This is a genomic window from Flavobacterium sp., from assembly GCF_035299245.1.
Lineage (GTDB): Bacteria > Bacteroidota > Bacteroidia > Flavobacteriales > Flavobacteriaceae > Flavobacterium.
The window spans coordinates 57,672-115,342 of the sequence record NZ_DATGWY010000022.1 but is presented as its reverse complement, the minus strand read 5'-3'; the positions used below and the strand labels follow the sequence as shown (position 1 = coordinate 115,342).

The window sequence follows — 57,671 nt, the reverse complement described above, 5'->3', positions numbered from 1 at the left end:
AAGTTTCCTCTACCGAAAACCGTCAAGACATCGCACATCAAAAAAGCAATTTAGGCTTGTTCAAACTGAGTTCGACTTACAAACCGAACTCTAATTTTCAACTTGATTACGACATACTAACCAAATATTCGAAACAAGACGAAAACAATTCACTCTTGCGCCAAAGTATTGATAACTCTGGAACAACGACCGAAAACATTACTACTTTCAAAGACCAAAACCCAATTTCGGTCAACCAAAATTTAAGTTTCTACAACACCATCAACGACAAAAATATTCTAGCCTTCGAAATGCAGCATTTGTACCAAGAAGAAGATCCGTTCTACAATGCCAATTTAGAAACCGATCCGTTTGTGATACCCGGAATCCTTCCCGGCGCGCCAGCCATTCTCAATGTATTAGGTTATGATTTTGAAGAACAACGCACCAATTTGAATCAGAATCGTTTCGTACAAACCAATAAACTCGATGCCAAACTCGATTATTATTACGTGCTTGGTCCAAAAAGCAACATCAATGTCACGCTCGGAAATACGTATTCGTACCAAAATTTCGACTCGAGTATTTTCCAGATTTTAGACAACGGAAACGTAAATAATCTTTCTCAATCCCAAAACACTAACGATGTCAATTACATTTTCAACGACGCGTTTTTAGGGTTGCATTACAAAATTCTTTCTGGCAAATTTACGTTAACTCCAGGTGTGAGTTTCCATAATTATTCAATGAATAATGAGCAATTGGGAAGTAATTTTAAACAAAATTTCAACCGAGTTTTACCCGATTTCTTCGCCTTGTACCAAATCAAAAAATCAGAATCGCTAACGTACAATTTTGCGCTCACCAATAATTTTACCGACATCAGTAAACTAGCCGAAGGTTATGTACTCAATGGGTACAGCAGTTTGTCACGTGGTTACCGCGAACTCGAAAATTCCATTGCTCAAACCCATACGTTGCGCTACTTCAAATACAATATGTTCAATTTTGAGAATATTTATGCTAACTTATCTTACCTCAGAACCGTTGATGCAGTCAAATCACGTGCTACCATTTTAGGTGTTAATCAGTCGTCAGTTCCCTTCAATTCTCCTTTTGCTGACGAATCCATTAGCGGAATGGGCGGTTACGGTCGTTCGTTTCTAAAACGCTACAAAGCCTCAGCCAATGTGCGTTTGAACTGGGCCAAATTCAACAACATTCAAGTCAATCCAGTAAACAATTCTGAGATTTTAATTACCAATGAAAGTTTTACGCAAAGTTATACGTTCAAAGCATCAACCAATTACAAAAACTGGCCCAACCTCGAAATTGGTTACGAATACTCCATCAACGATTATCCGAACTCCAAATTCATCAACGAAAAACCCTTTGCACGTTTGGATTATTACTTCCTGAAAAGCTTCTCGTTCGTGTCAGAATACGAATACAATCACTACTACAACAGTGATAAATCGTCCGACAACGAATACGATTTTCTCTCTGCAAGTCTCATCTACCAAAAAACCAAAGACAGCAAGTGGGAATACAAAATTTCGGCAACCAATTTACTCAACACAACGTCTTTGAACGACGATAGTTTCGGGCAATTTTCAACGCGTACGTCGCAATACAATGTACAACCGCGTTACATCATTTTTAGTTTTAAATATAATTTGTAGCCATTCCAGCTCTACACTCCAATCGCAGTACAAAAACAAGGTTTTTCTACACCCAAAAGTAGCTTCTTGCAGTCGCTCTTTTGGGTGTGAAAAATCAACTGTTTTTTGTACTACGGATTTCCGTTTCGATCTGGGCTAGTAAGTATAAAAATAAAATATTGTGATTCAAATTTCGTTACGGTAGTAAAAATAATAGTAACTTTAGGGTTCAAATTTTTACTGACAATCCTAATGAAAAAAGCCTTTTTATTGTTGAGTATGTTCGTAACATACTCCATCTTCGCGCAACAAAACCAACCCGAACCCGGAACTTATACCTCAAACAGTAAGGCGGGTCAAGATGTAAAATTGGTCATCGATGAGAATAACCAATTTCACATTACTCTTTTAACGGGTAAACTTGAACAACAAAACGATTCCATTTACCTCAGAACGCAATACGATAACGAGTCGTTGTTTCAAGTTGAATTTGTTACTTCAACAACCAAACCCAAAAGCATAAAAATGGACTTTGGGAAAAACAGCTATTATAACTTGTATGATATGCATCTTGGAGTTCAAAAAATTAACGATTCCAGTCCAGAATATAAAGCAGTTAGCGAGTATTTAGGCATAAAAGAAGAAGCCTACGAATACATAGAAGACGACGAACAAAATTTTTCTTTTGAAATCGAACCTGTTGCATTCATTTACCTCGTAAATGAAAGTTATAATGGTGCCACAATTGAAAAATTTGAGGTGCCAAATGGAGTTTCAGAGATTAAAGTACTTAAAAGAAATGATCTTTTTTCCAAACTCAATTTAAGAGGAAAATACGATGCCAATACCAAGAAATTTACCGTTAGTGAAGGTAGAACGCCCATTGTTTTTGTCAAAGAAGAAGCGAAAGGAACACCCGTAAATTACGTTCGCCCATTAGAAGCGCTACAAAAAAAGATGTGGACGTATCCAGGAAAAGAAGAACGATATATTGGTGTTGATACAGCTGTTGTTGCATACGATTACGACAATCAAAAACCACCTTATGTTTTTAAATTAAAAACCGAGAAATCATTCAACGAATCACTCAAAATAGCACAATCATCACCCGATAAAATTTTGGTTGTTTTTTATGATACCAATATAAACGCCTCTAAAGCTTTTGAAAAATACATTCAGAGGTACGAAATCCAGGTTCAGTCATACATGTACGATCAATATGATCCTAAATTAGATAGATTCAATTTCTATCTGGCAACCGAAAGTGATAAAAATACATTAAAAAAAATGGGAATTACGGATGATGAAACAGTAGTTTTTATTAATTCAGACGGAACAAAAATTCACCATTGTAAAGGAAGCACAAAGTCTTATGATTTTAATTATTACAAGTTGTCCAGCTATTACAAAAGGTTAATCACAATCAATACTAAAGCACAGTTAGATAAAATTATAGCCGATAAAAAAGCAACTGTTCCTCAAATTGAGAAGGCGCTTTTAGAGGTTGTAAACAATGAAAGAATATATACTGATTGGGAAGATATGCCGCCACCAACAGTAGAACCTGCTGCGGTTGAATATGAAAAATACACTGTTGTTACTGATTCTGTTGCAGTTGCCGATTACTCTGAAGAGTTGCCCGAAATTAAGAATGCATATCAATTAAAATCATCACACGAAGCAATTGATCTCAAATACAAACAACTTTTGGATTTTTATTTGAAAGAGAAAAATCTCAACGAGAATATTCTTAAAATAATTGTATCTGAATTATCGTACGACGCTGGTTTTACATCTAAATTATTCAATAAATACAATCAAGCGGCAAAGCCAACTGATTTTCTGTCAATGGATTACTTGTTTCAATTTTACAATCAAATTGCTGCCTTGAAAACGGAAGATTATTATTTAGAAAACCCTCAATTGGTCATTAATACAGTCAGTGGCATTCTAGATCGACCTTCAAATGACTTTCAAAAAGAAAAAATAAAAGAGTATTACAATAAATTACTGCAAGCGTCCAATCAAAATCCAAAAGTAATTAGAAGTATTGTTAATTCTTTTTTACAATCAAAAAACAAAACCGAATTAGTGTCGGCTTACGATAATTATTTCAAATCATTTGTAAAACCAAACTCAAGTTTAATAGAAGTGTTAGATGCTAACTATGAGCTTGAAAACGCATCTGATTGGGATTTGTATAAAGGTGAATTTTCTAGTCTGGCCAACGAAGTAGCTTGGTTTATTGTTGAAAATAGCCAAGACAAAAGCGAAATTCAAAAAGCCATTCAGTGGAGTGAAATGAGTCTGAAATTAAAAACAAATGATCCTTACTATCTCGATACTTTAGCACAATTGTATTACAAAAATGGTGAGAAAGAAAAAGGAATTCTGTTCGAACAAAAAGCCATTGAATCAGCTAAAATAGTCGATGATACACTAATTGATACTTACGAAACGGTTCTCGAAAAAATGAAAAACGGAAGCTATTAACAAACAAAAAACCCGACTAAATCAGTCGGGTTTTTCTTTGCGAACTTCGCGTATAACTTTGCGTCTTTGCGGTTAAATGTTGAATGCCGCTTTAACTTGATTTACAAAATCTAATTTTTCCCAAGTAAACAACTCAACGGTTACGGTTTTGGTGTTTCCTCCCGGAGCAGAAAAAGTTTTAGTTACTGTTTCTGGCGTTCTTCCCATGTGTCCGTAAGCAGCCGTTTCGCTGTAAATAGGGTTTCTCAATTTCAAACGTTGCTCAATAAAGTAAGGTCTCATATCAAAGATAGTTTCCACTACTTTGCTGATTTCACCGTCAGTCATGTTTACTTTAGAAGTTCCATACGTGTTTACGTTAATCGAAGTTGGTTTTGCCACTCCAATCGCATATGAAACTTGAACTAAAACTTCGTCACACAAACCAGCAGCTACTAAATTTTTAGCAATATGACGAGTTGCATACGCAGCTGAACGGTCTACTTTTGATGGGTCTTTTCCAGAAAAAGCACCACCACCATGAGCTCCTTTTCCACCGTACGTATCAACAATGATTTTTCTTCCTGTTAATCCAGTATCACCGTGTGGTCCGCCAATTACGAATTTTCCAGTTGGGTTGATGTGGTAGGTGATGTCGTCGTTAAACAAATGAGCGTATTGTGGGTATTTTGCTTGAACACGTGGAATCAAAATTGAAATCAAATCCGATTTAATTTTAGCCAACATTTCAGCTTCTGAAGCGAAATCATCGTGTTGTGTTGAGATTACAATCGCATCAATACGTTGCGGTTTGTTATCGTCAGAATATTCCAAAGTTACTTGCGATTTAGCATCCGGACGCAAGTAAGTAATTTCATTATTTTCTCTACGGATAGCAGCCAATTCAATTAATAAAGCATGAGCCAAATCCAACGCCAATGGCATGTAGTTTTCGGTTTCGTTAGTTGCATAACCAAACATCATACCTTGGTCACCTGCACCTTGCTCTTCTTTGCTAGCTCTGTCAACACCTTGATTGATGTCGGCAGACTGCTCGTGAATAGCCGATAAAACACCACACGAATTCGCCTCAAACATGTACTCACTTTTGGTGTATCCAATTTTCTTAATTACATCTCTTGCAATTTGTTGAACGTCTAAATAAGTATCTGATTTTACTTCACCAGCCAAGATAACTTGTCCAGTGGTAACCAACGTTTCGCAAGCTACTTTTGATTCAGCATCAAATGCCAAAAAGTTATCGATTAACGCATCAGAAATTTGATCCGCTACTTTGTCTGGATGTCCTTCACTTACCGACTCCGATGTAAATAAATAAGCCATAATATAATTTAATTTTTTTGCCGAATAGGTTCAGCAATCGTTAATTAGTTTCTATTTCGAAAAAGAAGAAATGAATGGTGCAGAATAAGAAAAGCTAAAGGAGAGTTGCTGCTTTAGCATTTTTTTATGAGGTTGCAATCAGTTCAAATTTTTCCTCTCAATTTCGGGTGCAAATGTATAAAGACTATTTCGAATACAAAAAACAATTTTACTTTTTTTATTTTTTTAACGTCATTTTAAAAAATCTAAATACGTAGTATTTAAATATATAATCCAAATTTTTAAATGTTAAAGTTTTGGATTTTGTTTGGTCAATTCAAAATTTGTTCTGAAGTTTGCCTCAACAAAAAAACAGAAAAATGAAATTTACTATGTGCATTATGTGTTGTATGATGTGGAAGCTTCCGCAGAGGACATGTATTGCATAATTTTAAATTTTTAAAATATATCAATCGAACCTCTGCAACCCGCAGAGGTTTTTTTATTTCAAACCAATTCTCAATTAAAAACAAATTAAAAAAAATGAACGCAGCAAGAACAAATACAATGAACAACCGTATGATGATGCACATGATGTGTTGTTGTATCGCTATACCTTGTTGCCAAAAGCGAAAGACTTAAATAGTTTTCCATAACTAGTTGTTAAAGTCCTTTTGGTAAGCCATCCAAAAGGACTTTTTTTTTGATCCTGTCTTACAATCTTACAGTCATAAAATCTTACAATCTAACATTCTAATAATCTTAAATCTTAAAAATCATGAGCACACAAAAATTTGCAACCAACGCACTTCACGCAGGACACGATGTAACCAAAAACGCCGGAACCAGAGCAGTTCCCATTTATCAAACCACATCGTACGTTTTTAATAATTCCGATCACGCCGCCAATTTGTTTGGTTTGACCGAAGCGGGGTTCATTTACACCCGTTTAAACAATCCCACCAACGACATTCTCGAGCAACGTTTAGCCGCACTTGAAGGTGGAATCGGAGCCGTAGTCACAGCATCAGGCACTTCAGCAATTGCAACGGCTTTACTTGTTCTTCTGAAAGCAGGCGATCACATCGTGGCTTCCAATAGTTTGTACGGCGGAACCTATAATTTGCTGAATGTAACTTTACCACGATTGGGAATCACAACTACTTTTGTTGATCCATCGAATCCAGAAAATTTCACTAAAGCAGCACAAGAAAACACCAGAGCCTTTTTTGCCGAAAGTCTCGGAAATCCGAAATTAGATGTACTCGATTTAGAAGCAATTGCTACTGAAGCCAAAGCATTCAAAGTGCCTTTTATCGTAGACAATACAGTGGCAACTCCGTATCTCTTGAATCCAATTCAATACGGCGCTGATATCGTCATTCACTCCTTAACCAAATACATTACCGGAAACGGAACTTCGCTTGGCGGTGTCATCATTGATGCCGGAAAATTCGATTGGAGTAACGGTAAATTTCCCGAATTCACAGAACCATCAGCAGGTTACCACGGATTAAAATACTACGAAGCATTAGGTGCAGCATCATTCATTGCTAAAGTTCGAATTGAAGGTTTACGCGATTTTGGGGCTGCTTTGAGTCCGTTCAATGCTTTTCAAACCATTCAAGGCTTAGAAACGTTGGAAATCCGAATCAAAAAACACAGTCAAAATGCCTTAGCTCTGGCGCAATGGTTACAACAACAAGACGAAGTAGCTTGGGTGAATTATCCGGGTTTAGAAACTTCAAAATACAAAGAACTTGCCGATAAATACTTGCCTGAAGGAAAAAGTGGCATTGTTACATTTGGGTTAAAAGGCGGATTTGAAGCGGCCAAAAAAGTAGCCGACGGAACGAAATTCTTCTCTTTGTTAGCCAACATCGGAGATACCAAATCACTCATCATTCACCCAGCAAGTACAACGCACCAACAATTGTCCGATGCAGAGCAAGAATCGACAGGTGTAACCAAAGATTTGATTCGACTTTCAGTAGGTTTGGAAGACATCGAAGACTTGAAAGCAGATTTGAAAGAAGTGTTCCAAACCATTAAAACGCCACAATTAATTTAGTCATGAGTACAAAAATTGTAAACGTATTGGGCTACGCAAAAGCCGATAATCAATTTGTGGTCAAAGCACAGAATTTCGACATCAGAATCAGTAAAAACGATCAGTATCCCGAATTAGAAGGTCCGAGTCCGCTCGAATATATTTTAGCGGGTTACGCTGGATGCATCAACGCAGTCGGAAAATTAGTAGCCAAAGAACAAGGAATTGTTTTACAATCGCTTCAAGTTGAATTGTCTGCTTCTCTGAGTTTGGATAAATACCAAGGAAAAATCAGCAATGAAAGAGCAGGATTCCATTCAATTGAAGTGATAGTGAAACCTACTTCTGAAGCCACTTTAGAACAACTAAAAGAATGGTTGTTGGCTGTAGAAAAGCGTTGCCCAGTTCAAGATAATTTGGTCAATCCAACGCCTGTTTCGGTGGTTTTATTCAAAGAATACCAAAGCACAGAGGCTGCGTAAAAACGAATAATGAATTTTTGTTTAGGTTTTTGTTTGTTCAAGACTGTCTTCAATGTTGAGCTTGAAGGCAGTCTTTTCAAAAAGCTCATTCATCCATAAAAAAAAGAAAAGATGGTAACGAAAATAGACCTTTTTAATTTTGATTTAGAACTCGGAAAGCACTTGCAGTATCTTCCGCTGTTCTATCAAATGTTTGGTCAACCCATAGGAAACGCGCCAGTAGTGGTAGTCAACCACGCGCTCACCGGAAATTCAAATGTAGCAGGCGAAAACGGATGGTGGAACGATTTGATAGGTGAAAATAAAATCATCGATACCCACAAGTTTACCGTAATTGCTTTCAATATTCCCGGAAATGGTTTTGATGGAAATCCCGAAAATCTTATCTATAATTACCGCGATTTTACTATCCGAGATGTGGCGCGTATTTTTTGGGAAGGATTATTTTTCCTAAAAATCAACTCGGTTTTTGCTGTAATTGGAGGTAGTTTAGGCGGAGCAATTGCCTGGGAAATGGCCGTTCTTCAGCCTAAAAAAGTGCTAAACTTAATCCCAATTGCCACCGATTGGAAAGCTACTGATTGGGTGATTGCCAACGTACTGATTCAAGATCAAATCCTCAATAGTTCCAAAGATCCGATTGCCAATGCTCGTTTGCATGCCATGTTGTTGTACCGAACGCCGCAATCCATCAATCAGCGATTTCAACGCACTACCATTGGTGATTCATCCGAATTTCAAATCGAAAACTGGTTGCTCAATCACGGAGTCAAACTCAAAAACCGCTTTCGCTTGGCTTCATACAAATTGATGAATCATCTGCTAAAAACCAATGATATTACCCGAAACAGAAATTCGTTTTCAACCATTTTAGAAACGGTAAAAGCCAACATTCACATCGTAGCCGTAAACACCGATTATTTTTTCATTCCCGATGAAAATCGCGAAACCTATCATCAATTACAAACAATCAAAGACACTGTTTTTTACAACGAAATCCAATCCATTCACGGGCACGATGCCTTTTTAATCGAATTCAAACAACTGTCACACATCTTAGAACCTATTTTTAACACACAAAAACAACTGTACTATGTCAACTATTAGAATCAATATCGTGCTTTTTGGCATCGGAAACGTCGGAAGCACACTCATCAATCAAGTCATCGAAAGTCAGAATTTCTTTTTAGAAAGCAAAAACATCGAACTGCGCTTTCCCATCATCACCAATTCGACTTTGGCCTTTTTTGAAAAAGACGGACTCAAAAATCAGTGGGAAGCCAATTTTGCGCAATCGGCCATTCCGTATACTATTGACGATATTATCGAATACGTTCAAGAGCAACAACTCGAAAATCTAATTGCCGTAGATGCGACCGCTAGTGAGGATTTAATTAAAAATTACATTCCGCTCATTCAAAACGGATTTAATATAGTCGCGGCCAACAAAAAAGCCAATACGTTACACACTGATTTCTATAAAGAACTGCGCCGTAATCTTAAAAAATTTGATAAAAGTTTTCTATACGAAACCAATGTAGGTGCAGGTTTGCCAGTAGTAAATACCATCAATGAATTGTATAGTTCTGGCGAGAAAATAACTAAAATCAGGGGCGTTTTTTCGGGTTCTCTGAGTTATATTTTCAACCGATTTTCAACTGAAGACGCCACTTTTTCGAGTATTCTATTGGATGCTGAAAAATTAGGGTTGACCGAACCCGATTCACGCGAGGATTTATCCGGAAACGATGTGGCTCGAAAATTACTCATTTTAGCTCGCGAAATTGGTTTGGAATTGGAATTCTCCGACATCAAAATCAAATCGCTTTTATTGCCTGAACTCAACGAAACAACCTCCAAAGCCAATTATTCAGTCAATAAATCGTTGTTTGACAAGCCGTTTCAAATCGCCAAAATCACTCAAGCCGACGAACATGTATTGCGGTACATCGGTGAACTCGACGTGGCAACGCAACAACTCGAAGTAAAATTGGTTTCCGAACCCAAAAATTCAGCTTTAGGCCAACTCAAAGGTGCCGATAATAGCATCGAAATTTATACGCAATCGTACGGCGAAATTCCAATCGTCATTCAAGGCGCAGGCGCAGGAAGAGCAGTTACGGCTCGTGGAGTGCTGACTGATATACTCAAAATAGCCGAGAAAATAAAAATTAAAGAAGCCGTTTGGTTGTAAGCTCAACAGAACCAATACAGCTTTAATTACAAATACAAGCAAAAACAAAAGCACATGAAATTAGATTATATCGCATTAGCCGTTCCGTTTTTTATCTTTTTTATGCTTTTAGAATATTTTATCAGTGTAAAAAGAAACAAAAAAACGCATCAATTCAATGAAAGTATTGCCAATCTCAACGTCGGAATTGTAGAGCGAATTACTGATTTGCTCACAACAGGTTCCTTCTTTTTTGTGTTCAGTTGGCTGCATCAAAATTTTGCATTATTCCATATAGAAAACAATTGGCTTTCATGGCTCTTGTTGTTTTTGGCTACCGATTTAGTTTGGTATTGGTACCATCGACTAGGCCATGAAGTCAATATTTTTTGGGCAGCACACATTGTTCATCATCAAAGCGAAGATTTCAATTATACAGCAGCGGCGCGAATTACAGTTATTCAGGCTGTAGCACGCGGACTCTTCTGGAGTATTTTACCAATTATTGGTTTTTCGCCCGAAATGATTACTGTTTTATTGCTCATTCACGGAACCTATCCTTTTTTTACGCATACGCAACTCGTGGGGAAATTGGGTTGGCTAGAACATGTAATCGTTACACCAACGCACCACGGAGTCCATCACAGCAGTAATCCAGAATACTTGGATAAAAATTTTGGCGATATGCTCATCATCTGGGATAAATTATTTGGAACATATGCAGAACAAACGGTTCAACCGCAGTATGGATTGACCAAATCACTAGGAAGCCACAGTTTCCTTTGGCAGCATTTTCATTATTTTTTAGAATTGTACGTTGCCGTTCGACAAGCCAAAACATTCCGCCAAAAAATAAAAATACTTTTCGGAAGTCCAAACGACCACGATCCGCGCATTCGAACTTTACTCGAGCGTAAACTATCTCAAAAAAATACCCAAATTGGACTTTCAAAAAATCTTATTAAAGCCATACAGGTAAAAACGGTTACTACCATAACTGTCTTGTTTTTAGCCATTTTGTTTTCACACTATTTCAATTCCTATTTACTTTTTTTAATAACTAGTTTTATACTTTTGAGTGTCATCATCACTGGCGCCATGCTCGAACAAAAACGCTGGATTTTTCATCTTGAATTTGCCCGATTAGTCGTCGTTTGCCTCTTTATCGATGCCACTTTACCGTCATTCAACCCAACAGGTTTTTTGCTTTCAATAGTCACCATCGCCATTTTATTCTACAATTCAATACAGTCCAAATACCAACAATTTTTATTTTCCAACTAACTCAACCCTAAAACCTACAACACTACAACGTTGTAGGTTTTTTATTTTTGCAAACCCTTGCAAAATCCATTTCTATGTCATTACTTTGCACTGTTCATACACATATTGATTGTTATCACGAAAGCTGGAGGGAATAGACCCGATGAAAGCTTAGCAACCCTGCAACTAGTAGAAGGTGCTACATTCTATTCCGATTTTAATCGGAAGCAGATAACCACGAGAATTCTCTCCCACTTTTCACGATAACACACATAATTTAAGAATTGCTTTCTGATTTTTAGAAGCTATTCCTGCTATCCGTTCCTCCCGAAATAATCGGGATCCACTGCTATCAGGGCTAGGGCATCCGATTTTCAGAGCACGATTTTCTTAAAAATGAACTTTTTAGTTGAAATTAAAAAGACTTGCTTGGCGTCTTTGCGTCTTTGCGAGAAAAAAAGAGAAACCTTGCGAACCTTGCGATAACCTCGCGACTTTGCGGTTAAAAATAAACAATATGACCAAAATAGAAAAAGCCATACAAGAACGAATCCTTGTCCTCGACGGAGCCATGGGAACCATGTTACAACGTAATAATTTTTCGGAAGAAGATTTCCGTGGCGAGCGTTTTAAAGATTTTCCTCATCCTTTAAAAGGGAACAACGATTTACTCTCCATCACGCAACCCGAAGCAGTGAAGCAAGTACATCGCTTGTATTTTGAAGCGGGCGCCGATATCGTAGAAACCAATACGTTTTCGGGAACAACTATTGGTATGGCCGATTATCATATGGAAGATTTGGTGTACGAACTCAATTACCAATCAGCCAAAATTGCCCGAGAAGTTGCCGATGAGTTCACCGATCGACCTCGTTTTGTAGCAGGTTCCATTGGGCCAACCAACCGGACAGCAAGCATGTCGCCCGACGTAAACGATCCGGGTTACCGCGCAGTCACTTTTGACGATTTAAAAATCGCCTATAAACAACAAGTAGAAGCCTTAATCGATGGCGGTTGCGATGTGCTTTTAGTAGAAACTATTTTTGACACATTGAATGCCAAAGCTGCTCTTTTTGCCATTGAAGAAGTCAAAGAAGAACGCAATTTAGACATTCCAGTTATGGTTTCAGGAACGATTACCGATGCTTCTGGAAGAACACTTTCAGGGCAAACGGTGGAAGCGTTTTTAATTTCAATTTCCCATATTCCTTTGTTGAGTATTGGATTCAATTGTGCTTTAGGAGCTGATCAATTAAAACCGTATTTGCAACGTTTGGCCATGAATACGCAACTCAACATTTCAGCGCATCCCAATGCTGGTTTGCCGAATGCTTTCGGTCAGTACGATCAAACACCACTTGAAATGCAGGCATTAATCAGAGACTATTTAAAAGATGATTTAATAAATATCATTGGCGGTTGTTGTGGTACCACTCCCGAACACATCAAAGCGATTGCAGAAGTAGCTAAAGACTTTAAGCCAAGAATGGCTCTAGTTGTATGATTGTTCAAATTAATATCCAACCAAAAGTAAGTTGACTTAAATTTTAAAAAACAAGAATGAAAAACTCCATAAAATTAGTAGTATTCATTTTGAGCATTGCCGTTTTTGGTTGCTCATCAACTGAAGATTGTACTAAAACGATTACTATTCCTAGCCAAACCATAATAACTCCATCTGGAAGTTCTTACACTCCTGAGAGCTCTTTGGTTGTTCCTTGCGATTATGTTGTAACGCCAATTCAAGAACAAGTGCCTATTCAAAACTTTTCATATGAAGTATTAAACTTCGAATTTATTCCCGATACAGGTAATAATACAAACCGACTAAAATTTGATATTAAACTCAACAATCTAAATAATTTCGCTATAAATGGTTTTGCACTTATAACCGTTAATGCTGATGGTGTTGTTTCTTCTTCTGGCTTTTTAAACGGAGCAACATCAAGCTGTGGTCAAATAAGTCCTAACTCTAGTTGTATTTTTTCGTACGAGAAAGAAGCTTCTCTCAACTTGGGTCTTGTTCAATCCATTCAATTAGTTGATGTTAAATACTATTTAGCAAATTAGTCCTAATTAAATCTGTACTCAAATAAATATATGTCAGAAACAAAATACTTAAAATTATCGGGTTTAGAACCTTTAATTATAACTCCTGAAACCAACTTTGTCAACGTAGGTGAACGAACCAATGTAACAGGATCTCGTAAATTTCTTCGTTTAATCAAAGAAGAAAAGTACGAAGAAGCGCTTGATATCGCTCGTGCTCAAGTTGAAGGCGGAGCGCAAATCATCGACGTCAACATGGACGAAGGAATGCTAGATGGTGTATACGCCATGACCAAGTTCCTCAATTTAATTGCTGCCGAACCTGATATTGCTCGTGTTCCCGTAATGATTGATAGTTCCAAATGGGAAATCATTGAAGCGGGTTTGAAAGTGGTTCAAGGAAAAGGAGTTGTGAATTCTATTTCCCTCAAAGAAGGAAAAGAAGCTTTTGTGCATCACGCCAAACTTATAAAACGATACGGAGCAGCAGTAATCGTCATGGCTTTTGATGAAGACGGTCAGGCTGATACTTATGAACGACGCATTGAAATTTGTAAAAGAAGTTACGATATTTTGGTGGATGAGGTTCATTTTCCAGCGGAAGACATCATTTTTGACCCGAATATTTTTCCTGTCGCTACCGGAATGGAAGAACACAAACTAAACGCTTTAGATTTCTTCAGAGCAACTAAATGGATTCGTGAAAATCTTCCATACGCTCATGTTTCTGGCGGTGTGAGTAATGTTTCGTTTTCGTTCAGAGGAAACGATAAAGTGCGCGAAGCCATGCATTCGGCCTTTTTGTACCACGCCATTAAAAATGGAATGACGATGGGAATTGTAAACCCAGAAATGCTTGAGATTTACGATGAAATTGACCCAATTTTGCTCGAGCACGTAGAAGATGTTTTATTGAACAGAAGAGACGACGCAACCGAACGATTACTCGATTTGGCGGAGAGTTTTAAAGGCGATTTCAAAACCAATGAAAAAGCGGTTCAAGAATGGCGCAATGGTTCGGTTCAAGAACGATTGACGCATTCTTTAGTCAAAGGAATAGACGAATTCATCGAAATAGACGTAGAAGAAGCCCGACAATTAGCATCCAAACCCATTGAAGTCATCGAAATCTATTTGATGAACGGAATGAACGTAGTAGGCGATTTATTCGGAAGCGGAAAAATGTTTTTGCCACAAGTTGTAAAATCAGCACGTGTAATGAAAAAAGCGGTTGCCTATTTGTTGCCTTACATCGAAGCGCAAAAAGACGGAAAATCATCATCTGCTGGGAAAGTGTTAATGGCCACTGTAAAAGGTGATGTTCACGATATTGGGAAAAACATTGTAGCCGTAGTTTTAGGTTGCAATAATTTCGAAATCATCGATTTAGGGGTGATGGTTCCGCCTGAAAAAATAATAAAAGCAGCCTTAGAACACAATGTAGATATTATTGGTTTAAGCGGTTTGATAACGCCATCGCTCGACGAAATGGTGTATCTAGCCAAAGAATTGGACAAATTAAACATCAAAATTCCAATCATGATTGGCGGTGCAACCACTTCTCGTGCGCACACAGCCGTGAAAATTGCTCCCGAATACAAGGAAACAGTTGTTCACGTCAACGATGCTTCACGCGCCGTAACCGTTGCTAGTAATTTACTTCAAGCAGAAACTAAAGTGTCTTACGCCAAAACCGTTCGTGAAGAATACGACCAATTGCGTGAAGGATATTTGAGTAGAAGTCGTGATAAAAATTACTTGTCAATTGAAGAAGCCCGTAAAAATAAATTGCAACTCAATTGGAATGATTTTGAACCGGTAAAACCCAATTTCATCGGCACCAAAACCGTTGAAGTCGAATTAACAGAATTAGTTGATTTTATCGATTGGACACCATTTTTCAGCTCATGGGAATTGTACGGAAAATATCCCGCTATTTTAACCGATGAAGTGGTAGGCGAACAAGCCACTCATTTGTTTGATGATGCCCAAAAAATGCTGAACCAAATCGTTACCGAAAAATGGTTGACGGCCAAAGGAATCCTCGGAATTTTCCCTGCTAATACAATCAACGACGATGATGTTGAGGTTGTGCAAACCATCAACGATAAACCACAAACCATAAACTTTTTAACCTTACGCCAACAATCGCAAAAAACCGCTGGCGCACCCAATATAGCGTTAGCCGATTTTATTGCGCCCAAAGATTCAGGGAAGCAAGATTATATTGGATGTTTTTGTGTGACTACAGGTTTTGGAGTTGATGAAAAAGCAGCTGAATTCGAAAAGCAACTCGACGATTACAACTCCATTTTGGTCAAAGCATTAGGCGATCGATTAGCGGAAGCATTTGCCGAATATTTGCACCTCAAAGTACGTAAAGAAATTTGGGGATATGCTTCGGAAGAAAGCCTGACCAATCAAGATTTGATCAACGAAGAATATAAAGGAATTCGTCCAGCGCCAGGTTATCCAGCTTGCCCTGATCACTTGGAAAAACCCACCATTTGGAAACTGTTGAATGTAGAGCAGGAAATCGGGGTGAAGTTGACCGAAAGCATGGCCATGTGGCCAGCATCATCGGTTTCAGGCTATTATTTTGCACATCCTGAAAGTAAATATTTTGGTTTAGGAAAAATAAAAGAAGACCAAATCATCGATTACGCCAAACGAAGAGGAATCAGTACAGAAGCAGCCAATAAATGGTTGTCACCGAATAAAGCAGATTAAGATAAGTTTATAGTTTATTGCTTGTGGTTCATAGTTCAGCAACCATAAACAATAAACCAAAAACCATAAACAAACAAAAATGAAAGTAACCCAACACATAGAAAACGCCAACGGAAAACCACTATTTTCTTTTGAAATTTTACCGCCTTTAAAAGGACAAAACATACAGTTTATTTACGACGGAATTGATCCTTTGATGGAATTCAAACCACCATTTATAGATGTAACCTACCATCGTGAAGAATACGAATTTAAAGAATTGCCGAATGGTTTGTTGCAAAAGAAGATTGTAAAAAAACGTCCAGGAACAGTAGGTATTTGTGCCGGAATTCAAAATAAGTACAACGTTGACGCGATTCCACATATTTTGTGTGGCGGATTTACCAAAGAAGATACCGAAAATTTACTGATTGACTTGGATTTTCTCGGAATTGATAATGTAGTAGCACTTCGTGGCGATGCTTTAAAAAACGAAACGTATTTCCGACCGGAACGCGAAGGAAACGAATATGCGACCGACTTAGTGTTGCAAATTAATAATTTGAATAAAGGAATTTATTTGGATGAAGATTTGAAAAACTCAGCCGAAACCAATTTCTGTATCGGAGTGGCAGGTTATCCTGAAAAACACATGGAAGCACCAAGTTTGGACAGCGACATCCATTTCTTAAAACAAAAAATAAAAAACGGCGCCGATTACATCATAACGCAAATGTTTTTTGATAATAAAAGATTCTTCGATTATGTAGCGAAAGTTCGTGCAGCCGGAATCACAGTGCCAATTATTCCAGGCTTAAAACCAATTGCTACCAAAAAACAACTGAATTTGATTCCACATCGTTTCAGTCTCGAATTGCCCGACGATTTAATTATGGAAGTGGTCAAAGCCAAAGACAACGACGCCGTAAAACAAATCGGAATTGAGTGGTGCATTGCCCAAAGTAAAGAGTTAGTTGCTGCCGGAATTCCGGTGCTTCATTACTACTCGATGGGGAAAGCAGAGAATATTAAAGCGATAGCGAAAGAGGTTTTTTAATCTAATAGTCATCAGGAACAACAGTATGCATAAAGTCATATAGTAATGCTGCAGGGATGATTACTATTATAATTCCAATAATAATTGTTCAGATATAATATTTAGGCTTTTTTCTGATTAAGTAGATTATTGAGATTGAATTTAAAAATGCCGCAATTAGTATCCAAATGGTAAAAAATTCAAAAAAGTTTAATTGTGGTGGTTCAATGATTGGTACTGAAAATAGAATAATAATCTCAAAGAGATACATTGTTAAGAAGTTTGCAACCGTATTTTTCACTTTTTTCTCTCAAAAATACTTTTAATTTCACAAAAGACAAAACCCATTTAGCCCTGATGGAAGAGAAAATAAAAAATGCTTTCAGTGTTTGAAAGCATTTTTTATTGAAGCGGACAGCAGGAAAGACGATTACAAGAAAGCCCAAACCATTCGCTCCCAATCCTTTTTATAAATCCTAAAGATATTCTGCTATATTTGTGAACTTAAAAATTTAGGATGAGGAAACTGTACTTACTTTGTTTATTGATTGGTTCTACGATTACAGCACAAGAAAAACCCGAAACCAATGCGGTTGAAGTCTCTGTTTTAGCCGGGAATGTGTTGCCTCACACACCCGATTTGCATCATTTAGCCGGACATCCAGAAGGTGTTTTGGTTACTTTTGCCAAACAAACACACGGAACTAAAGAATGGCATCGCGCCTACAATTACCCCGATTTTGGAGGCTATTTTCTCTACCAAAAGTTCAATAATACGTTTTTAGGCGAAAATTATTCGGTTGGTGCCATGTATAATTTTTACTTCTTGAACCGCAATCTGCAATTCAAACTAAGTCAAGGTGTAGCTTATGCGACCAGTCCGTACGACAAAGAAGACAACAGTAAAAACAAAGCGTTTGGTTCAACTATAGTGGCCAACACCAACATTGGTTTGTTGTACAAAAAAGAAAATATTATTGATAAATTGGGTCTGCAAGCCGGATTCCTTTTCACTCATTATTCCAACGGAAGAACCAAATCGCCCAACAGCGGCGTGAATACGTTGTTGTTTAATGTGGGTGTGAATTACGATTTTGATGGTGAAAAAAGCAAACCTGTTGATACAGTGTATGAAAAAGTAAACTACAAAGAACCGATCAAATACAATTTTGTAGTTCGTGGAGGTGTTAACGAAAGTCCAATCATCAACAGTGGTCAGCATCCGTTCTATCACATTGGGTTTTATGCAGACAAACGCTTGGGTCGAAAAAGTGCCGTTCAATTGGGAACAGAATTATTCTTGACCGAATTTTTCAAAGACTTCATCTACTATCAATCGGTTGCTTATCCTGAAAAAAATATCGATCCCAATACTGATTACAAACGAATTGGAGTATTTGTAGGTCATGAGTTTTTCATCAACCGAATTTCACTCGAAGCGCAAGTAGGTTATTACGTTTACGAACCTTACAAACACGATATTCCCATTTATGATAGAGTAGGAATGAAGTACTATTTTACGCCCAAAATCTTTGGAGGATTTACCATCAAAACCCATTTATTCTTGGCAGAAGCATTGGAATTCGGAATCGGAGTTCGACTTTAATTCAATATTGATATGAAAAAAATACTACTAGTTTTAAGTTTAGTTTTACTGTTTTCGTGCGAAAAACCAAGCGATTGTGTTGAGTCACTCGGCGACATCACCACAAAAGAAGTTGCCGTTACTCCTTTCACTCGCATTGAAATCCACAAAGGAATCGAATTGATTGTCACTCAAGGTCCAGAATACAAAGTAGTAATCGAAACGGGCGAAAACATCATCGACGATATTGAAGTGACTCAAAGTGGCAACATTCTTTCGTGCAGAAATAACAATACGTGCAACTGGGTTCGCGAATACGGCGTTACCAAAGTGTACGTAACTGCTCCTGATTTAAGCGATATTTATTCAAAATCGGAGCGCAATGTTTCTTCGGTTGGTGTATTGACTTATCCAGTTTTACGATTGTTTTCGCTGGATAAAGACGGCGATGGATTGGAAGGTGCCGGAACAGGCGATTTTTTCATCAACGTAAATAACAGTCAACTGGTGATTCAAACCAACAATGTTTCCCGATTTTATATTTCGGGTGCAACTACTCAAGGCTTATTCGAATTTTATGCAGGTGATAGTCGCATTGAAGCGCAAGATTTAACAATACAAAATCTTGAGGTTTTCCATCGCGGTTCTAACGATATGATTGTGAAACCCATTCAAAGCATCACCGGAAAAATGGTCAGCACTGGGAATATTGTGCTAAAAAACAATCCGCCTTTAGTCGATGTACAGCAATTGTACCAAGGTCAGGTGATTTATAATTAGAAGCTACTCCTGCTATCCGTTCCACGTTTTTTACACTCAAACTATTTTTGTAAGCACCAAAAGAGCTTCCATTCGGTCGCTTTTTGACGCAACAAAAATTGGTTTTCCTGTTAAAAAAGCGTTTCACTGCTATCAGGGCTAGGTCAGTTGTTTAAATAAAGTGTACTGTAAACTGTGATTGCGACTGAAAACTACTTCTTAGCCGTTTTTTCTCTAAAAATAGTCTCCAAGTTTTTGCTTTTCAAGTTAAGCTGTAGTGTTTTTAATCCGTTGTTTTGAGCAAAATCAAACAAAACCGAACGCATATCCGTTTCGGTTTCAAAAGTCAATTCCCACACATTATCGTGCGTATTTTTATAGGAAGTCAAATCGGTAAGTGAACCTAGTAATTCTGTAGTTATGGCTTTGTCAAATTCAACTTCAATTACTTGTGCTGTTACTTCCGAAACCAATTTGTCAAGTTTTTTATCAGTAACAATCTTTCCGTTATTAATAATGATGACACGGTCGCAAATCGCTTCTACTTCTTGCATAATGTGCGTCGACAAAAAAACCGTTTTGTTTTTGCCCACATTTTTAATCACATTCCGAATTTCCACCAGCTGATTCGGGTCCAAACCCGTTGTTGGCTCATCCAAAATCAATACATCTGGATTGTGCAACAACGCTGTCGCCAAACCTACTCTTTGGCGGTAACCTTTCGAAAGCTGACCTATTTTTTTATGACTTTCAGACGACAAGCCAGTCAATTGAATTACTTCTTCAATTCGAGATTTGGCTACTTTATAGACATCTGCATTGAATTCTAAATATTCTCTTACGTACAAATCCAAATACAACGGATTGTGCTCAGGCAAATAACCCACCGAAAGTTGAACTGCTTTTTGGTTTTCAGCTACATCATTTCCATTCACAGATGCGGTTCCTTCATCGGCGTTAATATACGTCGTTAAAATTTTCATCAAAGTTGATTTTCCAGCGCCATTCGGACCCAGGAATCCTACAATTTCACCTTTTTTTACCGAAAACGAAACGTTGTCCAATGCCTTTTGAGCACCATAATTTTTTGAAATATTCTGAACTTCTATTGACATAATGAGATATTTAGAGCAAATGTAAGGATTAATAAATAAAATCTAAAATGCTTCATTAGCATAACGATTATTTGTTGTTTTTATGATTTTACACAAATTGGAGCTAAGTCATTTTTACAATCAGAAACTGATGGATGAAACTTTTGAAATTCGTGTCAAAACATGCTCACGAAAACGACTTCGTTATTTTTTTTACATTTTTTGTCGAAGTTTACCATTTTTTCCTATTTTAGCAAAACAATAAAACAACAATGAATTCAAATATCGCAACATATTACAACTATTTCTTTTATTTCTTCTTCGGACAGAAAAAGGGATTGACGTTGGTATATGTTAAAAAGTAAAATTTGAAACTAATATAGAAACACAATCCCGATGCAAATCGGGATTTTTTTTTGAATATAATGAAAGAAAAAGTAGCCATACAAGGAATTAAAGGATCGTTTCACCATCAGGTCGCATTGGAATATTTTCAAGAGAATGTTGCCATCGACGAGTGTTTATCGTTTGAAGCCGTAATCGATAGTGTACTCAACAATCATTCGCAATTAGCGGTAATGGCCATTGAAAACTCCATCGCAGGTTCTATTATTCCCAATTATGCTTTAATTGATAAAAACAACTTACATATTATTGGCGAATACTATTTGGATATTATTCAGAATTTAATGGTGCTCAACGGTCAACAATTATCGGAAATCAGTGAGGTGCATTCGCATCCAATGGCGCTTTTGCAATGCATGGATTTTCTAAAAAAACACCCGCAAATTAAACTAGTGGAAGATAAAGACACAGCCGAAACCGCACGTCGCATTCACCAAAATCAAACCAAAGGGATTGCTGCAATCGCCAGTAAAGTAGCCGCCGAAATGTACGATTTGACCATCATTGCACCAGAAATTCAAACGGTAAATAACAACATGACACGATTTTTTATAGTTAGTAAAGATGAAAATTCGTTGCCCAAAGAATACATCAACAAAGCGTCCATCAAATTTGAATTGGATGATACACCCGGAAGTTTAGCGACGGTTTTGAATGTGATGACCAATTGCAAATTAAATCTGACCAAAATACAATCGTTACCGATTATTGAAACACCATTTCAATATTCGTTTTTTGTAGATGTGGTTTTTGAAAAATACAAACATTTCGAAAAAGCCAAAAAGATTTTAGAACTAATGACCAACCATTTTAAAGTGTTGGGAGAATACAGTAAGAATAAACAATGAAAATATCAAAAATCAAAACAAGAAATTGAACTATTAGTCTAAGATTGAAATTGCGATTGATATTGTCATTGCCATTGAAAGTGAAATTTAAATAAAATGATTACAACTGCCCAACGTTTACAAACCGTACAAGAATACTATTTCTCCAGAAAACTGCGAGAAGTCAATCAACTGATTTCAGAGGGAAAACCTGTGATTAATATGGGGATTGGTAGTCCAGATGCTGCGCCACATCCAACGGTAATTTCGGCCATTCAAAGTTCTATGTTTGATGTCAAAGCACACGAATACCAAAGCTATCAAGGTTTGCCCGAAATGCGTAAAGGTTTTGCAGATTTCTATAAAAACCAATTCGATGTCAGCTTGGATTTCAATACGGAAATTCTGCCATTAATGGGTTCAAAAGAAGGAATCATGCACATTTCATTGGCGTTTTTAAATGAAGGCGATGAGGTGTTGATTCCCAATCCGGGTTACCCAACTTATGCTTCGGTAACCGAACTGGTTCAGGCCCAACCGATTTGCTACGATTTGAAAGAAGTGAATAATTGGCAACCCGATTTTGAGCAATTGGAACAACTCGATCTGTCCAAAGTGAAATTGATGTGGGTAGGTTATCCACACATGCCAACGGGCGCCAATGCTACTTTTGAGTTGTATGAAAAACTAATAGCATTCGGAAAAAAACACAGTATTTTGATTGTAAATGATAATCCGTACAGTTTTGTTTTGAACGATAATCCGTTATCTATTCTGCAAGTTGATGGTGCAAAAGACATCGCTTTAGAACTCAATTCACTCAGCAAAACTTTTAATATGGCAGGTTGGCGTGTGGGAATGGTGTGTGGAAAAAAAGAGTTCATCGACAGCATTTTGAAAGTGAAGAGTAATATGGACAGCGGTATGTTTTATGGCATCCAAAAAGGCGCTGTTGCTGCATTGAAATTAGGAAAAGAATGGTTTAAAAGTCAGAATGAAATGTACACTAAGCGACGCAATTTGATCTTTCAATTGGCTGAAAAATTAGGTTGTACTTACGATGAAAAAAGTGTTGGATTATTCGTTTGGGCGAAATTACCAAGCGGAAGTTCATCGGAGCAATTCATAGATGAATTATTGTATGAGAAACATTTATTTCTAACACCTGGAACTATTTTTGGCAGTAATGGTGAAGGTTATATTCGGTTTTCATTATGTGTAAAAGAAGAAAAAATAAAGGAAGCAATCCAACGAATTGATGGAGCCGAACGATTGATAATCGATCTTGATATAGAAATTTAGACATGAAAGTATACGTAATAGGAATAGGTTTAATAGGAGGTTCGTTAGCGCTCGACATCAAATCTACTTTTGATGATGCAGCGGTTTTTGGTATAGATGAAAACGAAAACCATTTACAACAAGCCTTACAATTGGGACTCATCGATCAAATCGCCACAATTGATCAACTAATCAATGCCGATTTTGTGATTCTCGCTGTGCCAGTTGACATTGGTTTAGTAATTTTGCCAGAGATTTTACATGCAATTGGAGAAGAAACTTTGGTTTTTGATGTGGGTTCGACCAAATTGCCCATTTGTGAGGTGATTCAAAATCATCCGAAACGGAGAAATTTCATGGCGTGTCATCCTATTGCAGGAACGGAGTTTTCTGGGCCAAAAGCCGCCATTCGCAATTTGTTTGAAGGTAAGACCAACATCATTTGTGAAGTAGAAAAAACAACGTTTAAATTGCAAGAAAAAGGATTGGATTTGTTTAAAAAACTCGGGATGCGCATTCGATACATGGATCCAAAATCACACGATAAACACATCGCTTATGTATCGCATTTGTCCCACATTAGTTCGTTTATGCTGGGAAAAACCGTCATCGAAAAAGAAAAAGACGAACAGGATATTTTTGATATGGCGGGTTCCGGATTTGAGAGTACCGTTCGTTTAGCTAAAAGTTCGCCCGCAATGTGGACGCCCATTTTCAAACAAAATAAAAAACAAGTAGTTAAATCATTAGAAGAATACATTTCAAATCTGACGCATTTTAAAGAATTATTGGAAAATGACAAGTACGAAGAAGTATATAATGAAATGCAAAACACCAATCGAATTAAGGAGATTTTAAAATAGCAATCAGCAATCAGCTTTTAGCAGTAATATTAAAAATATCAAAGCTAAAAGCTAAAGGCTGTAAGCTAAAAGCTAAATAATATGGAAAATAACAAAGAAATGAGAACGTGGTTGAACGATTTTAATTTACCACATCCGCTAGTGATCGCCGGACCATGTAGTGCTGAAACCGAAAGTCAAGTGATGCAAATTGCGCGCGAATTAAAAGACTCGAAAGTATCTATTTTTAGAGCCGGAATTTGGAAACCGCGCACACGTCCTGGCGGATTTGAAGGCGTAGGCGAAATCGGACTCAAATGGTTGCAAAAAGCAAAAGCTGAAACCGGTTTACTTATGGCAATCGAAGTGGCTACTGCTGCGCACGTAAAATTAGCATTAGAACACGATATCGACGTGTTGTGGATTGGAGCGCGAACAACGGTAAACCCATTTGCCGTTCAGGAAATTGCAGATGCTTTGCAAAATACCGATAAAATTGTTTTGGTAAAAAACCCGGTAAATCCCGATTTGGCTTTGTGGATTGGCGGCGTTGAGCGGTTGTACAATGCCAATATCAAAAAGTTAGGCGTTATTCACCGTGGATTTTCAACGTATGAAAAAACCAAATACCGCAATAACCCAGAGTGGCAAATTGCAATCGATTTTCAGAATAAATTTCCAGATATTCCTCTGATCATTGATCCGTCACACATCACTGGAAATCGAGAAATGATTTTTCAAGTGACACAAGAAGCACTCGATTTGAATTACGACGGAATGATCATCGAAACACACATCGATCCTGATAATGCGTGGAGCGATGCAGCTCAGCAAGTAACACCCGAACGATTGAAGAAAATCATCTTCGATTTGACCATCCGAAAAGCAACTGATGATGCCGACGATTACCAGCAACGTCTGAATCAATTGCGTTCTAAAATTGACGAATTTGATGCTAAATTACTCGATGTTATTGGTAAAAGAATGAAGGTTTCTGAAAGTATTGGTGCTTTGAAAAAAGAGAAAAATGTAGCGGTTTTGCAAAATAAACGGTGGAATGAAATTCTCGATAAAATGATCAGTGAAGGAAGTCAAAAAGGCTTAAGCGAAGAATTCATCATTCAGTTTTTCAAAGCCATTCACCAAGAAAGTATCACCCATCAAGAGAAAATTTTTAAACAATAATGCAGTATGAATTTCAAATTGCGAATCGTGTATTGCAAATTAGTTGTAATTTTGCCTTTCGTAATTCGCAATTTTGAATTCGTAATTGAACATGACAGGACTAGTTTATAAATCAACCGGAAGTTACTATACCGTTAAAACCGATGATCATCAAGTGTATGAATGTCGGATTAAAGGGAAGTTTCGAATGAAAGGCATCAAAAGTACCAACCCAATTGCGGTTGGAGATGTGGTCGATTTTGAATTGGACAACACCACCGATGAAGAAGTAGGGCAAATTCACAATATTCACGACCGAAAGAATTATATCGTTCGTAAATCAGTGAATCTTTCCAAACAAACGCACATTATTGCTTCGAATATTGATGTAGTTTTTTTGTTGATTACCATTAATAATCCACCAACCACAACCAGTTTTATCGATCGGTTTTTGTTGACTGCTGAAGCGTACGGGATTGAAGCTGTATTAGTTTTCAATAAGATTGATACCTATGATGATGCCATGCTCGATGAACAATTGTACTTGCACTACATCTATTCTGAAATTGGGTACAAATGCCTGCGTGTTTCATCAACAGAAGGAAAAGGAATTGATGAACTAAAGCAATTGATGACAGGGAAAGTATCAATGTTTTCGGGTCATTCGGGTGTTGGTAAATCTACACTAGTCAATGCATTACAACCCAATTTGAATCTAAAAACCAAGTCCATATCCGAACAAAGTAAACAAGGCCAACACACCACAACGTTTGCCGAAATGTACGATTTGGATTTTGATGCTAAAATCATTGATACGCCCGGAATTAAAGGTTTCGGAATTGTCGATATGGAAAAAGAAGAAATCAGTGGTTTTTTTCCAGAGTTTTTCAAGTTGCAAGACAACTGTAAGTTCAATAATTGTTTGCATAAAGAAGAGCCCAATTGTGCCATCAAAAAAGCATTGGAAGAAGATAAAATAGCCTGGTCGAGATACAATAGTTATTTGAAAATTTTGGAAGGTGATGACGAACATTACCGAACAGATACCTATAACGACGACCGAATTGCCAGCGATGAAACTCGTAAATAAAGCTAACTTCCAACACTACAATGAAAGCCGTAATCCAAAGAGTCACACATGCATCAGTAACGATTGAAAATGAAATAGTTGCATCAATTTCAAACGGTTTGCTGATTTTAATCGGGATTGAAGAAGCCGATACTCAAGAAGACATAGTCTGGTTGACAGCCAAGATTGCAAATCTTCGTGTTTTTGGAGATGAAAACGGAGTGATGAATTTATCAGTAAAAGACATCAATGGAGAAATCATTGTAGTCAGTCAGTTTACACTTCACGCTTCAACCAAAAAAGGCAATCGACCATCATATATAAAAGCAGCAAAACCCGATCTTGCCATTCCGTTGTATGAACAATTTGTCACTCAAATGGAAGTAGAAGCTGAGAAAAAAGTACAAACAGGTCAGTTTGGAGCCGATATGAAAGTCAGTTTACTTAATGATGGTCCAGTTACCATAATTATTGATTCAAAGAATAAAGAATAGATTTTGATTAAGTAGTAGTGAAAACAAACTTTCCTTGATTTAAAGATGCAAGTTAGAAGCCGTTTTCAAGACAAAATCGATTCTAAATTTTGCTTCTTGTGAACAATTTTAAAGACTACAAATAACCTAGAGTTACGATTAATAAATTATCAAATTAATAGTATAAAAAGATTAAAGAAGTAAAAAATTTGTACTTTTGAGTAAATATAAACCCATGAAATTCATTTTTGTTTCAGTTTTTGTTTTTCTTTTTACAACAGTTTCGGTTGCGCAAAAGATAAACAATGATTTGTTTCTTTTTCCAGAAAATCTTAAAGAAAACGCCAATTCGATAGTAATTAATCAAAGCATTGATATTGAAATTAATTCAAGGAAATCCTTTACAATAAAAAAACATAAAGTAGTTAGAGTATTGAACGAATTAGGGTTGAAAAATGTTGATGCAATAGAATATTACGACAATTCAACCAAAATAAAAATGCTCGATGCAACCATGTATAACGCCTACGGAAAGGTCATTAAATCGTTCAAACAAAAAGATTTCAAAGACCAAAGCGTGGCAGATGGTTTTTCAGTGATTACCGAAAATAGAATGGTGTTTTTAGACTATACTCCAACAGAATATCCTTTTACCTTAGTTTATGATAGCGAGGTTGTGGATGACAATACTGCCTTTATACCAGCATGGATTCCGATCGATGATCCCTATGAAGGTGTGTTAAAATCAACCATTAAAATTAGCTATCCTGACGATTTAGGATTTAAATTCAAAGAGCAAAATTTTGAAGGCTATTCCATTGTAAAAAAAGAAGAGAAGGATGCCGTCTTGTATACATTAGAAAATGCTCAAGCCATAAAACACGAAGATTTATCTCCGTCTTTTCCTAAAATTGTTCCCAAAGTGATTTTTGGATTGGAAAAATTTTCTTTGAAAGGTGTTGAAGGAACTGCTACCAATTGGAAGGATTTTGGCAAATGGATGTATACTAATTTGCTTTCTGATACCGAAGAAATTAAACCCGAAACAATTGAAAAGGTAAAATTACTTATTGGCGATGAAAAAGATCCTGTAAAAAAAGCCAAAACAATTTATAAGTACGTTCAAGATAAAACACGTTATGTAAGTGTTCAACTCGGAATTGGTGGATGGAAACCGATGCTTGCTAAAGATGTTGATCGTCTAGGTTATGGTGACTGTAAAGCGCTGTCCAACTATACACGTTCACTTCTAAAGGCATTTGATGTACCCACTTTTTACACGATTATTTATGCTGGAAATAGTAAAAATGATATTCAAAATGATTTCGTTTCGATGCAAGGTAATCATGCCGTTTTAGCTTTACCTAACCAAGATAAACTTACTTTTTTAGAATGTACCAGCCAAACTTCACCTTTTGGTTTTGAGGGAGATTTTACAGACGATCGTTATGCGTTAATTGTCAAGCCTGATGGAGGTGAGATTGTGAAAACAACTTCATATCTGGAAAAAGATAATAATCAAAAAATGAATTCCAGTTACTCTATTTCTGAAGACGGCAAAATTACCTGTACTATTGAAATCAAATCCAAAGGCGTTGCTTATGATAATTCGTATCATATTGAAAAAGAACCAGCCGATAAAATTAAAGAACACTACAAAGAGATTTTTGGTAATTTACTGAATTTAACCATTGATAAGTACAGTTTTGAAAATGATAAAGAGAACATTTTATTCACAGAGAGAATTCAATGTTCAGCGATTAATTATTCTAATGTGAGTAACAATACAATCATATTCCCGCTTAATGCGTTCAATCAATATTCTGCAGTGCCGCAGCGTTATAGAACTAGAAATAATCCATTCGAAATTTCGAGAGGTTTTTTTGATGAAGATGAAATTCAAATATCACTTCCTGAAAATTATAATATTGATGCAAAACCTAACAATTTTTCTATTAAAGATAAATTCGGAGAATACACCGCTGAAATTATAATTGTTAGTCCCACAAAAATAATTTACAAAAGAAGTTTTCTACTTAAAAAAGGATACTACGACAAATCAGAATACGAAAATTACAGAAAGTTTATTGAACAAATTGCAAAAGCTGATAACTCAAAAATTGCACTTATTAAAAAAACATAATCATGAAAAAAACATTTTTTTTAAGCTTACTAATGGTGTTGGCAACACTAAATTTATTTTCTCAAAAATACGAATTAGGCAAAGTAACACTCGAAGAGTTAAATGAGAAAGTGCATCCTAAAGATTCATCAGCTGTAGCCGCTTATTTATTCAAAAAAGGAGAAGTTAGATTTGAATATTCTCAGGTGAATGGATTTGAAATGGTAACAACAATCAAAGCTAAAATCAAAATATACAAAAAGGAAGGTTACGAATGGGCAAATCATCAGCAACGATTTTACGTAGCAGGTAATTCTAAAGAGTCTGTAAGCTATGATAAAGCGACCACTTACAATGTCGTTAATGGTAAGATTCAAAAAACTAAATTAAAAAGTGAAGGAGAATTCACTGAAAAAATAAATAAATTTTGGAATCGAAAAAAAATTACTTTTCCTGATGTAAAAGAAGGGTCAATTGTTGAGTTTGAATGCGTGGTGCGGTCTTCTTTGTTTGGCACAATTGATAAGTGGGATTTCCAAACTAGTATTCCTGTCAATTATTGTGAATACAAAACATTAGTGCCAGAGTACTATGTATACAATCCTATTCAAAAAGGATATGTTTTTCCCGCTGTAACCACAGAGAAAAATACAAAAACAATCACTTTGACAACTAAAGAAAGAGCTGATGTTGGTGAAGTTACTAGAACAACTTTTTCTCAAGATCAATTCAGTTACATTGAAACTAAAACACTGTTCATTTGCAACGATGTCCCAGCATTAAAAGATGAAGCATTTGTCAATAATATTGATAATTACACATCAAGTGTTACGTATGAGTTATCGATGGTTCAATTTCCTAATGAACCCTTCAAAAACCTTTCAATGGATTGGGAATCAGTGGTGAAAACGATATATGAGAGTGAGAGTTTTGGTCCGGAATTAGATAAAACAGGGTATTTTGAAAACGACATTGATGCATTAATAAAAGACGTTAGTTCACAACAAGAACGCATTGGGTTAATTTTTGATTTTGTAAAATCAAAAGTAAAATGGAATGAATATTACGGCTATTTCTGTGATGATGGTGTGCGAAAAGCCTATAAAGACATGACCGGAAATAGCGCAGAAATCAATTTAATGCTCGTTGCAATGTTACGTTATGCCAAAGTGGAAGCCAATCCAATACTAGTAAGCACGCGTGACAACGGAATACCAATTTTCCCTAATAGATCGGCTTTTAATTATGTAATAGCAGGTGTAGAGCTAGAGAATGAAGTGGTTCTTCTTGACGCTACAGACAAAAACTCATTGCCCAATATTCTGCCCATCAGAGATTTGAATTGGTTTGGAAGAATTATTAGAAAAAATGGCACTTCTGCTGAGGTTGATTTGATGCCTAAGCGAGTATCGAATGATGTTGTAAATCTTATGGCCTCAATTTCAAAAGATGCGGTTCTTGAAGGAAAAATAAAAGAACAGTATTTTGATTATAACGCTTTCATGCACAGAGCTCGATACGCTAACTTGGCCAAAGACAACTACATTGAATTGCTCGAAAAGAAGCATGATGCTTTAGAAGTAAATGAGTACGATGTGGTTGGAACCAAAGAATTGGATAAGCCTGTGGCTGAAACGTATTCGTTTAAACATTCTAATATTGTTGAAGTAATTGGAGACAAAATGTATTTTTCGCCTTTGCTGTTTTTAACAATGAAAGAAAATCCATTCAAACAAGAAAAAAGAGAGTATCCTGTCGATTTTGCTTTTCCTACAGAAGATAGGTATTTGTTGAACATTACAATTCCAGAAGGATACGTTGTAGAATCCTTGCCAAAATCAGTGTCAATTCCGATGAGTGATAATTTGATTGCGTTTAAATATCTTGTTGCAAATACTGATAATAAAATACAAGTTTCGGCTACATTTGATATAAATACTCCGATAATTCCGCCCGATTATTATGATGAATTAAAAGCTGTTTTCAGTGAAATTGTTAAAGTAGAAAATGAAAAAATCGTTCTTAAAAAGATATGAAATTAAACTGTTGGTTTTTAATTGTTTTTACTTTTTTTAGTTTTGCTAACACTACTATTTTTGCTCAAAAGTATGAATTAGGAAAAGTGACAAAAGCAGAATTGAGGGAAAAAGTAAACCCAAATGATACAACTGCGCCAGCTACAATTCTTTTTAAAAAAGCCAAAACAACCTTCAGATATTACGATGAAAAGGGTTTTGTGTCAATAACCGATTTTTACATAAAATTAAAAATCTATAAAAAAGAAGGATTTGATTGGGCTAATTTTGAAATTCCCTATTACGTTGGTTATGAAGCAATAGATAATGAGTCGATTTCAATTGTTAGTGCATTCACGTACAATCTGGAAGGAGATGAAATTGTTAAGGAAAAAGTAGCTTCTGAAGGTAAATTCAAAGAACGAATAAATGAATACTGGGAAAGTAAGTCTATTACATTTCCCAATATAAAAGAAGGCTCAATTATTGAGCTCAGGTATCAATTAAAGTCTGAGAATTTATCAGAACTGCCCGATTTTCAATATCAATATAAGATTCCCGTAAATTATGCTGAATACATTTCTGAAATACCAGAATTTTATCTCTACAAAGGAATACGATCAGGATTTGTTGATGTTGAATTGGATCAAAAATTGGAAGACACATCACAACCCACAACCAATACATCAACCAGTAATACTTCTTATCTGTATTACAAACAAATAAAATCGGTTTATAAAGCAGAAAAAATCCCTGCATTAATTGAAGAAAAATACGTTAATAACATCAATAATTATTACGGAAAATTAACCCATGAGTTAATGACCATTCGATATCCTGATGAAGCACCAAAACAAATAGCAAAAAATTGGGAAGACGTTGCAAAATCAATTTACCTCGAAAAAAAGTTTGGTGATGAGATCGAAAAAAATAAATACTATCTATACAGTCTAAAGGCTATACTATCGGATGCTGATTCGTATGAAAAGAAACTTGAAATTGTATTTAATTATGTTAAAAATACCTTGAATTGGAATGGAAAATACGGATATCTCACTAAAGATGGTGTTGAAAAGGCCTATGAAAATAGAGTAGGAAACGGAGCTGAAATAAATTTGATATTAGTTTCAATGCTTAAAATGGCCGGAATTGACGCCAGACCAGTTCTTATAAGTACTAGAAAAAACGGGATTGCACTTTTCCCCAATCGAAGTCAATTGAATTTTGTAATTGCAAGAGCCCAGATTGGTGAGAAATTATACGTAATGGATGCAACGGATAAAAATTCATACATCAATATTTTGCCCATCAGAGATTTAAATTGGGAAGGAAGAGCCATTGATAAAAGTGGCGAAAGTGAATCAATAGATTTAATGCCGAAACAGAACTCAATTAAAATTACAAATATGATGTGTACAATTGATGAAGGAGGAAATGTAACTGGCAAACTAAAAGAGCAGTATACTCAATATCAGGCACTCTATTTTAACGATTTATACGAGAATACCTCTAATCAAAATTATTCTGAAAAACTCGAAGATATTCACCGAGTAATTAAGGTAGAAAATTGTTCAGTTTCAAAAGAAAAACAAGAAAATAAAGAGCAACTCCAAGTAATTGTTAATTATGATTTTTCCAGCTCTGATTTAGTCGATACAATAGGAGATAAGATGTTTTTTTCACCTCTAATGTTTTTCACTTCAAATGAAAGTCCTTTTAAGCAAGAAAAAAGAGAATATCCTGTTGATTTTATTTTTCCAAAAGAAGACAAATATTTGTTTAATATTGAATTTCCCGCTGCATATGTTGTTGAGTCGATGCCTAAGGCAATTTCAATTCAGTCAAGTGGTAATTTGTTGGGATTCAAATACATAACTGCTGTTTCAGGTAATAAAATTCAGCTTTCAGTAACCGTTTCGGTTAACTCTTCTTTAATTTCAGCCGATTATTATCAAGAATTAAAAGCCGTTTTCAATGAAATTATTAAAAAAGAAAATGAAAAAATAGTACTCAAAAAAATATAAAAAATGAACCTAAAAAACGCTCAAAAAGAAGTTGATGATTGGATTAAAAACCACGGAGTACGTTATTTTAACGAGCTAACCAATATGGCGCAACTCACCGAAGAAGTAGGTGAAGTAGCTCGAATTATAGCACGTCGGTACGGAGAACAATCCGAAAAAGAAAGCGACAAAAACAAAGATCTTGGAGAAGAACTCGCCGATGTAGTTTTTGTGGTTTTGTGTCTTGCCAATCAAACCGGAATTGATCTTCAAGCCGCGTTCGATAAAAAAATGGATCTAAAAACCAATCGCGATCACGACCGTCACCACAATAATGATAAATTGAAGTAGTCAATCACTGAAAACTGTCTAATGAATCTCCTTCTGCAACCATCTAATGTCAACCCAAACGCGACAATAAATATCACGGGTTCTAAATCAGAAACCAATCGATTGTTGTTGTTACAAGCGTTGTTTCCTAATTTAAAACTGGATAATTCCTCCAATTCTGATGATTCAGAGGTGATGGAAAAAGCGTTGATGAACCCACAATCAACAGTGCAGAATCCACAACTAATAGACATTCACCACGCCGGAACTGCCATGCGTTTTCTAACCGCTTTTTTTGCAATTCAAGAAGGGAAAGAAGTGGTTCTAACAGGTTCGTCTCGAATGAAAGAACGTCCGATAAAAATTTTAGTAGAAGCGCTGCAACAACTCGGAGCCCAAATTGAATATGCAGAAAATGAAGGCTTTCCGCCGATTAAAATTAAAGGAAAGAAACTAACTCAAAACAAAGTTTCATTGCCTGCTAATGTAAGCAGTCAGTACATTTCGGCCTTATTACTCATCGCTCCAAAACTTGAAAACGGATTAGAATTGACTCTCGAAGGCGAAATAACCTCGGTACCCTACATCAAAATGACTTTGGGATTGCTCAACGAAATCGGAGTTCAAACTAGTTTTGAAGGAAATCGTATAATTGTCTCTCCGAAACTCACAACTCAGAAGGCGCAACTCCTAACTATAGAATCCGATTGGTCGTCGGCTTCTTATTGTTATTCTATCGTTGCTCTATCTAAAATCGGAACACAAATCACTCTTTCAAGTTATAAAAAAAATAGCCTACAAGGTGATTCCGTTTTGGTCGAAATCTATAAGGATTTTGGTGTGGAAACAATTTTCAACAAAGACAATACAATTACTATTACAAAAGTTAATAATTATCCATTATCCATTGTCAATTATCAATTGAATGATTGTCCAGACATTGCTCAAACCATAGCGGTAACTTGCTTCGGATTGGGAACTGGCTGTCATCTAACAGGTTTGCATACACTAAAAATCAAAGAAACCGATCGCTTAGAAGCACTTAAAAATGAGCTTTCAAAATTAGGAGCTACTATTTCTGTTACAGACGATAGTTTAAGGTTGGAAACCTCTTCAGAAATGAATCAAAACGTAACAATTAAAACGTATCAAGACCATCGAATGGCGATGGCGTTTGCTCCATTAGCTTTAAAAACATCACTCATAATTGAAGATGCAGAAGTGGTTTCCAAATCGTATCCTGCATTTTGGGACGATTTAAAAAGCATTGGTTTTCAAATTAATCAACTGTAAAACTTTGTGCCTTTGTGTCTTTGCGAGAAACAATTAAAAAACTTCGCGACTTGGCGTCTTTGTGGCGAGAATAAAAATAAACACCAAAACACTTGACAACGCCTATCTCACAATCGTATATTTGCCAACTGAATTTTGAATGTTAGAGGAAACTCCTTAAACTTTTAAACTCTTAAACTTTTAAACACATTTTAATGAAATTATCTCATTTTCAATTCAACCTTCCCAACGAACTATTAGCCGAACATCCAACCGAAAACCGTGACGAATCAAGATTAATGGTGGTCGATAGAAAAAAAGGAACTATCGAACATAAATTATTCAAAGACGTAATCAATTATTTTGATGACGGAGATGTAATGATTCTGAACAATACTAAGGTTTTCCCTGCGCGTATGTACGGTAATAAAGAAAAAACAGGCGCTCGTATTGAAGTGTTTTTGTTGAGAGAATTAAATGCTGAACAACGTCTATGGGATGTTTTAGTAGATCCTGCTCGAAAAATCAGAATCGGAAACAAATTGTATTTCGGCGATGATGATTCGTTAGTCGCTGAGGTAATTGACAATACTACTTCTCGTGGAAGAACGTTGCGCTTCTTATACGATGGTTCGTACGATGAATTCAGAAGAAAATTAACTGAATTAGGCGAAACTCCAATTCCAAAATACATCAACCGCGAAGTAAACGAAGAAGATGCTGAACGTTATCAAACGATTTATGCTAAAGAAGAAGGTGCCGTTGCCGCTCCAACTGCTGGGTTACACTTTTCTAAACACCTTTTGAAGCGTTTGGAAATCAAAGGAGTGAATTTTGCAGAAGTAACACTTCACGTAGGTTTGGGAACTTTCAACCCTGTTGAAGTAGAAGATTTATCCAAGCATAAAATGGATTCGGAAGAACTGAAAATTTCTCAAGAAGCTTGTGATATTGTAAACAAAGCCAAAGAGAATAAAAAACGCATTTGTTGCGTCGGAACCACTTCCATGCGTGCCATCGAAAGTTCAGTTTCGTCAGCAAGAACGCTAAATCCATACGACGGTTGGACAAACAAATTCATTTTTCCACCCTACGATTTTAGTATCGCAGATTGCATGATTACCAATTTCCATACACCAAAATCAACGTTATTAATGATGATTTCGGCATTTTGTGGTCACGATTTAATGCGCAAAGCCTACGACGAAGCGATCAAAGAGAAATACCGTTTCTATTCGTACGGAGACGCCATGTTGATTTTGTAATCGTACTAGATAAAGACCAAATCCTGTCAGCAATGATGGGATTTTTTTATTCTTAGAGTTGCAAAGTTGCAAAGTTGCAAAGTTGCAAAGTTCCAAAGTTTCAAAGCCTGAAAGTGACTGAGTGGTTGAATTTCCGTTTGTCGGAATTTTCAGAAGCAGCTATTTTCTGCTTTCAATAACGTTTTGTCCTGCTGTCCGCTGTATCTTTTGCTTGTGCCTCGCAAAAGGATGCCGCTTCCATCAGGGCTGGATTAGATGTATTGGTTTTCATAAGAATTAAGAAGAAAAAGCAAAAAAACATTGTTAATTTCAAAAGTAACTCAGTCTTGCTTCTTTCAGCGAAGCGGTCTTTTTTCTTTTCTCTTACAACTGAGCCACTTTGTAACTGAGCCACTTTGAAACTTTGCTACTTTTACCTATTTTTACACCAAACAAACAACCTAATGACATTTCAAAATACCCGCGAATTCGCTCAACAATTAGATACTCAAGACGAATTGAGAAATTATAGAAGTGAATTTATTTTTCCGCAACACAACGGCAAAAATGTAATTTATTTCACCGGAAATTCACTCGGATTGCAACCCAAACGAACGCTAAAATACGTTCACGAAGTGATGAATGATTGGGCCAATCTAGCTGTTGAAGGACATTTTTATGCCGAAAAACCATGGTGGGATTACCACGAACGCTTTGCTCATCCGTTGAGTAAAATTGTTGGCGCTTTGCCTTCTGAAGTGACCGTAATGAATACACTTACCATCAATTTGCATTTGTTAATGGTGTCGTTTTATCGCCCAACAAAGCAACGCTATAAAATCATCTGCGAAGAAAAAGCTTTTCCTTCCGATCAATACATGTTTCAATCGCAAGTTGTTTCACACGGATTAAACCCTGAAGATGTTATTATAGAAATCAAACGTCGTGAAGGCGAACACAACATTCGTCTCGAAGACATCCTTTCCAAAATTGAAGAAGTAGGCGATGAATTGGCTTTAGTACTTTTTGGCGGAGTGAATTACTACACAGGTCAAGTTTTTGATATGAAAACCATAACCGAAGCAGGTCATAAAGTAGGCGCTTATGTAGGTTTCGATTTGGCTCACGCTGCTGGAAATATCAAGTTAGAACTTCACGACTGGAATGTCGATTTTGCAGCTTGGTGTTCCTATAAATACATGAATTCTGGTCCAGGAAATGCTTCGGGCTGTTTTGTTCACGAAAAGCACCATCACAGTAATTTGCCACGATTTGCGGGTTGGTGGGGACACAACAAAGAACGTCGTTTTAAAATGGAGCCCAATTTTGATCCCGTTCACGGTGCTGATGGTTGGCAAGTAAGTAATTTACCGATTTTGTCTTTGGCTCCGTATTTGGCATCAGTAGAACAATTTGCCGAAGTGGGTATGGATAAATTAATCACCAAACGAAATCAGTTAACGGCCTACCTTGAATTCATTTTACACGAAATCGATAATGAAATTCCTGGAACCGAATTCGAAATCATCACTCCTTCAAATCAAGAGGAAAGAGCATGTCAACTGTCTGTTTTTCTTCATGGTCAAGGAAGAGCTTTGTTTGATTATTTAATGACGAACGGTGTGATCACCGATTGGCGTGAACCTAATGTAATCCGTTTAGCGCCCGCACCTTTTTATTGTTCGTACGAAGACATGTATGAATTTGGACAAATTCTGAAAGAAGGAATTGTTGCTGTTGGAAAAAATTAGTTAAAAAATCCATCAACTTTCTGAAAATTAATATATTTACGCACTATAATAAAAAACCACCACCACTATGAAAATGAAATTACAACTCTCAATTACACTGTTCTTTGCTTTGGCAAGTTCATTATGGGCTCAAGTTTCTTCAGAAAAAGAAACTCAAGCACGTCAATGGATTAAAGACCATTCAACAGAATTGCACATCAATCCCAATCAAAGTTTTAATTTACGCGCTGTAAGAAAAACAGAGTTTGGTGAAACGTTACGTTTTCAACAAATGCTAAATAATGTTCCTGTATTTGATACCGAAGTATTAGTTCACTACACCAATAACGAAGTGACAAGTTCAGCCGTAAACTACGACGCAAATGTTACTAGTATCACAACAGTACCTTCTTTATCCAAAGAAAATGCAATCGCTATTTCCAACAATGAATTGAAAATAGATAGTGATGTTACTTTTCAAGAGTGTAATTTGTTTGTTTATAATAAATTAGAGTCTACTAAATTGGTTTATAGAGTTGTAACAACTTCTTTCAATAAAATAGGAAGTTGGGAAACAATCATTGATGCTCAAAACGGAACTGTTCTAAGTGTAAAAGACATAGCTTTCTATTATAAAAGCAAAAGACATAATGCAAGTCAGTTTGGTAAACCCGTAAAATGCGATAATCCATTTCAAAAAACAGTTTCTTATGCACCTTTAGCATTTGTAACTGGAACAGCTATGGTATTTAATCCTGATCCACTTTCTCAAGCAGGTGTAGCTTATAATGCTGCAGGTTATACTGATGGGAATGATGCCAATACAACACAATTGAACAATGCAAGAGTATCTGTAACATTGCCAGAAATTGACTTAACGGCTGGTGTTTATCGTTTGAAAAGTTCTTACGCTGACATTAGAGAATTAGGGTCACCAGCAAAAGGATTGTTCACGCAAGCAACTTCTGATTTTAGTTTTAACAGAAATCAAGACGGATTTGAGGCTGCTAATGCATTTTATCACATTGACAAGAGTATGCGATACATCAACCAAACTTTAGGAATTACATGTGTTCCTTATCAATCGGCTAATGCAGGTTTAGTTTGGTACGATCCACACGGAGCAAATTCTGCTGATAATTCTTTTTACAGTAATGGTCAATTACAATTTGGTGAAGGTGGAGTTGATGATGCAGAAGACGCAGATGTAGTTCTTCATGAATTAGGTCATGGTCTTCACGATTGGATTACTTCGGGCGGATTGTCTCAAGTGAATGGTCTGAGTGAAGGTTGTGGCGATTATTGGGCACAATCGTATAGCAGAAGTTTGAATCAATGGACAGAATCAGATGCTGCGTATCACTATATGTTCAGTTGGGATGGTCATAATCCATTTTGGCCAGGTAGAATTACGAACTATTCAGCGACTTATCCAGGAGGTTTAGTGGGGCAAATTCACACAGATGGTCAAATTTGGGCTACAGCCTTAATGACAATTTGGGATGTTTTAGGAAGAGAAAAAACAGATAAGGCTTTCCTTAACGGTTTAGATTTAACCGTTAGTTCAACGAATCAACAAAATGCGGCAATAGCGGTTCGTACCGCTGCAATGAATATGAATTATCCATGTTCTGAAATTCAAGTGATCACTGAGAAATTTACTGATGCGGGTTATACTATGCCATCAATTGCATTGAGAATGAACGCTATTCCTAATCAAACAGTTCAAGCAGACGCGAGTAATACGTATACTTTACCAAGTTATGCAGAGTTAGCTAATCCAATCACTAACAATTGTGATGCAGTGTTAACTCAAACTCCAAATACAGGAACCGTTGTTGGTTTAGGAGATCATTTAATTACTATGGTTGCTACATCAGGGGCAAGTACTGTAACCAGAACGTTTACATTAACTGTTACACCAAGTTTAGGTGTTGACGAAAATGTTAAGAAAAATATTGTGGTATATCCTAATCCAACTTCAAGTAATTTAACTATTCAAGGTGAATTTGACTCTCAGGAAAGTATTACTATTTTCAATTTATTAGGACAAAAAGTAATGGAACATACTATTGATTCAAATGAGCAAGTAGTAAATGTTTCTAAATTAGCTTCAGGTGTTTATACAATCTATTTCAACTCTTCTAAAGCTACATTTAAGTTCATCAAAGAATAACATTTTAGATTTTAAAATATAAACCACAATATGTTTTCATGTTGTGGTTTTTTTATTGAAATTTTTCAAACTCCTTTATAAAAGCTAACTTTGTACAATAATTTAAGTAATACAATGACTAAAGAACAAATCATACTCAACTTCGATCCATCTCAACCAGGTTTAGCTGATGCTACTGTGTTTGGATTGCCTTTTTCAGCCGAACAATCAGAGATAATTGTTATTCCAGTTCCATGGGAAGTGACCGTAAGTTATGGAGCTGGAGCATCTGATGGACCAGAGGCAATTCTTGATGCCTCATTTCAAGTTGATTTGAATCATCAAGATTTTCCTGAATTATGGAAACTCGGAATCTATTATGCTGAAATTCCTGAAACTTGGAAGAATAATTCTAACAAGTATAAAGCACTAGCTCAACCAATAATTGAAGCGTTAGAAGATGGATTAGACGTGAGTAAAATCCCAACTTTGCAATCCGATTTAGAAGTAATTAATAAAGTGTGTCGCGATTTGCATACCGAAGTAAAAGAAGCCGTTTTGCATTGGATGAATCAAGGTAAAAAAGTGGTTTTGTTAGGTGGTGATCACTCTACACCTCTAGGATATTACGAAGCTTTGGCTTCAAAACACGATAATTTTGGAATTCTTCATTTAGATGCTCATATGGATTTACGTATTGCCTATGAAGGTTTTACTTATTCGCATGCGTCCATAATGTACAATGCACTCCAATTGCCTCAGATCTCCAAGATTGTTCAAGTCGGGATTCGTGATTTTTGCGAACAAGAAGTGGAAGTAGTGCAACAATCCCAAGGAAGAGTGGTGGTTCACACTGATTCTGATATGAAAAAAGAAACTTTCGAAGGAAAAACTTGGCAACATCAATGCAATCAAATAATTGACCAACTTCCTCAAAAAGTATGCATCAGTTTTGATATTGATGGTATGTATCCTTGGTATTGCCCCAATACTGGAACTCCAGTGCCGGGTGGATTTTCATTCGAACAGGCTACTTATTTATTCAACAAATTGGCCGAAAGCGGTAAAGAAATTATTGGTTTTGATTTGGTCGAGGTCGCTCCTGGTGAAAATGATGATTGGGATGGAAATGTAGGTGCAAGAATGCTCTTTCACATGTGTGGTGTTTTGGCCAAAAACAATGGTCTTAAAGTAGGAGAAAAGATTGTATTTTAATCTCATAAAAAAAGAGTCCGTTTAATTAACGGACTCTTTTATTTTATTCTAATGTTTACTGTTTTACAACTTTTCGAGTAGTTGTTTTTCCGCTTTCTGTAATGATGTTAAGCAGGTAAGTGCCCGAATTCAAATCACTCAAATCAATGGTGCTTGTATTTGAAAATGTTTTAACTACATTTCCTAACAACCCAATTACTTTTACTGATTCAAGTGTCTCGTTGTGCTGTATTGTAACTATACCCGTTGTTGGATTTGGATATATATTATTGATTGTAGATTCAAAATCAACATTACTCAATGTTCCTGTTACGTCTACGTTGTCTATGAACCAATTGTCACCATCGTCCTGAGACATTTTGAAAGCTACGTAAATTTGTTGTCCATCATATGCACTCAAATCTACTGTTTTAAGATCTGCTGCTGTGAATGGTGCTGCACCTGTACTAATGAAGTCAGACTCGCCATACATCATTACAGGTGTAAAACTTGCAATATCTGTTTGCGAAGTTGTTGAAACCAAAACTTCATAAGTTGTTCCGTATGCAGCTGTATATTGCTGACCACCATAAAAAGTTAAATTTACACCTGTATAACTGGTTAAATCAATTAAAGGAGTTACCATCCAGTCTTCATTTGTGCCGCCTGTATTTGCTTCATAACGAACAAAAGCCGAATTAGGAGCGCTAAAATTACGTGGTGTAGCAATAAAAGTCCAATCGAAAGCTGTGCCTAAACCATTACTGCCTCTGTAAGTTGCCCAACCAGCGGGCATACTAGCGGCAGTATCAAAGTTCTCAGAAAATTGACCATAACTTAAAGAGCTAATAGCCAATAAAAATGTAAAGTAAATTTTTCTCATAAGCATGTTGTTAGTATTAATAATATATAGAAACTACAGCAAATATACATTATTAGCAATAAAATGAATGTATACAGAGTGCTATTTTTTAATTTTTAACAAGACAATTGTTTTAATGTTAAAAAATTAAGATTTTTTTTGTTTTGTGTTCTTAAATTGAAATTCTATAAATCTTAACGTAAATTGTGTAAATATTCATTACATGTGAAGTGCTTACTTTGTATTATTAATTTTAAACAAAAAGTATTATGAAAAATTTATTTTTATACGCATCGTTTTTAACCTTGTTATTAGCATCATGTAAAAACACTAATGAGCAAGCTTCAACTTTGGAAGATCAAAAACAAAAAGTAGTTGATTCAATGAATTTAGTTATGGAAAAACAAAGAATCATCGACTCTATGAATCAAGAAGTGGCCAAAGCTGAAAAAGAAAAAGAAGTCGTTTATGTTAATCAATCTTCAGGATCTAATTCAACAGCCACAACTACAACAAAGAGAAAAGGATGGAGTGGTGCTGCTAAAGGTGCAGTTATTGGAGCTGGTGTTGGTGCTGCAACAGGAGCTATTGTAAGTAAGAAAAAAGGAGAAGGTGCTATAATTGGTGGTTTGGTTGGTGCTGGTGTTGGTGCTGGAACTGGTGCCATTATAGATGACAAAAATAAGAAATAGTAATGCCCCACTATATTTGTGAATGTGCTTAAAATCATCTAGATTTTAGGCACATTTTTTTTATGATTAATTCCCAATAATTAAGTAGCTTTGAGTAACCAATTTGCCTCAAATGAAAAAGCTAAAAAAAATCAGTTTTATTTTTGTTGTTTTCCTTGTCTTACTAGCATTAGGGATTTTTGCCTACACGAAATACAAAAAGCCAAGTTATGATGGGGAAATTTCTTTGAATGGAATTTCTAAAGAAACAACAGTCTATTTTGATGATTACGGAATTCCGCATATTTATTCCGATTCCCAAAAGGATGCATTAACTGTGCTAGGCTATGTTCATGCTCAAGATCGATTGTGGCAAATGGAACTAATGCGTCGGATTGCACCTGGAAGATTGTCAGAGCTTTTTGGGTCAAAGGCACTAAAAAATGACTTATTTTTTGCTGGTGTTGGGATTGATGAAAATTCAAAAAAAGCAATTGCTGAGCTTGACAAAAATTCTGAAACCTATAAACTAGCATTGGCTTATCTTGATGGTGTTAATCAATTTATTGAAAACGGAAAAACGCCACTCGAATTTGAACTCATCGGAATTGAAAAAGAAAAGTACACATTAAATGATATTTACAACATCTTCGGATTCATGTCGTTCAGTTTTGCAATGGCACAAAAAACAGATCCATTGCTGACTGATATTCGAGATAAATTCGGAATCGATTATTTAAAAGATTTCGGAATTGATGGTTCGCTAGGCAAAACAAAACTCAAGAACTACAAAGGTGAAGTTGCTGACTATTCTGAAATTTCAAAATCAATTTCAAGTCTATTGGAATCTTCGCCAATTCCACCTTTTATAGGAAGCAATAGTTGGGTAATTGGTGCTCAAAAAACCAAAAACGGAAAAGTAATTTTTGCCAATGATCCACACATCGGTTTTTCTCAACCATGTACTTGGTATGAAGCGCACATCGTTACTCCAGATTATGAAATGTACGGATATTATTTGGCCGGAACTCCATTTCCATTGTTAGGCCACAATCGTAATTACGCTTATGGTTTGACCATGTTTGAAAACGATGATTTGGATTTATTTCAGGAAGAAGAACATCCACAAAACACCAATCAATATAAAGTTGGTGAGAATTACAAAGAATATTCCATTCGAAAGAAAATCATCAAAGTCAAAGACAGCACTTCAGTCACTTTAAATGTAAAAGAATCGGTTCATGGTCCAATTATGAACGATTTACTTTCTACGTTGTCGACCACCAAGCCAATCGCGATGTCATGGATCTACACCCAACAAAAAAATCAAATTTTGGATGCAGTGTATGGACTTTCGCATGCTAAAAATATGACCGATTTTTATTCAAAAGTTGAACTCATTCATGCGCCAGGTCTCAATGTAATGTACGGAGATGCAAAAAATAACATTGCATGGATTACCTCTGGAAAATTGTATAAAATGGATGCATCGGTCAACCCAAATTTTATTTTAAACGGAAGCAACGGCATAGACGACAAAAAAGAATTTCTTCCTTTTTCAAAAAACCCATCTGCTATTAATCCGCCATGGCATTATGTGTATTCGTCCAATAATCAGCCCGAAGCTGTCGATGGCTATTTGTATCCAGGTTATTATTTACCAGAAGATCGCGCCAAACGAATTTCTATTTTACTCGAACCCAAAAACAATTGGACTTCAACCGATGTTCAAAAAATGATTTTGGATAATACTTCTGCAGTAAGCCCAAATGTGGCAAAAAGTTGGGCCAAAGTAATCGATGAAAAAGTTTTGAATGCCAATGAAAAGAAAGCTTTAGCAACCATTCAAAAGTGGACAGGCTCCAATTTACAATCAGAAATTGCACCCACTATTTACACCAAATGGCTCTATTGTTATCTTAAAAATACCTTTCAAGACGAGTTAGGAAAAGAAAACTTTACCGCTTTTCTCGGAACTCACATCATGAAGCAAACTATTGCCAGTCAGAGTCAAAATGAAACTTCTCCTTGGTGGGATGATGTTGCAACTGCTGACAAAAAAGAAACCCGCACCGAAATTTTAAATCGTTCCTTCAAAGAAGCTATTGCCGAATTGGAAACTCAACTAGGCAATGATCTTACTTCATGGAATTGGGGCAAAGTACACACCTTAGAACACCAACATCCGCTCGGAAAAGTAAAAGCATTAAGCGGTTATTTTAATGTGGGAACTTTTGAAGTGGACGGCGCCAACGAAGTAATCAATAACCTTATTTTTCCGATGACGGGCGACGGAATTTACAAAGTTACCGCTGGACCATCGACACGAAGAATCATCGATTTTTCAGATGTTGAAAACAGTGTAAGTATTCTTCCAACCGGACAATCAGGAGTGCCAACCAGCGAACATTACGACGATCAAGCCGAAATGTACGCTCAAGGAAAATTCAGAAAAATGAAGATGAACAAAAAAGAAATTATTGCAACGTCTACTAAATTGGTTTTCAAACCGGAATAAAAAGAGACAACACAGATTTCACAAATTTTCACAGACTCCAAAATTTTACTTGGCTTTTTTTGCCTAGTAAATTGAAGTAAAAAATAATCTCAGTAAATCTGTGAAATCTGTGTTTAAAATTCAATAAATTTGCACAACCGCTTATTGTAATCCAATGCAAACACCCCAAAAAATTGCCGTTGTAGGTTCGGGTCTAGTCGGAACATTACTGGCAATCTACCTAAAAAGACTCGGTCATACGGTGCATGTGTACGACCGAAGTCCTGATATCAGAACCGTTGAATTTTCGGGTCGTTCCATCAATTTAGTCATGTCGCACCGCGGTTGGAAAGCCATGGAAGACGTCGGCCTCAATGATGAAATCCGTAAAATCGGAATTCCAGTTGACAAACGCGCCATTCACCTTAAAGACGGTCAACTCAATTACCAATATTACGGTAAAGAAGGTGAGGCCATTTTTTCATTGTCACGCGGTGTTTTGAATCGTAGAATGATTGATTTAGCGGAAGAAGCCGGAGTCGAATTTTTCTTCGAACACCGAATTTGGGATGTAACGCTTGCCGATGCAACTCTTCATATGGGCGAAACTGAAAGAGGCGAGTGGACCGACTTAAAATACGATAAAGTCTTTGGTGCCGATGGTGCTTTTTCCCGCATTCGCCACCGTATGCAACGCCAAAGTATGTTCGATTATTCGCAAGAATTCATGAAATTGGGCTACAAAGAATTACACATTCCCGCCAATCCCGACGGAACACATAAAATCGATAAAAATTCACTCCATATTTGGCCTAGAGGCAATTTTATGCTCATGGCATTGTCCAATTTAGACGGTTCGTTTACCTGTACGTTGTTCATGCCATTTGAAGGTGAAAATTCGTTCGAACAACTCAAAGACGAAGCGACTTTGGTTGACTTTTTTGCCGAGTTTTTCCCCGATACCAAAGAAGTTATTCCCGATTTAGTCAAAGATTTTTTCAAAAACCCAACGAGTTATTTGGCGATTATGAAATGCTATCCGTGGACGTACGAAGACAAAGTAGCGCTAATTGGCGACTCAGCGCACGCCATTGTACCTTTTTACGGACAAGGAATGAATGCAGGTTTTGAAGATATTACTGTTCTCAACGAAATGATTAGTAAGTACGGTGACGACTGGAAGAAAGTATTTTCTGAATACCAAAAATCACGTAAACCCAATGCCGATGCGATTGCCGAACTTTCGCGACGCAATTTTGTCGAAATGAGTACCAAAACTGCCGATGCCCAATTCTTATTGCAAAAGAAAATTGAAAAATGGTTCTCCGATAAACATCCCGATAAATGGCTGCCGTTGTACAGTCGCGTGACATTCAGTTTGCATCCGTATTCAGAAGCGTTGGCGTTGGGCGATTTCCAAAACAAAATCATGGAGGAAGTTATGCAAATGCCCAAGATCGAAGAAAATTGGAACAGCCAAGAAGTCGAAAACAAAATCATCCAACTTTTAAAAAAGTAGTCATTGCGAGCCAGTCATTGCGAGCTTTTAAGCGAAGCAATCTCAAGCAATCTGAAGAAATTAGAAGCCAATCCAGCTATTCGTTTCAAGCTTTTTCATTCCAAATCATTTTTGTACGTTTTTCATAAGCTTCCGTTGGTCGCTTCTTAAAAACAACAAAAAATGGTTTTCCATTTCAAAAGGCTTTCCACTTCTATCTGGGCTAGAACAGTAGTTTGAAATTTGAATTTTTGCTTTTAAAATTTATTTGGATTTTGGTATTAGTTTTTTTGAATTTATTCCTCCCGATGCACTTTCTCAAAATCAAAAGCGGGTTTGCAAATTGCAATGTATTCACACGGTTCATCAAACGGATTCGAATATTGAACGCGGGTATTTTTCTCAATCTTAATTGATTGTCCAGCTTCTAAAATTACGGTTTCACCTTCAATAATAAATTGCTTTTTCCCCGAAATAATATAAGTATATTCTTCAAATTCGGGCGTTTGAAAGGGTTCGCTCCATTTTGGCGGCGCAATCATATGCGCAATCGAAATTTCGGCATTTCCCGTAGTTGGAATTCCGTGATGCTCTTCAATTAATTTCCCATCCGTAGTCGGAACTACAAAAGGCGCTTTTTGTATAAAGTATTTTTTCATTTGTTTATTGTGAGGAGTTGCGAGGCACGAAGCAAAGCAATCTCGTTATTCTTTAATTATTTTCTCCACTTTCACACCCTTTTCAGTAATTACTTTTACAAAGTAAATACCCAAACTCTGTTGATTCATGTCCAAGTTAAAAGTGTTAGAATTGTTGAGTTGAGTAGTAATCAATCGGCCTTGAACATCATACATTTGAATCGAGGTAATCACATCATCTGCACTAATGCTTAAATGGTCTTTTACTGGGTTGGGTGTCATAACAACTGACGCATTTTCAAATTCATCCACTCCCAAAGCAACAATGGTTGTAGTTGCTGTATTGGTAATAATCGGAAAGTTGTAATCAAAATAAATATCGGCAGTGTTGGAAACGCTATTTCCCAACACCAAATTGTTTTTGGTTCTGATTTTAAAAGCGATGTAACCATGACTTGCTGGTTCGTTGTCTTGCTCAGCAGGAAGTTGAATGTTTTCAAAAATAAACTCTACTTTATTGCCTGTAATTCGAGTCACTTGCGGATGCGAAGTGGCCGTTAGTTGGAAAGAAGCCAAGTCGAATTTGTTGGTGTCAATCATATCTTTTACCACAACATTTTCAGCTGGAGCCGTTCCGGAGTTTTGAAAACGTATTAAATAATGCAGATAATCACCTACTTTTTCTGGCAAAATAGCATCGCCTTCCAAACAGGTTTTATCATTCGGATCATACGAACCCACTACAATTTGATTTAAATTAAATACATTGTCTTCTGGCGTTTCGTCGTTAACAATCGGCTCAATCATAACGGCGAGATTTAATACGTCGTCAATGTTTACAGGCGGAGTTTCAGTAGGAGCATTCACATTCAAAGTGAAATGAATCGTTCTGCTTTCAAAAGGCAACAAATTAGAATAATTCCAACTCAAAACATTCACAACCTGCGAGTCGACAGCAGGATTTGCAGTTATAAAGTCTAAAATAGCATCGTCAAAACTAAAATTTACGGTTCCAGAGAGCGTTTGGTTTCCTTTGTTTTTGTAAGTCAATTGATAGGTTGCATCAAAACCAGGACGAGCAGGAGTAATAGGCAACAAAACCACATCAACATCATTATGGACTCCATTGGGTGTGATACAAAAATTTTGTGTTTGCGTAGAACCATCTAAAGTAGGAAAGTTTAAAGTTACAGTTGCTGGAGAAACAGTGAAATACGGATTTTCAAATTGAGGAGTCAGCGTAAAACTACCAGCTTGGGTATAAAAAGCATAGTCACCATTATTAGAGAACGTCGCACCCGAAGTTGTTCCGTCGTTTATTGTGATTTTCAAATCATCAGGCTGATAGTCCGAAGCATCACATCCGTTATTATTGATATCTAAAGTTGCTATTCCCGAAATGGTATTGTGAATTCCACCGGGAATAAATGTGCAATAGGAGCCTACATTAGCAGTGCTCTGATTTTGAATTTGCATGATCTCTTGAATAGTTGCGATATTACTCTCATCGGTACAAAAGTAACTTAGATTTGGGCACTCATATACGTGCATTATCAAAATCAAATCATTTAAATTAACAAGTTCATTTTTAAAATTGACATATTCTAGATTCGGAGAATCTCCTAAAAATAAGGCATAAGAAACAGTTGAGTCATTTGAAGCTGTAAGATTACTTAAATCTATTGATGTGAAAAGATTGCCGCCTAATCCAATAGATCTTAAAAGAGGACAATTAGACAGGTCGATAGTTGTTAATAAATTGTTTTCGCAATAAAGACTTTGAAGCTCAGTTTGATTATTTAAATTCAAAGATGTTAAATTGTTTCCAGAACAAGATAGACTCATTAATTGAGTCAAATTTGTAACATCTAAACTGTTTAATGGATTATTAGAAGTGTCTAAATAGTTCAAGTTGATAAGATTGCTTAAATCAATTATTGTCAACAAATTTTGGTAAAAAATTAGAGTTTGTAAACTTGTAAGTGTTGAAACATCTAGTATTGATATTTGATTAACAGCACAATTTAAATTGGTAAGATTAATCAAAGGTGCAACTGTTAAGGAAGTAATGAGATTTCTTTCGCAGTACAAAGAAGTAAGATTGGTTAACTGAGAGACCTCTAGTGTTGAAATAGAGTTTGTACCACAATTTAGTTGCGTTAAATTGGTTAAGCCAGTTAAATCCAAACTAGTCAAGCCTATATTATTAAATTGTTTATTGTAACTACAATTAAGCACTTGTAGATTACTCATGCCTGTAACATTTAATGATGTCAAAAAATTATTAGAACAGTTGAGATGAGTTATACTGTTCGCTCCTGTTGTCGTAATAGATGTAAGGCCTGAGCTAGAACAATTAACAGTTTGTAAACTTGTTAAGTTGCTCAAATCTAAGTTTGTTAGAAAGTAATTGTCAGAGCAATTTAAGTTTTGAAGATTAGTTAAATTGGTTAAAATAAGAGTGTTTAAAGAATTGTTATTAGAGCAATCTATAGTTTGTAAACTACTATTTTGAGAAAAATCGAATGAGCTAATACCAGTATTAGTACAGACGAATGTTGTTAAGTTGGTAGTTCCATTAAAATTTATTTGATTTAAATCATCATTGTAATTAACATTGATTGATGTTAAATTTGATAAGTTGCTTAAGTTTATACTTGTTAAGTTGTGATTGAATGAACAGTTTAGATTTTGAAGATTGATCAAGTTGGTTAAGTCTATATTTGTCAAGTAATTAGAAGAATTTATATCTAGATTTGTAACATTAGTGAAAGATTCTATTCCTGTTAAATCTATTGTTGTGTATAAACTTAAAGTCAGTTCACTTACACTCAACGCCTCGCTAACTTGAATTTCATTGTCGTAATTTGTGTCAATTGGAGGATAATGATTTAATAAAGTTTCTTTAAAATTGGCATCGGGAATGTTTACAATTTGAGCATTACTCAATAAACCCAAAAACAAAAAGAGTAAGTAGTATTTTTTCATAGCTAAGCAGTTTTGAGAGAAGAATTGAATTTGGTTTTCTAAGCATATAAATATATAAAAAACAATTAATTTACTTCCGCAAAATCAATAATAAAGTATTCTGAGTGAGTATTTTACTGTTTTGAATGAGAGTTTATTTTTTGAAAATAAAATACACTGCCAACACCAAAAAGCACATTCCCACTAAATGATTCCATTTTAAAGTCTCATTTTTAAAAAATAATAAAGAGAATATTACAAAAATAATCAGCGTGATTACTTCCTGAATGACTTTCAGTTGAAGCAGAGAAAAAGGTCCGCCGTTGCCTTGAAAACCAATTCGATTCGCCGGTACTTGAAAGCAATATTCAAATAATGCCAAACCCCAACTGAGTAAAACGATGGTAATCAAGCCCGCATTTTCAAACCATTTGAGTTCTTTAAATTTCAAATGACCGTACCAAGCTAATGTCATAAAAACATTAGACAGTACGAGCAAGCCGATAGTCATAAAACTTTTCATCCGATTATTTGTATTCTTTCTTCTTTCTTCTTGTAGCGCAGCGGTCTATTTTCTGAACATTTTCATCAAAATCCCAAAAACACCTCTTATAAATGAAGCACTAGTTACTACTTTGGTTACCGACTTTCCTATGACTTCAGCAGTACTTGGTTCATTGCTTTTCTTTTCTTCCACCTCTTGTTCTTCGGCTTGTTCTATGGCCGATTCGATTTTTTTAGTCAATAGTTCATAAGCACTTTCGCGGTCGATTTCTTCTTGGTATTTTTTTACCAATTTCGATTGAGCATTGATAGTTGCAATTTCACTCTCGGTCAAAACATCCATTCTACTTTGCGGCGCACGAAGCATGGTTGCGGCCAATGGAGTCGGAATTCCTTTTTCATTTAAAGCGGTTACAAAAGCTTCTCCAATACCGAGTGACGTGAGTACTTCGTCGGTTTTGTAGTATTCCGATGTTGGATAATTATCTGCCGTTTGTTTGATAGCTTGTCGATCGTTGGCAGTAAATGCTCTTAAAGCGTGCTGTATTTTTAATCCCAATTGCGCCAAAACTCCTTTCGGAATGTCCATTGGGTTTTGGGTGATGAAGTAAACACCAATTCCTTTCGAACGAATTAATTTAATTATGGTTTCAATTTGATCCAACAACACCTTACTAGCTTCATTAAAAATTAAATGCGCTTCGTCTATGAACAAAACCAATTCTGGTTGATCAACATCACCTTTTTCGGGCATTTGCTGGTAAATTTCGGCCAACAAACTCAGCATGAACGTTGAGAATAATTTGGGTTTATCTTGAATGTCGGTCAGTCGAATGATGCTTACATAGCCTTTGCCGTTTTCGTCAATTCGCATCAAATCGTCAATTTCGAATGATTTTTCACCAAAAAAGAAATCACCGCCTTGTTGTTCCAACTCAATGATTTTTCTCAAAATAGTTCCTGTAGTTGAAGTTGAAATTTTACCGTATTCTTCAGAGATTTCTGCTTTGCCTTCTTCGGTAATATAATTCAATACTTTTTTTATGTCTTTTAAATCCAAAAGCGGCATTTTATGATCGTCGCAGTATTTGAAAATAACCGAAACTACTCCAGCTTGGGTGTCGTTTAAATCTAATATTCTTGAAAATAAAACTGGACCAAATTCTGAGATTGTGGCTCGCAGTCGCACACCATCTTGAGCCGAAAGTGTCATTAATTCAACTGGATACTCGGCGGTTGTATAAGGAATGTTGATTTTAGTATGACGTTCTGTAATGAATGGTTTTTCTTCACCTGCTTTAGCAATTCCAGAAAAATCTCCTTTAATGTCCATCATTAAAACCGGAATTCCAAATGAAGATAACTGCTCAGAAAGTACTTGAATGGTTTTGGTTTTTCCAGTTCCAGTTGCTCCAGCAATTAAGCCATGTCGATTCAGTGTTTTTAGTGGAATTTTAACCTGTGTCTCGCCAACAGGTTCTTTTTCTAAAATTGCTGCACCCAGTAAAATCGAATCCCCTTTAGTAGTGTAGCCATCGTTTATATGTTGTATAAAATTTTCTTTAGAGCTCATTTTGAATGTAAAATTTAAAGTAAAATAGATAATTTTAAGTGCAAGGTACTATATTTTTTGATTATTCTGAAAAGTAAAAAGTCAGTATTTTTTTATTTTTTCCAACCTTTTCATCCTTTTTTTCCTCTATGTAGATAATAATGTTTGTTTTTTCTTCGTTATGATTAGTATAAGGTGTAGGTTTTAAATGTTTAGTATTCAGTCTAGTTTTAAAGAGAATAAAAAATCACTTAACAATTTGGTAAAGTTGTCACAGAAATAGAGTCTTAACAATATCATATAAAAAGTAAAAAAAGTTTTTTTATTTAAACTAAAAAATTAAATTTGCTCCTATTCAAGTTTTATTTAACAACTAAAAAACTTTATAATTATTTAAAAACTATTAAAAATTTTAAAAATGGCAAACGTTAAAAAAGAAAAGGGTTCAAACGGAGGAGGAATGTTCTCTGGGATTGTAATTGCATTATGTATTTTTGTTGGATGGATCATCTGGCAGTTCATCATGGGTGCGGGTTCAAACTTTGAAGGTGGAGTAAATACAGGTCATCCGCTACCAGGAAACTATTTAGCAATGGTTTACAAAGGAGGTCCAATTGTACCCGTTTTGATGGGATTATTATTAATGGTAATTGTGTTCTCTTTTGAAAGATATTTTGTTATCTCTAAAGCTGCTGGAACTGGTAATTTAGACCAATTTATGGGTAGAGTTCAGTCGAACATTAATGCAGGTAATATTGACGATGCTATTGCTGCTTGTGACAAACAAAAAGGTTCTGTAGCTAATGCAATTAAAGCGGCATTAGTAAAATACCAAGATGTTAAAAAAGAAGGTTTTAACAGTGAAGAAGCTGCTGAAATGATTCACAAAGAAATTGAAGAAGCTACTGCTTTAGAAATGCCAATGTTAGAGAAAAATATGACTATTTTATCTACATTAGTTTCTTTAGGAACTCTTGCCGGATTATTAGGAACGGTAACAGGTATGATTAAAGCGTTTGGTGCGTTAGCGACTGCTGGAACTCCAGATCAAGCGATGTTAGCAAATGGTATTTCTGAAGCACTTATTAATACAGCGACAGGTATCTCTACTTCTGCATTAGCGATTGTGACTTACAACTTATTTACTTCAAAAATCGATACGTTGACGTATTCAATTGACGAAGCTGCAACTGCAATCGTTAATACATACAGAAGATTTAGAGGAAGTTTAAAATAATAATTTAATCAGGTGATTAAATTCATCAATTAAATTCAACACAAAAATAAAGATGGCAAAAATAAAAATGTCAAAAAAAGCAGCATCTATCGACATGACAGCAATGTGTGATGTGGCTTTCCTTTTGCTTACGTTCTTTATTCTTACTGCAACAGCTAAAGTGCCTGAACCAATATCAGTTGATACACCAAGTTCAACGGTAAAAACAAAATTACCAGAAACAGATTTGGTTACCATTACAGTTGGAAAAGGGAAAGAAAATATGTTTGTTGATATCAAAGGAAGAGAACTTCGTAAAAAAACCTTAGAATTAATGGGTCAAAAATACGGTGTTACTTTCAGTGAAGAACAGAAAGAACAATTTGCATTAATGGAAAGTTTTGGTGTGCCTATTCAAAATATGGCTGATATCATCAAAATGAAAAGTGCTGATAGAAATAAGCAAGGGTTGCAACCTGGTGTTCCTTACGATACTATTGTAGGTAGTGAAACTAATCAACTTAAAGATTGGATTTATACTGCTCGTCAAGCTAATATCGAATTAGGAAGCGATAAAGAACTTAACTTCGCCATTAAAGGTGATGCAAAATTGGAATATCCTAAAGTGAAAATTGTAATGGATATTTTACAAGACCAAAAAATCAATACCTTTGATTTGGTAACTGGTTTAAGAGGCGAGAATTTTTAATTTTATAAGAAAATAAAATGGCTGAATTAAATACCGGCGATGACGGCGGAGGCAAAAAAGGCTCCAAAAAGGTAAGAAGTAAAAAGCAGAATTCTAAAGTAGATTTAACTGCTATGGTGGATTTGGCTTTCCTTTTGATTACGTTCTTTATGTTGACCACTTCGTTGTCAAAACCTCAATCAATGAATCTAGGTTTGCCTGATAAAGAAGAGGATAAAACAAAAGAAAAGCCTATCAAGGTTGATGAAAGAAGAACCATGACCATTATTATGGGGAAAGAAAATAAAATGAAATGGTTCATGGGATTGCCTGATAAGCCAATTACTCCACCAAAAGCTGATGTGTATGGTAAAGAAGGTTTGAGAAAAGCAATTTTAAAATACGTTAACGAAGTACCTCAGATTACAGGTAGTAAAGAAAAAGGATTAATTGTTATCATTAAACCTACACCTAAATCAACGTACAGAAACTTAGTGGATGTATTGGATGAAATGGCAATATGTGATGTTCCTACTTATGCAATTGTGAATGATCTTCAACCTGATGAGAAAACAATTGCAGACGAAATGAATAAATAACTCTTGTATAATTTAAATTAATTAAAGATGAAATTAGACCTATTTAAAAAACAATGGCTTGACATCGTTTTTGAAGGACGTAACAAGAGTTATGGTGCTTATGATTTGCGTAAGAAAAATGTAAACACCACACTACGTGCTTTATTAATTGGAGCAGTTGTTTTTAGTTTGGCTGTTGCCACACCAAAACTGGTTGAGTTTTTTGGTAGCTCTTCAGATGATGAAGATATGTCATTGAATAAAAAGATTACTACAGTAAAGCTTCCTCCAAAAGAAGAGAAACCTAAAGAAAATCTTCCACCACCACCGCCACCGCCACCTAAAGTGGATCAAGTGAAATTTGTTAAGCCAGTAGTTGCTAAAACAGAAGAAATCACTGAAGAGCCACCAAAGATGAAGGATTTGGAGGAAAAGAAAATTGGTGATAAAGACATCAAAGGTGATCCAGATGCTGACTTAAGACTTGAGCCACCAGGAGATGGGCCAAAACAAGTAGAAGTTGTAGAAGAAGACAATAATCTATACAACACAGCAGGAGTTGAGGTTAAACCTGAATTTCCAGGTGGTATTGATAAGTTTTACAAATACGTTGCTAACAATTTTGAACACCCAGAGGATGAAGGTTTTCCAGGAGGTAAGTTATTTGTGCAATTTACTGTAGAAAAAGATGGTTCACTTACTGATATTAGAGTTAGAGATATCGGATACGGAACAAAAGCTGCAGCTGAAAAATTATTAAGAAAATGTCCGAGATGGACACCAGCTGAACAAAATGGTAAAAAAGTAAGATGTTCTTATACTTTGCCAATCACATTGCAAGCTAATTCTGAATAATGATTCCGAATTTAAAAGATAGTTTTATGAAGAAATCGCTTAAAGAGCGATTTCTTCTATTTATAGGGTTTCTGTTTTTTTTGATATATTTAACATTTGGGTTAACCATAATTTTTTGGGAAAAATTACCCTTGAAAATGCCCTATCCTTATCGTTTAGCACTAGGAATAGTAATGATTGTATATGCTTTTACACGCCTTTTGCGTTTCTTTAATTCAAATAATCAAGAATGAAAAAGTACATTAAATATCTCAGTATCTTTACAGTAGTGGTGGTTGCTTTTGTTTTTGCTTGCGCTAAAAAAGAAAATAAAGAAACCATTCTAAAAGGGACTACTACAATTCTTGTTGACGAGACATTAACACCCATTATTGAGGATCAAATAGCCGTTTTTCAAAACGAATATGATGCTAAAATAAAGTTAATCTCACAGTCAGAAAAAGAAGCTGTCTTATCTTTGTCAAAAGGAGTAGCTGATGTTATTGTGTTGCCTAGAAAATTATCTTCTGATGAAGAGAAATTATTCAAGCAAAAGAAAATTGTTCCAAGAACGACTGTTTTTGCAAAAGATGCCATAGCATTTGTAATGAATAAACGATCAAACGATACTTTAATTTCAGTTGATGAAATCGTTCGTTTTTTAAAAGGAGAAAAAAATACAATCAAGGGATTGGTTTTTGATAATCCTAACTCTAGTAATGTTGAATATATTACTAAATTAGCAGGCTTGAATTCATTGCCTGAGAATGGTGTTTTTTCGTTCGGAACTAATGAAGAAGTTTTAAAATATGTTGCTAGTAATGACGGAATGATTGGCGTTGTGGGTGTAAATTGGATTTTTCAGCCTTCACTAAAAATGATGGATGTTCTTGAACAAGTTAATGTGCTAAGTGTTAAATCAGCAAAGTCGAATAACTACTTTTTCCCAAGTCAAGAGAACATAGCAACCGGTGATTATCCTTTGGCACGTGATTTGTATATTATCAATTGTCAAGGTTATGAAGGATTAGGAATGGGCTTTGCATCATTCATGTCTGGAGAAAAAGGACAACGAATAATACTTAAATCAGGATTAGCTCCAGTGAGAGTTCCTGGTAGAAATATTAGAATTAGAAATTAAATAGTAATTAAATAGTAATAAGATGAACAAATTAAAGATTTTCAGTATTGCAATGTTAGCTACATCTGCATTCAACTATGCTCAAGATGTTGATGCAGCTAAGAAAATAATTGATGCTGAACAGTATGAAAAGGCAAAATCAATGTTAAAAGGTATTCTGCAAGCTAAACCTTCAAGTGGTAAAGCAGCCTTTCTATTAGGAACTATTTATTTAAAACAAAATAGTGAAGATTCTGCAAAAATATATTTTGATAAAGGTGCAGCAGCAGAAGAAGGTTCTAGATTTAATGCAATTGGTTTGGGTCATCTGGATTTAAATAATGGAAATACTAGTGCCGCTAAATCCAAATTCGATGGTGTTGTTAGCAGTTTAAAAAAGAAAGAGTTTGAAGAACTTGTTTATATTGCCCAAGCGTATATCAATTCTGAAAAGCCTGATTACAAAGCAGCAATAGCTATTTTAGAGAATGCTAAATTAAAAAACCCAAATTCAGCTGAGGTGTTTTTAGCTCTTGGTGATGCCTATTATGGTGATAAAAGCCAAAATGAAGCCTATTCAGCTTATCGTTCAGCCTATCAGTTGGATCCTTCTATGATTCGTGCGAAAATGCAATTGGGAGTTTTGTTAAAAGGTGCTAAAGCCTACACAGAAGCTGTTAAAGCTTACGATGAAGTGATAAGTTTGAACCCAAACTATGGGCCAGTTTACAGAGAATTAGCTGAAACCTACTATTATTGGGCCAATAATCAACCAAAAACGTACACTGAAAACATTGCAAAAGCATTAGCAAATTACGAGAAATACATGAAATTAACCGATTACTCGTTGTCTTCTCGTATGCGTCATGCCGACTTTTTAATCTTAGCTAAAGATTATAAAGCTTTAGAAGTTGAGGCTAATGAAATGAAGAAATTAGATAAAGTTAATCCTAGAATTCTACGTTATTTAGGTTATGCATCTTATGAAAATGGAAACATTGATGGTGCTATTAGTTCATTGTCTGAGTTCATTTCTAAAGGCTCAAATAAAATTATTGGTGGAGATTACTATTATTTAGGATTGGCTCAAATCAAGAAAGCAGTTAATTTTGATGCTAAAACAGTTGATGCAACTTTGATGGCTTCGGGTACTGAAAATCTTAAAAAAGGTGTTGAAATGTCTGCTTCATTGGCTAATGCATTAAATGAAATTGGTAAAGATTACTTCTCTAAGAAAATGTATACGGTTGCTCAATCTATTTTCGAGATAGCAATATCTAATCCA

General features: G+C 35.9%; 44 protein-coding genes and 1 riboswitch (2 of these 45 cut by a window edge). Of the genes, 37 read left to right on the top strand and 7 right to left on the bottom strand.

The genetic code is table 11. The features are described from left to right. Positions 1-1,661: the 3' portion of a carboxypeptidase-like regulatory domain-containing protein gene (locus VK161_RS14180; protein WP_324215452.1), read on the top strand. Its footprint begins 1,099 nt before the window's first position; the window shows 1,661 of its 2,760 coding nt (coding positions 1,100-2,760); its start codon lies beyond the left edge, outside the window; the stop codon is at positions 1,659-1,661. 231 nt (positions 1,662-1,892) lie between these two features. After that, entirely contained in the window at positions 1,893-4,133 is a 2,241-nt protein-coding gene (locus VK161_RS14175) for a hypothetical protein (protein ID WP_324215451.1), read from the top strand. A 72-nt stretch (positions 4,134-4,205) separates the two neighbouring features. Here the strand turns inward: VK161_RS14175 and metK are convergent, their stop codons facing one another. Beyond that, on the bottom strand, positions 4,206-5,456 hold the full coding sequence (gene metK / locus VK161_RS14170; protein WP_324215450.1) for a methionine adenosyltransferase: 1,251 nt from the start codon (positions 5,454-5,456) through the stop codon (positions 4,206-4,208). A 757-nt stretch (positions 5,457-6,213) separates the two neighbouring features. Here metK and VK161_RS14165 point away from each other — a divergent pair. The 11 genes from VK161_RS14165 to VK161_RS14115 all read left to right on the top strand — a co-directional run bounded on the left by VK161_RS14165 (position 6,214) and on the right by VK161_RS14115 (position 19,562). Then, the gene (locus VK161_RS14165) at positions 6,214-7,506 is read left to right on the top strand and encodes an O-acetylhomoserine aminocarboxypropyltransferase/cysteine synthase family protein (RefSeq protein WP_324215449.1); all 1,293 of its coding nucleotides are present in this window, start codon (positions 6,214-6,216) and stop codon (positions 7,504-7,506) included. Positions 7,507-7,508: 2 nt separating this feature from the next. Further along, positions 7,509-7,967 carry an OsmC family protein gene (locus tag VK161_RS14160; protein ID WP_324215448.1) on the top strand — a complete coding sequence of 153 codons (459 nt, stop codon included), beginning with the start codon at positions 7,509-7,511 and terminating at the stop codon, positions 7,965-7,967. Positions 7,968-8,078: 111 nt separating this feature from the next. Continuing rightward, positions 8,079-9,074, top strand: a complete 996-nt coding sequence (locus VK161_RS14155; RefSeq protein WP_324215447.1) for an alpha/beta fold hydrolase — start codon at positions 8,079-8,081, stop codon at positions 9,072-9,074. Further along, positions 9,061-10,161 (top strand): aspartate kinase, encoded by a 1,101-nt coding sequence (locus VK161_RS14150; RefSeq protein ID WP_324215446.1) that lies wholly within the window; start codon positions 9,061-9,063, stop codon positions 10,159-10,161. Before VK161_RS14155 ends, VK161_RS14150 begins: the two co-directional genes overlap by 14 nt. A gap of 54 nt (positions 10,162-10,215) precedes the next feature. Beyond that, a complete protein-coding gene (locus VK161_RS14145) occupies positions 10,216-11,424 on the top strand; it encodes a sterol desaturase family protein (RefSeq protein ID WP_324215445.1) in 1,209 nt (402 codons plus the stop codon). Between the two features lie 109 nt (positions 11,425-11,533). Then, positions 11,534-11,641, top strand: a riboswitch (SAM riboswitch). 279 nt (positions 11,642-11,920) lie between these two features. After that, on the top strand, positions 11,921-12,907 hold the full coding sequence (locus VK161_RS14140; RefSeq protein ID WP_324215444.1) for a homocysteine S-methyltransferase family protein: 987 nt from the start codon (positions 11,921-11,923) through the stop codon (positions 12,905-12,907). A 56-nt stretch (positions 12,908-12,963) separates the two neighbouring features. Then, complete coding sequence (locus tag VK161_RS14135; RefSeq protein WP_324215443.1) at positions 12,964-13,473, top strand: hypothetical protein; 510 nt, start codon at positions 12,964-12,966, stop codon at positions 13,471-13,473. Between the two features lie 30 nt (positions 13,474-13,503). After that, complete coding sequence (gene metH, locus VK161_RS14130; protein WP_324215442.1) at positions 13,504-16,182, top strand: methionine synthase; 2,679 nt, start codon at positions 13,504-13,506, stop codon at positions 16,180-16,182. A 79-nt stretch (positions 16,183-16,261) separates the two neighbouring features. Beyond that, positions 16,262-17,218, top strand: a complete 957-nt coding sequence (gene metF / locus VK161_RS14125; RefSeq protein ID WP_324215441.1) for a methylenetetrahydrofolate reductase [NAD(P)H] — start codon at positions 16,262-16,264, stop codon at positions 17,216-17,218. A 496-nt stretch (positions 17,219-17,714) separates the two neighbouring features. Then, positions 17,715-18,803, top strand: a complete 1,089-nt coding sequence (locus VK161_RS14120) for an acyloxyacyl hydrolase (protein WP_324215440.1) — start codon at positions 17,715-17,717, stop codon at positions 18,801-18,803. 12 nt (positions 18,804-18,815) lie between these two features. Further along, entirely contained in the window at positions 18,816-19,562 is a 747-nt protein-coding gene (locus tag VK161_RS14115) for a head GIN domain-containing protein (protein WP_324215439.1), read from the top strand. 191 nt (positions 19,563-19,753) lie between these two features. Here VK161_RS14115 and gldA read toward each other — a convergent pair whose 3' ends face one another. After that, positions 19,754-20,656, bottom strand: a complete 903-nt coding sequence (gene gldA / locus VK161_RS14110; protein WP_324215438.1) for a gliding motility-associated ABC transporter ATP-binding subunit GldA — start codon at positions 20,654-20,656, stop codon at positions 19,754-19,756. 404 nt (positions 20,657-21,060) lie between these two features. On the opposite strand from gldA, the gene VK161_RS14105 reads away from it, so the two are divergent. From VK161_RS14105 to VK161_RS14035, 15 genes are all read left to right on the top strand, one after another. Next, a complete protein-coding gene (locus VK161_RS14105) occupies positions 21,061-21,888 on the top strand; it encodes a prephenate dehydratase (protein WP_324215437.1) in 828 nt (275 codons plus the stop codon). A gap of 96 nt (positions 21,889-21,984) precedes the next feature. Beyond that, positions 21,985-23,169, top strand: coding sequence for a pyridoxal phosphate-dependent aminotransferase (locus tag VK161_RS14100; protein WP_324215436.1), 1,185 nt, complete (start codon positions 21,985-21,987; stop codon positions 23,167-23,169). Between the two features lie 2 nt (positions 23,170-23,171). Continuing rightward, a complete protein-coding gene (locus VK161_RS14095) occupies positions 23,172-24,011 on the top strand; it encodes a prephenate dehydrogenase (RefSeq protein WP_324215435.1) in 840 nt (279 codons plus the stop codon). A gap of 81 nt (positions 24,012-24,092) precedes the next feature. After that, positions 24,093-25,175: a bifunctional 3-deoxy-7-phosphoheptulonate synthase/chorismate mutase type II gene (locus VK161_RS14090; RefSeq protein WP_324215434.1), complete on the top strand. Its 1,083-nt coding sequence runs from the start codon at positions 24,093-24,095 to the stop codon at positions 25,173-25,175. Between the two features lie 91 nt (positions 25,176-25,266). Next, positions 25,267-26,244, top strand: a complete 978-nt coding sequence (gene rsgA / locus VK161_RS14085; protein WP_324215433.1) for a ribosome small subunit-dependent GTPase A — start codon at positions 25,267-25,269, stop codon at positions 26,242-26,244. Positions 26,245-26,264: 20 nt separating this feature from the next. Then, positions 26,265-26,717: a D-aminoacyl-tRNA deacylase gene (dtd, locus tag VK161_RS14080; protein WP_324215432.1), complete on the top strand. Its 453-nt coding sequence runs from the start codon at positions 26,265-26,267 to the stop codon at positions 26,715-26,717. 214 nt (positions 26,718-26,931) lie between these two features. After that, a complete protein-coding gene (locus VK161_RS14075; protein ID WP_324215431.1) occupies positions 26,932-28,839 on the top strand; it encodes a DUF3857 domain-containing protein in 1,908 nt (635 codons plus the stop codon). A gap of 2 nt (positions 28,840-28,841) precedes the next feature. Then, positions 28,842-30,854, top strand: coding sequence for a DUF3857 domain-containing protein (locus VK161_RS14070; protein ID WP_324215430.1), 2,013 nt, complete (start codon positions 28,842-28,844; stop codon positions 30,852-30,854). Next, positions 30,851-32,857, top strand: a complete 2,007-nt coding sequence (locus VK161_RS14065; protein ID WP_324215429.1) for a transglutaminase domain-containing protein — start codon at positions 30,851-30,853, stop codon at positions 32,855-32,857. Before VK161_RS14070 ends, VK161_RS14065 begins: the two co-directional genes overlap by 4 nt. Before the next feature lie 3 nt (positions 32,858-32,860). Next, entirely contained in the window at positions 32,861-33,187 is a 327-nt protein-coding gene (locus tag VK161_RS14060) for a nucleotide pyrophosphohydrolase (RefSeq protein WP_324215428.1), read from the top strand. Between the two features lie 21 nt (positions 33,188-33,208). Beyond that, positions 33,209-34,459: a 3-phosphoshikimate 1-carboxyvinyltransferase gene (gene aroA, locus VK161_RS14055; protein WP_324215427.1), complete on the top strand. Its 1,251-nt coding sequence runs from the start codon at positions 33,209-33,211 to the stop codon at positions 34,457-34,459. A gap of 194 nt (positions 34,460-34,653) precedes the next feature. Beyond that, positions 34,654-35,703, top strand: coding sequence for a tRNA preQ1(34) S-adenosylmethionine ribosyltransferase-isomerase QueA (queA, locus tag VK161_RS14050; protein ID WP_324215426.1), 1,050 nt, complete (start codon positions 34,654-34,656; stop codon positions 35,701-35,703). A 443-nt stretch (positions 35,704-36,146) separates the two neighbouring features. After that, on the top strand, positions 36,147-37,433 hold the full coding sequence (gene kynU, locus VK161_RS14045; protein WP_324215425.1) for a kynureninase: 1,287 nt from the start codon (positions 36,147-36,149) through the stop codon (positions 37,431-37,433). Positions 37,434-37,500: 67 nt separating this feature from the next. After that, the gene (locus VK161_RS14040) at positions 37,501-39,588 is read left to right on the top strand and encodes a T9SS type A sorting domain-containing protein (RefSeq protein ID WP_324215424.1); all 2,088 of its coding nucleotides are present in this window, start codon (positions 37,501-37,503) and stop codon (positions 39,586-39,588) included. 114 nt (positions 39,589-39,702) lie between these two features. Beyond that, entirely contained in the window at positions 39,703-40,782 is a 1,080-nt protein-coding gene (locus VK161_RS14035) for an agmatinase family protein (protein ID WP_324215423.1), read from the top strand. Between the two features lie 55 nt (positions 40,783-40,837). On the opposite strand, the gene VK161_RS14030 is transcribed toward VK161_RS14035, so the two are convergent. Beyond that, a complete protein-coding gene (locus VK161_RS14030) occupies positions 40,838-41,644 on the bottom strand; it encodes a T9SS-dependent choice-of-anchor J family protein (protein ID WP_324215422.1) in 807 nt (268 codons plus the stop codon). A 248-nt stretch (positions 41,645-41,892) separates the two neighbouring features. Here VK161_RS14030 and VK161_RS14025 point away from each other — a divergent pair, with 248 nt between their 5' ends. The 3 genes from VK161_RS14025 to VK161_RS14015 all read left to right on the top strand — a co-directional run bounded on the left by VK161_RS14025 (position 41,893) and on the right by VK161_RS14015 (position 46,310). Next, positions 41,893-42,315 carry a glycine zipper family protein gene (locus tag VK161_RS14025; RefSeq protein WP_324215421.1) on the top strand — a complete coding sequence of 141 codons (423 nt, stop codon included), beginning with the start codon at positions 41,893-41,895 and terminating at the stop codon, positions 42,313-42,315. 112 nt (positions 42,316-42,427) lie between these two features. After that, positions 42,428-44,812: a penicillin acylase family protein gene (locus VK161_RS14020; protein ID WP_324215420.1), complete on the top strand. Its 2,385-nt coding sequence runs from the start codon at positions 42,428-42,430 to the stop codon at positions 44,810-44,812. 154 nt (positions 44,813-44,966) lie between these two features. Then, complete coding sequence (locus VK161_RS14015; RefSeq protein ID WP_324215419.1) at positions 44,967-46,310, top strand: NAD(P)/FAD-dependent oxidoreductase; 1,344 nt, start codon at positions 44,967-44,969, stop codon at positions 46,308-46,310. Between the two features lie 275 nt (positions 46,311-46,585). Here VK161_RS14015 and VK161_RS14010 read toward each other — a convergent pair whose 3' ends face one another. From VK161_RS14010 to VK161_RS13995, 4 genes are all read right to left on the bottom strand, one after another. Further along, positions 46,586-46,948 (bottom strand): cupin domain-containing protein, encoded by a 363-nt coding sequence (locus VK161_RS14010; RefSeq protein ID WP_324215418.1) that lies wholly within the window; start codon positions 46,946-46,948, stop codon positions 46,586-46,588. A 45-nt stretch (positions 46,949-46,993) separates the two neighbouring features. Next, on the bottom strand, positions 46,994-48,772 hold the full coding sequence (locus VK161_RS14005) for a T9SS type A sorting domain-containing protein (protein ID WP_324215417.1): 1,779 nt from the start codon (positions 48,770-48,772) through the stop codon (positions 46,994-46,996). A gap of 1,276 nt (positions 48,773-50,048) precedes the next feature. Beyond that, complete coding sequence (locus tag VK161_RS14000; RefSeq protein ID WP_324215416.1) at positions 50,049-50,417, bottom strand: DMT family protein; 369 nt, start codon at positions 50,415-50,417, stop codon at positions 50,049-50,051. Positions 50,418-50,462: 45 nt separating this feature from the next. Continuing rightward, positions 50,463-51,971, bottom strand: a complete 1,509-nt coding sequence (locus VK161_RS13995) for a helicase HerA-like domain-containing protein (protein ID WP_324215415.1) — start codon at positions 51,969-51,971, stop codon at positions 50,463-50,465. 397 nt (positions 51,972-52,368) lie between these two features. On the opposite strand from VK161_RS13995, the gene VK161_RS13990 reads away from it, so the two are divergent. From VK161_RS13990 to VK161_RS13965, 6 genes are all read left to right on the top strand, one after another. Beyond that, positions 52,369-53,187: a MotA/TolQ/ExbB proton channel family protein gene (locus tag VK161_RS13990; RefSeq protein WP_324215414.1), complete on the top strand. Its 819-nt coding sequence runs from the start codon at positions 52,369-52,371 to the stop codon at positions 53,185-53,187. Positions 53,188-53,239: 52 nt separating this feature from the next. Then, positions 53,240-53,875, top strand: coding sequence for a biopolymer transporter ExbD (locus VK161_RS13985; RefSeq protein ID WP_324215413.1), 636 nt, complete (start codon positions 53,240-53,242; stop codon positions 53,873-53,875). Between the two features lie 17 nt (positions 53,876-53,892). Then, positions 53,893-54,453, top strand: a complete 561-nt coding sequence (locus tag VK161_RS13980) for a biopolymer transporter ExbD (protein ID WP_324215412.1) — start codon at positions 53,893-53,895, stop codon at positions 54,451-54,453. A 27-nt stretch (positions 54,454-54,480) separates the two neighbouring features. Further along, the gene (locus tag VK161_RS13975) at positions 54,481-55,287 is read left to right on the top strand and encodes an energy transducer TonB (protein WP_324215411.1); all 807 of its coding nucleotides are present in this window, start codon (positions 54,481-54,483) and stop codon (positions 55,285-55,287) included. Between the two features lie 229 nt (positions 55,288-55,516). Then, positions 55,517-56,407, top strand: coding sequence for a substrate-binding domain-containing protein (locus tag VK161_RS13970; RefSeq protein ID WP_324215410.1), 891 nt, complete (start codon positions 55,517-55,519; stop codon positions 56,405-56,407). A 22-nt stretch (positions 56,408-56,429) separates the two neighbouring features. Further along, a protein-coding gene (locus VK161_RS13965) for a tetratricopeptide repeat protein (RefSeq protein WP_324215409.1) crosses the window boundary here: on the top strand, positions 56,430-57,671 show its 5' portion. The gene runs 423 nt beyond the window's last position; 1,242 of the gene's 1,665 nt are visible here — the first part of the coding sequence; the start codon lies at positions 56,430-56,432; its stop codon lies beyond the right edge, outside the window.

Bases quoted from the DNA above. Each gene is read 5' to 3' on its own strand.
- VK161_RS14175 (WP_324215451.1), top strand. From the start codon at position 1,893: ATGAAAAAAGCCTTTTTATTGTTGAGTATGTTCGTAACATACTCCATC.
- metK (WP_324215450.1), bottom strand. From the start codon at position 5,456: ATGGCTTATTTATTTACATCGGAGTCGGTAAGTGAAGGACATCCAGAC.
- VK161_RS14165 (WP_324215449.1), top strand. From the start codon at position 6,214: ATGAGCACACAAAAATTTGCAACCAACGCACTTCACGCAGGACACGAT.
- VK161_RS14160 (WP_324215448.1), top strand. From the start codon at position 7,509: ATGAGTACAAAAATTGTAAACGTATTGGGCTACGCAAAAGCCGATAAT.
- VK161_RS14155 (WP_324215447.1), top strand. From the start codon at position 8,079: ATGGTAACGAAAATAGACCTTTTTAATTTTGATTTAGAACTCGGAAAG.
- VK161_RS14150 (WP_324215446.1), top strand. From the start codon at position 9,061: ATGTCAACTATTAGAATCAATATCGTGCTTTTTGGCATCGGAAACGTC.
- VK161_RS14145 (WP_324215445.1), top strand. From the start codon at position 10,216: ATGAAATTAGATTATATCGCATTAGCCGTTCCGTTTTTTATCTTTTTT.
- VK161_RS14140 (WP_324215444.1), top strand. From the start codon at position 11,921: ATGACCAAAATAGAAAAAGCCATACAAGAACGAATCCTTGTCCTCGAC.
- VK161_RS14135 (WP_324215443.1), top strand. From the start codon at position 12,964: ATGAAAAACTCCATAAAATTAGTAGTATTCATTTTGAGCATTGCCGTT.
- metH (WP_324215442.1), top strand. From the start codon at position 13,504: ATGTCAGAAACAAAATACTTAAAATTATCGGGTTTAGAACCTTTAATT.
- metF (WP_324215441.1), top strand. From the start codon at position 16,262: ATGAAAGTAACCCAACACATAGAAAACGCCAACGGAAAACCACTATTT.
- VK161_RS14120 (WP_324215440.1), top strand. From the start codon at position 17,715: ATGAGGAAACTGTACTTACTTTGTTTATTGATTGGTTCTACGATTACA.
- VK161_RS14115 (WP_324215439.1), top strand. From the start codon at position 18,816: ATGAAAAAAATACTACTAGTTTTAAGTTTAGTTTTACTGTTTTCGTGC.
- gldA (WP_324215438.1), bottom strand. From the start codon at position 20,656: ATGTCAATAGAAGTTCAGAATATTTCAAAAAATTATGGTGCTCAAAAG.
- VK161_RS14105 (WP_324215437.1), top strand. From the start codon at position 21,061: ATGAAAGAAAAAGTAGCCATACAAGGAATTAAAGGATCGTTTCACCAT.
- VK161_RS14100 (WP_324215436.1), top strand. From the start codon at position 21,985: ATGATTACAACTGCCCAACGTTTACAAACCGTACAAGAATACTATTTC.
- VK161_RS14095 (WP_324215435.1), top strand. From the start codon at position 23,172: ATGAAAGTATACGTAATAGGAATAGGTTTAATAGGAGGTTCGTTAGCG.
- VK161_RS14090 (WP_324215434.1), top strand. From the start codon at position 24,093: ATGGAAAATAACAAAGAAATGAGAACGTGGTTGAACGATTTTAATTTA.
- rsgA (WP_324215433.1), top strand. From the start codon at position 25,267: ATGACAGGACTAGTTTATAAATCAACCGGAAGTTACTATACCGTTAAA.
- dtd (WP_324215432.1), top strand. From the start codon at position 26,265: ATGAAAGCCGTAATCCAAAGAGTCACACATGCATCAGTAACGATTGAA.
- VK161_RS14075 (WP_324215431.1), top strand. From the start codon at position 26,932: ATGAAATTCATTTTTGTTTCAGTTTTTGTTTTTCTTTTTACAACAGTT.
- VK161_RS14070 (WP_324215430.1), top strand. From the start codon at position 28,842: ATGAAAAAAACATTTTTTTTAAGCTTACTAATGGTGTTGGCAACACTA.
- VK161_RS14065 (WP_324215429.1), top strand. From the start codon at position 30,851: ATGAAATTAAACTGTTGGTTTTTAATTGTTTTTACTTTTTTTAGTTTT.
- VK161_RS14060 (WP_324215428.1), top strand. From the start codon at position 32,861: ATGAACCTAAAAAACGCTCAAAAAGAAGTTGATGATTGGATTAAAAAC.
- aroA (WP_324215427.1), top strand. From the start codon at position 33,209: ATGAATCTCCTTCTGCAACCATCTAATGTCAACCCAAACGCGACAATA.
- queA (WP_324215426.1), top strand. From the start codon at position 34,654: ATGAAATTATCTCATTTTCAATTCAACCTTCCCAACGAACTATTAGCC.
- kynU (WP_324215425.1), top strand. From the start codon at position 36,147: ATGACATTTCAAAATACCCGCGAATTCGCTCAACAATTAGATACTCAA.
- VK161_RS14040 (WP_324215424.1), top strand. From the start codon at position 37,501: ATGAAAATGAAATTACAACTCTCAATTACACTGTTCTTTGCTTTGGCA.
- VK161_RS14035 (WP_324215423.1), top strand. From the start codon at position 39,703: ATGACTAAAGAACAAATCATACTCAACTTCGATCCATCTCAACCAGGT.
- VK161_RS14030 (WP_324215422.1), bottom strand. From the start codon at position 41,644: ATGAGAAAAATTTACTTTACATTTTTATTGGCTATTAGCTCTTTAAGT.
- VK161_RS14025 (WP_324215421.1), top strand. From the start codon at position 41,893: ATGAAAAATTTATTTTTATACGCATCGTTTTTAACCTTGTTATTAGCA.
- VK161_RS14020 (WP_324215420.1), top strand. From the start codon at position 42,428: ATGAAAAAGCTAAAAAAAATCAGTTTTATTTTTGTTGTTTTCCTTGTC.
- VK161_RS14015 (WP_324215419.1), top strand. From the start codon at position 44,967: ATGCAAACACCCCAAAAAATTGCCGTTGTAGGTTCGGGTCTAGTCGGA.
- VK161_RS14010 (WP_324215418.1), bottom strand. From the start codon at position 46,948: ATGAAAAAATACTTTATACAAAAAGCGCCTTTTGTAGTTCCGACTACG.
- VK161_RS14005 (WP_324215417.1), bottom strand. From the start codon at position 48,772: ATGAGTCTATCTTGTTCTGGAAACAATTTAACATCTTTGAATTTAAAT.
- VK161_RS14000 (WP_324215416.1), bottom strand. From the start codon at position 50,417: ATGAAAAGTTTTATGACTATCGGCTTGCTCGTACTGTCTAATGTTTTT.
- VK161_RS13995 (WP_324215415.1), bottom strand. From the start codon at position 51,971: ATGAGCTCTAAAGAAAATTTTATACAACATATAAACGATGGCTACACT.
- VK161_RS13990 (WP_324215414.1), top strand. From the start codon at position 52,369: ATGGCAAACGTTAAAAAAGAAAAGGGTTCAAACGGAGGAGGAATGTTC.
- VK161_RS13985 (WP_324215413.1), top strand. From the start codon at position 53,240: ATGGCAAAAATAAAAATGTCAAAAAAAGCAGCATCTATCGACATGACA.
- VK161_RS13980 (WP_324215412.1), top strand. From the start codon at position 53,893: ATGGCTGAATTAAATACCGGCGATGACGGCGGAGGCAAAAAAGGCTCC.
- VK161_RS13975 (WP_324215411.1), top strand. From the start codon at position 54,481: ATGAAATTAGACCTATTTAAAAAACAATGGCTTGACATCGTTTTTGAA.
- VK161_RS13970 (WP_324215410.1), top strand. From the start codon at position 55,517: ATGAAAAAGTACATTAAATATCTCAGTATCTTTACAGTAGTGGTGGTT.